Source organism: Enterobacter sp. D2, assembly GCF_034427575.1.
Lineage (GTDB): Bacteria > Pseudomonadota > Gammaproteobacteria > Enterobacterales > Enterobacteriaceae > Enterobacter > Enterobacter cloacae_M.
Genome location: NZ_JAXQPP010000001.1, coordinates 1,023,366 through 1,079,397 on the forward strand (window position 1 = coordinate 1,023,366; position 56,032 = coordinate 1,079,397).

The window sequence follows — 56,032 nt, forward strand, 5'->3', positions numbered from 1 at the left end:
CTCACTTTAATTATTATTCGGGTATCAACGAGATGCTTAACGCTCGACGGTCAGAGCAATGCCTTGCCCGCCGCCCACGCACAGGGTGACGAGCCCTTTTTTGACTTCACGGCGCTGCATTTCGTACAGCAGCGTCACGAGGATGCGGCAGCCGGAGGCGCCAATCGGATGACCCAGGGCGATAGCGCCGCCGTTAACGTTCACCCTACGCTCATCCCAGCCGAGCTGCTTGCCCACCGCCAGCGCCTGGGCGGCAAAGGCTTCATTGGCTTCAATAAGGTCTACGTCATCGAGCGCCCAGCCCGCCCGCGCCAGCGCCGTCCGGCAGGCGCTGACCGGTCCGATGCCCATCACCGACGGGTCAACGCCCGTCACGGCGTAGCTCACGATGCGACCGAGGATTGGCAAACCGCTCTCCCGCGCCTTTTCGCCGCTCATCAGCAGCACCGCGGCGGCACCGTCGTTGAGTGTTGACGCATTTCCGGCCGTAACCGTGCCTTCCGCCTGCAGAAAGGCGGGGCGCAGCTGCGCCAGCTGCTCAGCGGTGGTGCCAGGCCGGGGCTGTTCGTCACGGCTGACGATAAGCGTCGGTTTTTTGCCCTGTTTTACCGTCACCGGCGCTATCTCGGCGTCAAACCGACCCGCTTCGATGGCAAAGGCCGCTTTGTGCTGCGACCGGGCGGCGAAGGCGTCCTGCTGCTCGCGGGAAATGGCATTCTCCCGGGCGACGTTTTCAGCGGTGATCCCCATGTGGTAATCGTTGAACGCGTCCCACAGGCCGTCAGTAATCATGCTGTCCTGCAGGCCCGTATGGCCAAAACGCAGCCCTGAACGCGCGCCGTCCAGCAGATAGGGGGCGTTGCTCATGCTCTCCTGACCGCCAGCGATAGCCACGTCCGCGTCGCCGCAGCGGATCGCCTGCGCGGCGAGCTGCACCGCTTTTAGGCCCGCGCCGCACACCAGGTTGACCGTTGTCGCCGGCGTGCTGACGGGTAATCCGGCGGTGATGGCCGTCTGGCGCGCCGGGTTTTGCCCGCATCCCGCCGTCAGCACCTGTCCGAAAATCACCTCATCGACCGCTTCAGCAGGAAGACCGCTTTTTTCAAGCAGACGACGTACCGCGACGGCACCCAGATCAGCCGCAGAGAGGGGGGCGAGCGATCCGCGAAAACTGCCAATGGGGGTTCGCGTTGCCCCGACAATCATGACCTTTTTCATCGTGAGTCCTCAGTTGAAGCGCATCTCGCGAACGTCGTCCGCCACAACCATTTTCCCGGCCGTCTTAGCCGCAATTTCGTCGATACTGACGCCGGGGGCGTATTCCCGCAGGATGAACGCGCCGTCCTCGATCTCCAGCAGTGCGAGGTCGGTTAAGACCCGACGGATACAGCCCGCGCCCGTGAGCGGCAGCGTGCAGCGCGGCAGCAGCTTTGACTCACCGCTTTTCGACGCGTGGGTCATCACCACAATGATGTTCTGCGCCCCGGCCACGAGATCCATCGCGCCGCCCATGCCCTTCACCATCTTTCCGGGGATCATCCACGAGGCGATATTGCCCTCGACGTCCACTTCAAACGCGCCCAGCACGGTCAGATCCACATGACCCCCGCGGATCATGGCAAACGACTGGGCCGAGTCGAAAATGGCCGCGCCGGTGCGCGCGGTCACGGTCTGTTTACCGGCGTTGATCATGTCGGCGTCAAGGCTCCGCTCGTCAGGAAAAGCCCCCATCCCCAGCAGCCCGTTTTCGGACTGAAGCATCACGTCCATCCCGTCCGGAATGTAGTTCGCCACCAGAGTAGGGATGCCGATCCCCAGGTTGACGTAATACCCGTCGCGCAGCTCGCGGGCGACGCGCATGGCCATCTGTTCACGGGTTAACATCGTCAGACTCCTTCCGCGCGCAGGGTGCGCTGTTCAATGCGTTTTTCAAACTGGCCGACAATCAGCCTGTCGACGTAAATTCCCGGGGTATGAATGGCTGACGGGGGCAGCTCACCCGGGGGAACTATCTCTTCCACCTCGACGACCGTTATCCGGCCCGCCGTTGCCATCAGCGGATTGAAATTTTGCGCGGTATGGCGATAGACAACGTTGCCGTACCAGTCCGCTTTCCAGCCCTTAATGAGCGCGAAATCACCGGTAATCGCCTCCTCGAGGATGTAGTGCTTTCCCGCAAACTGGCGCACGTCTTTGCCGACAGCCACGGGCGTGCCGTAGCCGGTGGCCGTGTAAAATGCCGGAATGCCCGCGCCGCCCGCGCGCACCTTTTCCGCCAGCGTGCCCTGAGGCGTGAGTTCAATCTCCAGTTCGCCGCTCAGCACCTGCCGCTCGAACAGGGCGTTCTCGCCGACGTAAGAGGCCACCACTTTGCGAACCTGCCGCGTTTCGAGCAGTATCCCGAGACCGAAACCGTCCACGCCGCAGTTGTTTGATACCACCGTCAGATCTTTCACCCGACGGCGTCTGACCTCTGCAATCAGGTTCTCCGGAATCCCGCACAGGCCGAAGCCGCCCGCCAGCAAGGTCATTCCGTCCGTCAGCCCTTCCAGCGCCTGCGCATAGCTGCCGATGCGCTTATCCAGTCCCGCCATCCTCATTCCTCCTCTTAACCGTGGCGGTATCATTAGGGGCGGCGACTCATTTGTTAATTTTGAATTTGTGACCCACTCATTTGGTTTTTTTATTAATTTCCTGTTAACTAAATTTTTTCAATTAGTTAACAGGATAAAAAATGAGAATGAGTGTCAAACAGTTACGCGCGTTTTTAGCGGTAGCTCACACTCTCAATTTCGCGCACGCCAGCGAACGGCTGAATCTTTCCCAGCCGGCCCTGAGCCTGACGATTAAAGCGCTGGAGGATGCGCTCGGCGGGCCGCTGCTGCAGCGGAGCACGCGTAAGGTCGCGCTGACGCAGGAGGGAGAGACGTTTTTGCCGATGGCGCGTCAGCTGCTTGCCGACTGGGATAACGTCGAAGAGGCGATGCACCAGTGCTTTACCCTGCAGCGCGGTAAAATCTCGGTCGCGGCCATGCCGTCGTTTGCCGCGAATGTCCTGCCCGAGGTGCTAAAAGCGTTTCGCGATCGCCACGCCGGGATCAACGTCACCGTGCATGATGTCATTAACGAGCAGGTGATAGAGATGGTGCGGGAAGGGCGGGTCGAGATGGGCATCGCCTTTGAGCCCGCGCCAACGCACAACCTGCTGTTTACCCCGCTGGGCCTCGACAGGTTTGTTGCTATTGTGCCGAAAGATTCCCCGCTGGCAGGCAAGAAGCGCCTGTCATGGGAAGATCTGCTGACGCTGGATTTCATCACCCTGCAGCGCCCGTCGGCGGTACGTCTGATGATGGAGGAGGAGCTGGCGCGAAGCGGCAGAAAGCTGGACGTGGCGCTGGAGAGTCATCAGCTGGTGACGGTCGGGCGAATGGTCGCGAGCGGGCTTGGCGGCAGTGCCGTCCCGGCGCTCTGCGAGGCGCAGATGACGGCGCTGGGCGCGGTCTGTATCCCGCTGGATAACCCGCCGATTGAAAAGTGCATCGGGGCGATCCATCCAGGGCACACGCAGCTCTCAAAAGCGGCGCATGCCCTGCTGGAAACGCTGAAGGATTTTTACCAGCCCAATCAGGGGGCAAGAAACACCTGCGGCGCGGCGTGAGCCGGATGCCTGCCGACGATAACCTGCGCGCCGTACCAGCGCGCCAGCGTATCGGCCTGCAAAACGGTTTCCGGTTCCCCCTGGGAGACGATTTTACCGCCGTGCAGCAGCAGGATGCGATCCGCCCACAGCGCCGCTAAATTGAGGTCGTGCAGCACCGCGCACACGTGCAGATGTCCCCGGCTGGTCAGGGATTTCAGCAGGCGCAGCAGATGCTGCTGGTGATAGAGATCGAGTGCAGACGTCGGTTCATCAAGAAACAGCCAGCCGCGCGGCGCGCCGTCGCACCAGAGCTGAGCCAGCGCGCGGGCGAGCTGAACGCGCTGCTGCTCGCCGCCGGAGAGCGCGGCAAACTGCCTGCCCGCCAGCGGTAAACAGCCGGTGACGTCCATGACCTCCTCAATAACCGACGCCTCGGGCGTGCGGGTCCAGGGCGCTCGCCCCATACCGACGACCGCCTCAACCGGCCAGTCAAATGCGAGCTGCGTGTTCTGGCGCATTACCGCCCGGTAGCTGGAGAGCCTGTGCGGCTGCCAGGCCGCAAGCGGTGTGCCCGCCAGGCTGCATCGTCCGCCCGCAGGTTTAAGGTAGCCGGTCAGCAGCCGCAACAGCGTTGATTTCCCGGCGCCGTTGGGGCCAATCAGCGCCACCAGCTCGCCCTGAGATAAGGTCAGCGACACGTCGTCAATCAGCGTGCGTTGTCCGGCGCGAAAAACAAGGTTTTCAGCACAATAGCGTTCAGCCATGCGCACCTCCGCGACGAAAGATAAGCCACAGAAACCACGGCGCGCCGAGAAGGCTGGTCAGTAAGCCGACCGGCATTTCCGCCGGGGCGACCAGGCTGCGCGCCAGCGTATCGGCAACCAGCAGAAGCAACGCGCCGGCCAGCACCGAGCCGGGGAGCACGGCCCGGTGGTCGGCTCCCAGCCACATGCGCACCAGGTGCGGCACCACCAGGCCGACAAAGCCGATCACGCCGCTGACCGCAACGGCGGCGGCCACCAGCAGGGCGCTGCACAACAGCAGGATCCGCTGCACGGCGGCAACCTCCACGCCGAGGTAATGTGCCTCTTCGTCGCCCAGCTGCAGCAGGTTGAGGGCGCCTGCCAGACGCCAGATCGCGAGCGCGGTGGGAACCATCAGCGACGCGACGGCCAGCAGCGTTGACCACTGCGCCTGGCCGAGGCTGCCCATTCCCCAGAGCGAAAGCTGGCGAAGCTGGGCATCATTGCTGAGCCATGACAGCACCCCGACGGCCGCGCCGCACAGGGCGTTGATGGCAATTCCCACCAGCAGCAGGCGCGACAGGGAAGCATCACGCTGTCGGCTGAGCAGGAAAATCACGAAGGTGGCGGCCAGCGCGCCGAGAAACGCCGCCAGCATCGGGGCATACAGCATCACCAGTGCAGGCAGCGAGAGCGGAAGAACCACCCACAGCGCAACGGCGAGCGCCGCGCCGCTGCTGATGCCGAGCAGTCCCGGGTCCGCCAGCGGATTTCGAAACAGCCCCTGCATCACGCAGCCCGCCAGCGCCAGTGAACCGCCGATAGCCAGCGCCAGCAGCACGCGAGGCAGGCGGATCGTCAGCCAGATTTGACGCAGCGCCTCGTCGGTGCCGTTCCACAGCAGGCTGATCGGCAGGCGTAATGCCCCAACCCCGGTCGCTGCGAGGGTCATGACGGTCAGGATCGCGGTCAGCATCCATAACGATAAGGCTATCCGCCGGGACATCAGGGCAGTTGCTCCGCTTTGGCACGCAGCTGCTGGATGGCTTCCGGCGTTCGCACGCTGAAGCCCAGCAGCGCCATATCGTCAATCGCCAGCACCTGCTTGTTCCGTCCCGCCGGGGTTTGCGCCAGGCCGGGCAGCGTCCACAGATTTGCTTCACCGCCCAGGGCGTTGAGACCGTCCTGAGAAATCACCACCAGATCGGGTCGGCTGGCGATCGTGCCTTCCTGAGACAGCGGCTGATAGCGGGTAAACCCCTGCATCGCGTTCTGCAGTCCCGCCGCACGAATGGCAGCATCCGCGCCGGTCTGTTGTCCGGCGGCCATGGCGGTCATCCCGCCGTGGTTGAGAATAAACAGCACCCGCTTATTGAGCGGCGACGCGGGAAGCGCCGACAGCGCCTGGCGCAGGGTGCTGCGCAGGACCTCCCCCTCGGCCTCGCGGTGCGTCGCTTCAGCGACGATCCGCACCTTTTCGTCAATGACGTTCAGGTCGTTACTGGCAGGAACAGCGATCACCCTGACGTGGCTTTGCTCAACCTGCTTTAGCGCCAGAGACGGCTGCGCCTGGGCGCTGGCCAGCACCAGCGTGGGGCGCATGGACAAGATCCCTTCCGCATTGAGCTGGCGCAGATAGCCCACGTCAGGCAGTGAATTCGCCGCCTGCGGCCACTGGCTGGTGCTGTCGCGGGCCACCAGGGAAGACGCCGCGCCGAGGGCGTAGACAATCTCGGTGACGTCGCCGCCGAGGGTAACGATTTTCTCCTGCGGCGCAGCAAACGCCAGCAGGGGCAGGGCGCTGAGCAGGGCAAGCCACCGTTTCATGCGGCCAGCCCTTTCGCCGTTAAGGCGTCAATCTGGCTGCGCCACTGGCTCTGCTCCGGTTCGCCTTCCGTACGCTGGCCGTACAGCTGGGCGATTTGCGTTCCGTCGGCGGCAAACAGCTCCAGGCTGGTGACATGCCCGTCAGCCATCGGCTTGCGCGTGACCCACGTTTCCGCAATGGATCCTTCAAGCAGATGCAGGGTAAAGGTTGGGTTAAAGACGTTCAGCCAGCCTTTCATTGGCACCAGCTTTTCCACCGCGCCGGTGAAGATCTGCACACAGCCGCGGTTGCCGACGAAGACCATGATTTCGTTACCGTCCCGACGCGCCGTCTCCAGGAGCTGCGCCAGCGCGGTGTTTTCTACCCGGCAGGCCAGATCGTCACCCACCAGGCGAAACGCCTGCTGGCGGCTGAGGTTATGGCGCTTGAGCAGGCTGAAGAACTGATGAACGTCGGTCATGGCGCGCCACTCGTTATCCACGAGAGCAGCATTTGCGTTTTCTGCATGAGCCGGGGCATCGGCCATCTTCAACGCCAGCGGAGGATTCTCGGCAAAGATAAAGCGGGTCAGCACGTCGCCCCAGGCTGAAACGTCGGTATTATCCGTGGCGTAGACCTTCAGCAGGGCATCGCCCTGGTGGTCGAAGAACTGAATGCTCTGCCGCTCGCCGCGGGCGGTGGCTTCACTGATGTGAAACGCGCTCGCCCACTGGTTGAGGAACAGGCGCAGATCCAGCGCGCGCGGGTTCAGCACCAGCCCGGCGTGGCCGTTCAGGTGCTGGTTGGTAAATTTCCCGACCTGCTCGTGTACGGCGTATTCGTTGCGGCAGATACATTTGGTTTCGCCCACCGCCTCCAGCGCGCCCAGGATCTCGCGGATTTCACCGCGCAGTCGCCAGGCGTCGTGACCTACGCGGGCAAAGGTCAGCTCTGCTTCACTGATGTTCATTAACCCCGCGACGTCGCGCGCGTACTTACCCGGATTGGCTTCTTTTAGCTCAAGCCAGCGCGTGTAGTGATTCATTGTCTCTTCCTTCTGAATAGTTGCCCCGAAGGGAATTACCACTGATAGCTTACGAAAATCTTGCCGTTACGACCGTCCTGCGGAATGCCCTGAGGTGACCAGTACGCTTTGTCAAAGGCGTTGCCCAGCACCAGCGTGGTGGTCACGCCCTTGAGCTGCTCCTGGCCCTTATAGCTGACGTAGAAATCGTTGACCGCATAGCCCGGCTGCTTGCTGTAGCTGCTGCTGACGTGGGTTGAGCGATCGGCAAAGGTGCCGATCCAGCCGACGGAGAACCCGCTTTGCGCCACCGGGATATCCAGCTTGCTGGTGACGGTGTCCGGGTTAATGCTGGAGATGTACTCGCCCGTATCGGTGTCTTTCCCGCGCGTGCGGTTATAGGCCAGATCGAGGCTGAAGAGATCGGCCGAATATTTTGCCATCATATCCCAACCCCAGATTTTGGCATTCGGGACGTTGTACGACATGGTGGTCGCGGCGGCAAAATCGACGGTGGTGGAGATATAGTCTTTGGCTTTGGTATCGAAATAGCTGGCTTTAAACTCCAGCGCATCGTTGGCAAGCATCAAATCGTCAAAGCGCAGGCCAAAACCAAACTCCTGCGCTTCGTTGGTTTCCGGGCGCAGGTTCGGGTTTGGCACCCAGTAGTTGGTATAGAAGCGGCCAATGGAGAAGTGTTTGGCGTCGTTATACATCTCGCCCATGGTCGGCGCGCGGAAGGCCTGCGCGTAAGAGCCAAACAGCATCAGCCAGTCGGTTGGGCTGACGGTTAACCCGGCGCGGGATGACCACTTGTCGGCATCCACATCGTTGTAGCCGTCGCTGCTGCCGCGGTAGTTGTCATAGCGCGTGCCGCCCAGCAAGGTAACAGGCAGATCGCGCAGGGTGATCTCATCCTGCAGCCAGCCGGAGCTGAAGTCGATTTTCGCGTCCGGGAAGCCGGTGGTTGCCCCGCCCGGATGCTGCTCCTGACGATAGTATTCCCCGCCGTAGGTCAGAAGGTGTGCTGCAAAGGTGTCGCTGAACAGACGGGTGCGGTTTTCCACCTTGCCGCCTTTGGTCGTCTGCTTACGAAACTCACCGCTGCCGTCGACGTTCTGGGCATTAATGCGCGCTTCGGACCAGTAGACCTTCGCGTCGGCGTCCAGCCAGTCGTACCCTTCCGGTGCAATGTGGTAGCCAACCTGCGCATCGCGCTGGATGGTGGAACGGTCGGTCATCGGGTTACTGCTGTCCGCCCCGGTGGTTTGCGGATTTTTTGGCTCCTGGGCGGCGTTGTTGTAGTAGCGCAGGGAGCCGCTCAGGGTCTGGGCCGGGTCGATTTTCCAGCTGCCTTTCGCCAGCATGTTGTTGATGGATTCGTCGTTAGGCGCGGTAGCACCGTCGCTCTGGCGGATGTCACCGCGATCCCGGCTGGACCAGGAGACCAGACCGTCCAGCGTATCGGTGCGGCCATAGGCGCTGGCGCCCATCCCGAGGCTACGATCGCCCGTCGCGCCCGTTCCAAACACGCGGTAGCCGCTGTTTTTACCCGGTTCGAGCAGATCGTTGGCATCGGCGGTGTCATAAGAGATCACGCCGCCCAGCGCGCCGCTGCCGTACAGCAGGGCCGACGGGCCGCGGACCACCTCGATACGTTTGATTAGCGCGGGATCGAGGAAGGTGCTGTTCAGGTGGCCGGTATCGGTTCCCTGGCGCACGCCGTCAACCAGCACCAGCACGCCGCGGCGGTCATAGCCGCGCAGGTTGACGTCCTGCCCGTTGGTGCGCCCAGTGCCGTCCAGCGTCAGACCGGGGACGTTACGCAGCAGATCGGCCGCCGAGCTGGCGGTTTGTTTCTCCGGCGCGCTGGCGTCAATCACGCTTACCATCATGGGCGCTTCAAAGGCGCTGCGGGCGTTGCCCGTGGCGGTGACGGTAATGTCGTCTGTGGCGGCGAACGCGATGCCCGGCAGGGCGCTAACAATCGCCAGCGCCAGAAATGACGGACGTAAAGATGCGGAAGGCAGGTGTGGCATAGCAACTCTCCATAAGAAGTGAAAAGCGCTGGCTGCCTGGGTATCACCTGGGTGGCTGGCGTATTTTTAGGTGTTGTTTATTTTGTGAGGATCAGTTTTCCGGCATGGGTCTGGCGCAGAAGATAGCGCTGTCCGTCATGCTCGATAATGACCCGTCCCTCATCGCCGAGGAGGGTTTTGCTGTCAATGCGACGCTCGGTAAGGGCTGGTGCTGTGTCTGTTTTTGCTGGCGTTGCCGCGCTGTTATCCGTACGTGACATAATGTATATAAATAACAATCAATGTAACAATGATAATCATTATCAATAAACTGCAAATTGACGGCAAGCGTTTTTGTGAAAAAAGGGTGAGGGGATCAAATTTGGGGGTGAGGTGCGGTCTGATGCCCTCACCCCGACCCTCTCCCACAGGGAGAGGGAGAAGGGCACAATCGTAAGTCGGGTAAGCGTAGCGCCACCCGACAATAACATCAGAAGCGAGAATCTACCGCAGCTGCCAGCTTCTCCAGCAGCAGTTCGCTGTCTTCCCAGCTCAGGCACGGGTCGGTGATCGACTGGCCGTAAACCATCTGCTGTCCGGCAACGATTTTCTGCGTGCCTTCTTTGATAAAGCTCTCAGCCATAATCCCTGCAACGGCGGTCGAGCCGCTGCGGATCTGCTGGCAGATCTCATCGCAGACGTCCAGCTGGCGGCGATGCTGCTTCTGGCAGTTGCCGTGGCTGAAATCCACCACCAGATGTTCCGGCAGGTCGAACTCGGCCAGCGTTTCGCAGGCCGCCGCAATATCTTGGGCATGGTAATTGGGCTTCTTTCCGCCGCGCATAATGATATGCCCGTAAGGGTTACCGCTGGTCTGGTAGATGGTCATATGACCGCTCTTATCCGGCGACAGGAACATGTGGCTGGCACGGGCAGCGCGGATGGCATCAACCGCGATACGGGTGTTGCCATCGGTCCCGTTTTTGAAGCCGACCGGGCATGAGAGGGCGGAGGCCATCTCACGGTGGATCTGGCTTTCGGTGGTGCGCGCGCCAATCGCGCCCCAGCTGATCAGATCGGCGATAAACTGCCCGGTCACCATATCGAGAAACTCGGTCGCCGTCGGAACGCCCAGCTCGTTGACCTGTAAAAGCAGCTTCCGCGCCAGCTCGATACCGTGATTCACGCGATAGCTGCCGTTCAGGTCAGGATCCGAAATCAGCCCCTTCCAGCCGACTACGGTACGCGGTTTTTCAAAGTAGGTGCGCATCACGATCTCAAGGCGATGCTGGTACTTATCCCGCAGTTCCTGAAGTCGTTTTGCATAATCCATCGCGGCATCCAGATCGTGGATGGAGCAAGGCCCAATCACTACCAGAAGACGTTTGTCTTCACCGTTCAGGATTTTTTCAATGCGGCGGCGGGAGGCCGTCACATGTTCCGCGACGGCGGCGGAAACGGGATGCCGCTGTGCCAGTTCAGCCGGCGTGACCAGGCTGTCAATGCGCGCAGTGCGGAGTTCATCGGTTTTATTCATGGAATGTCTCAGAAAATTTTTGCTTCATCGGCAGACTACCGGGAAGTGATGGGCATCACCTTAAACCAATCCCTGCTGATTTCAAGTTCGGGGCGACACCGCCCCGTGGTTGCAGATGATGATACCTGAATCTGAGCTAATGTACTAGCATATTAGTACATGCGGCGATTAAGCCCCATGATGTCGAGAATTTTGGTGGCAATTTCTTCAACCGAATAGTTGGTGCTGTTCAGCCACGGGATCTGGTTTTTGCGGTACAGCGCTTCCACTTCCGAGACCTCCATCCGGCACTGGCGCATGGAGGCGTAGCGGCTGTTCTCGCGGCGCTCCTCGCGGATGGCAGCAAGGCGTTCCGGGTTGATCGTCAGGCCGAACAGCTTGTGCTGCAGCGGCTTAAGGGCGGCGGGCAGCACCAGGTTATCCATGTCGTCGGCGATAAACGGGTAGTTTGCGGCGCGAATGCCAAACTGCATCGCCAGATAGAGGCTGGTCGGGGTTTTACCGCAGCGCGACACGCCAAGCAGGATCACCTGCGCCTGGTCGAGATTTCGCAGCGAAATACCGTCGTCGTGGGCGAGGGTGTAGTCGATAGCGGCGATACGCGCGTCGTACTTGGTCAGGTTGCCGGGGTTCAGCCCGTGGGTACGGTGGGCAATCGGGGTCGGGTCGAGCTTCAGCTCGCTCTGCAGCGGAGCCACCAGCGCCTGCACGATATCCTGGCAGAAGCCTTCACTTTGCAGAATGATGGAGCGAATCTCCGGGATCACGATAGAGTAGAACACCAGCGGGCGGACGCCGGTCTGCTGGTAGATGGCGTCAATCTGGTCCTTCACCGCTTTGGCGCGGCTCTCGTTTTCAACAAACGGCAGCGTGATGCTGTTAATCGAGACGGGAAACTGCGACATCACCGCGTGGCCCAGCACCTCGGCGGTGATCGCCGTACCATCAGAAATATAAAAAACGTGGCGATCGACAGCACTATCCATTTTACTCACCCTGAATATCAGACCTAATTGTCTGAAAGCATAAATTAAAAAAGTAAATTACACAGCAAAGAACTTATCCTAATTATGAATGAAACGCTGTTTTTGATTTTCCTGAAAAGTGGATTTCATTTTTCAAATAGCGACTTTATTTTTGGGGTTTCTGGCTGAATATAGAGGAATCATCGGGTTAATCGTTGATGGGAAAGTATCCGAAAAGTTGAAATTTTAAATTGCTTACACGATTCACCGTTTTTTTAGCGGAAATAAATATGCCAGTATAAATACGTAGTCAGGTGTTACTTACTCCGATCAAATATCACAAAAGGATTGTTTCGATGTCCAACAATGGCTCGTCACCGCTGGTGCTTTGGTATAACCAACTCGGCATGAATGATGTAGACAGAGTTGGGGGCAAAAATGCCTCCCTGGGTGAAATGATTACAAATCTGTCAGGTATGGGTGTCTCCGTACCGAACGGGTTTGCCACCACCGCCGATGCCTTTAACCTGTTTTTAGACCAGAGCGGTGTTAACCAGCGCATTTACGACCTGCTGGATAAAACGGATATTGATGACGTCACCGAGCTTGCCAAAGCCGGGGCGCAGATCCGCCAGTGGATCATCGACACACCTTTCCAGCCGGAACTGGAAAAAGCCATTCACGACGCGTACAACCAGCTCTCTGCTGACGATGCGCAGGCCTCCTTTGCCGTACGTTCCTCTGCGACCGCAGAAGATATGCCGGACGCCTCGTTTGCCGGACAGCAGGAAACCTTCCTGAACGTCCAGGGGTACGATGCGGTGCTGGTGGCGGTGAAGCACGTGTTTGCTTCCCTGTTCAACGACCGCGCCATCTCCTATCGCGTGCACCAGGGCTACGACCATCGCGGCGTGGCGCTCTCCGCTGGCGTGCAGCGCATGGTGCGCTCGGACGTGGGCTCATCCGGCGTGATGTTCTCCATTGATACCGAATCCGGCTTCGACCAGGTGGTGTTTATCACCTCCGCGTGGGGTCTGGGTGAGATGGTGGTGCAGGGTGCGGTAAACCCTGACGAATTCTATGTCCACAAGCCAACGCTGGCCGCTGGCCGTGCGGCGGTGGTGCGCCGCACCATGGGCTCGAAAAAAATCCGCATGATCTATGCCCCGACCCAGGAGCATGGCAAGCAGGTTAAAATTGAAGATGTACCGCAGGAGCAGCGCGACCGCTTCTCCCTGACCGACGCCGAAGTGCAGGAACTGGCGAAGCAGGCGGTGCAGATCGAAAAACACTACGGTCGTCCGATGGACATCGAATGGGCGAAAGACGGTAACACCGGCAAGCTGTTTATCGTGCAGGCGCGTCCGGAAACCGTCCGCTCGCGCGGTCAGGTGATGGAGCGTTATACGCTGCACGCGCAGGGTAAAATCGTGGCGGAAGGCCGCGCCATCGGTCACCGCATCGGTGCCGGTCCGGTCAAAGTGATCCACGACATCAGCGAGATGAACCGTATTGAGCCAGGCGACGTGCTGGTAACCGACATGACCGACCCGGACTGGGAACCGATCATGAAGAAAGCGGCGGCTATCGTCACCAACCGCGGCGGTCGTACCTGCCACGCGGCGATCATTGCCCGCGAGCTGGGTATTCCTGCGGTTGTCGGCTGCGGTGACGCCACCGAGCGCATGAAGGACGGGCAGAACGTGACCGTCTCCTGTGCCGAAGGTGATACCGGCTACGTCTACGCCGATATCCTCGACTTCAGCGTGAAGAGCTCAAGCGTGGATACCATGCCGGACCTGCCGCTGAAGATCATGATGAACGTCGGCAACCCGGACCGCGCGTTTGACTTCGCCTGCCTGCCGAACGAAGGCGTTGGCCTGGCGCGTCTGGAATTTATCATCAACCGTATGATCGGCGTTCACCCGCGTGCGCTGCTGGAGTTTGACGACCAGGATCCGAAGCTGCAGAACGAAATCCGCGAAATGATGAAAGGCTACGACTCGCCGAAAGAGTTCTACGTCGGCCGTCTGACCGAAGGGATCGCGACGCTGGGCGCTGCCTTCTATCCGAAACGCGTGATCGTGCGTCTGTCTGACTTTAAGTCTAACGAGTACGCCAACCTGGTCGGCGGCGAGCGCTACGAGCCGGAAGAAGAGAACCCGATGCTGGGCTTCCGCGGGGCCGGACGCTACGTGTCCGACAGCTTCCGCGACTGCTTCGCGCTGGAGTGTGAAGCGGTGAAACGCGTGCGCAACGACATGGGACTGACCAACGTCGAAATCATGATCCCGTTCGTGCGTACCGTGGATCAGGCGAAAGCCGTTGTGGACGAGCTGGCGCGTCAGGGTCTGAAGCGCGGCGAGAACGGGCTGAAGATCATCATGATGTGCGAAATCCCGTCCAACGCCCTGCTTGCCGAGCAGTTCCTCGAGCACTTCGACGGCTTCTCTATCGGCTCAAACGACATGACGCAGCTGACGCTGGGTCTGGACCGCGACTCCGGCGTGGTCTCCGAGCTGTTCGACGAGCGCAACGAGGCGGTGAAAGCGCTGCTCTCCATGTCCATCCGCGCGGCGAAGAAGCAGGGTAAATACGTCGGGATCTGCGGTCAGGGTCCATCCGACCATGAAGACTTTGCCGCATGGCTGATGGAAGAGGGGATCGATAGCCTGTCCCTGAACCCGGACACCGTGGTGCAAACCTGGCTGAGCCTGGCGGAACTGAACAAGTAACGCCACGCTGACCCGAAAAGGCGAGGATATTATTCCTCGCCTTTTTTATTTCATTTCTTATTTGCTCCCCATCACAAATAAAGTAAAAAACCAAATATCATAATTTGTCTGTCAATTTAGACAATTGTTAGCGCGCAAACCGTTGCTAATACTTGAGCCTTACTGCGCATTTCCCTTAAGAAGATGCGCAACTGGTTGAAATACGTTTTAACCTGATAAAAAGGCAAATAACAATGACACTCTCCTCTGTATTGCGTACCAAAGATAAAATAGGTTATGGCTTAGGCGATATGGCCAGCGCGCTGGTCTGGCAAACGGCAACCTTATTTCTCGCTTATTTTTATACAGACGTATTTGGGCTACCCGCCGCGATTATGGGCACCATGTTTTTAGTGGTGCGCGTGGTCGATGCGTTTGTCGATCCGTGCATTGGCGCCCTGGTTGACCGCACCCGGACGCGTCACGGACGTTTCCGTCCCTGGCTGCTGTGGTTTGCTATCCCGTTTGGCGTGAGCTGCCTCATTACCTTCTATGTGCCGGACGTTGGGCCGACGGCAAAAATCATTTACGCCTGCATAACCTACGCGATTTTAAGCCTGATTTACTCCGCGATTAACGTGCCTTACTGCGCCATGCCCGGCGCGCTGACGCTGGATCCGCGCGAGCGCCACTCTCTGCAGTCGTGGCGCTTTGGCCTGTCGTTTATCGGCGGGCTGATCGTGACGGTGATTGCCCTGCCGCTGGTCTCACTGTTAGGCCAGGGCAACGTGCAGAAAGGCTATTTCTATGCCATGAGCCTGATGGGGCTGCTGGGCATTGTGCTGTTCTTCTGCTGTTTCCTGATGACCCGCGAGCGTTATTCTCCACGCAATGATGCCTCCGGCTCCATGCTCACCGATTTAAAACTGCTGGCCGGGAACAGCCAGTGGCGTATTGTGTTCCTGTTTAATATTTTGCTGTTAACGGCGGTGGTGACGCGCGGTTCCGCCACCATGTATTACGTGAACTATGTGCTGCTGCGTCCGGATCTGGTTTTTGCCTTTATTGTTTCCGGCATGGTGGCCTCCTTAAGCGGCGCATTATTATCTGAACGACTGCTGGGGAAATTTGACCGCGTGCGCGCCTACCAGTGGACGATTATCTCCTTCGTTATCTTCGGCGCGCTGATTTTCTTCCTGCCTCCTTCACAGGTGTGGCTAATCTTTGGCCTTAACATTGTCTTTAGCTTTATTCAAAACCTTACCACGCCGCTGCAGTGGACCATGTTCTCCGATGTGGTCGACTACGAAGAGCACCGGAGCGGCCGTCGTCTGGACGGGCTGGTTTTCTCCACCGCGCTGTTTGCCATCAAGTTTGGCCTGGCGCTGGGCGGGGCGGTCGTCGGCTGGGTGCTTGGCATGGTGGATTACGCCCCGGGCCAGGCAACCCAGTCGCCAGGCGTTCTCTCGACCATCAACGCGCTTTTCACCCTTATCCCGTGCGCGCTGTTCCTCTGCATGGTCGCGCTGCTTGCCATCTACAAGCTAAACAGCCGGCTGGTGGATTCCATCGCCCGGGAGTTGGCCAGCAAGCGTGAAGTCAGACCCGAAGCGGGGCAGCTCAGCCCGGCAACCCCTTCCGCACTACAGGAGTAAAACATGACGACTATCTATAAGGACGCGGGACGTCCCGTGCACGAGCGCGTCGCCGACTTACTGGCGCGCATGACCCCGGAAGAGAAGTTCGCCCAGATGCACGCGTACTGGCTGATCCTCGATGAAAACGGCAACCACCGCGAGCGCAGCGATCTGAGTGACGAATTCGCCGGCGTGAGCGAGCAGGCTGCGCTCAGCGAACGGCTTAAGCTGGGCGTCGGGCAGATCACGCGGCCGCTGGGCACCCACATCGTTGACGCGAAAACCGGCGTGCGCGCGGCGAATCGCCTGCAGCGCATGATGATGGAAGAGACGCGTCTTGGCATTCCGGCGCTGTTCCATGAAGAGTGTCTGGTGGGGCTGCTGTGCAAAGACGCCACCCTCTTCCCGTCGTCATTGAACTACGGTTCGACCTGGGATCCGGAGCTGGTGCAGAGGGCGGCAGAGCAGATCGGCAAAGAGGCGCGCTCCGTCGGCTGCCAGCAGGGGCTTGCGCCGGTGCTGGACGTGTCCCGAGACGTGCGCTGGGGGCGAACCGAAGAGACCTTCGGGGAAGATCCCTGGCTGGTGGGCGTGATGGCGACCGCCTACGTGAAGGGTTTACAGGGCGATAAGCGCGACCTGCTGGCAACCCTGAAACATTACGTGGGTCACTCGTTCAGCGAAGGAGCGCGCAACCATGCGCCGGTCCATCTGGGGTTCAGCGAGCTGAACGACACCTTCCTGCTGCCGTTTGAAATGGCGGTCAAGCTGGCAAACGCCGGTTCGGTTATGCCCGCGTACCACGATATTGATAACCAGCCGGGGCACAGCGACAGCTTCCTGCTGACCACCGTCCTGCGCGAGCAGTGGGGGTTCGACGGTGTTATTGTGGCGGATTACGGCGGCGTCAGCCTGCTGCACCAGCACCACGGGATTTCCCACGACGCGGCCGAATCTGCCGCGCTGGCGTTCAACGCCGGGCTGGACGTTGAGCTGCCGAAAGACGACTGCGCGCGGCATCTGGCGGAAGCGGTAGAGCGCGGGCTGATCTCTATGGCGAAGGTCGATGAGGTCGTGGCGCGTACGCTGACGGAAAAATTCCGCCTTGGCCTGTTTGAAAACCCGTACGCGGATGAAAACGGTATCGACCTGCAAAACGCTATCACCCGCCGGGCCGCGCGGGAGGTGGCGACGAAATCGCTCACGCTGCTGGAAAATAACGGCATTTTACCGCTAGGCGGCAAACCTCGGGTCGCGGTAGTGGGGCCGACGGCAGACGATCCGCTGGCGTTACTCAGCGGCTACAGCTTCCCGGTGCATTTGATCATCAGCGATATGGTGGAAGAGACCTCGCAGGTCACGACCCCGCGCGCGGCGCTGGAGCAGTATCTCGGTGCTTCGAACGTCCGCTATGCCAAAGGGTGCCACATCATCGAAAAACGGATGGCGGGCGCGCCGGTCTTCCCGGGCGACAGCGGCGGCAAACCGATGCAGCAGTCGCCGGTATCGCAAAGTACCACTCTAATCCCCGAGGCCGTGAACGCCGCGCAGGAGAGTGACGTGGTGGTGGCCTGCGTGGGCGATCTCGCCGGGCTGTTCCAGAGCGGTACCGTGGGGGAAGGTTCCGATACCGATTCCCTGAACCTGCCGGGCGTGCAGCAACAGCTGCTGGAAGCGCTGGTCGCCACCGGTAAACCGGTGATTGTGGTGATGACCGGGGGGCGTCCATACAACCTGCAGGGTCTGGAAGACAAGGTCGCGGCGCTGATGATGGCCTGGGGGCCGGGGCAGGAAGGGGGCTGGGCGATTGCGGACGTGTTAACCGGACGTGCGGAGCCGCAGGGTCGCCTGGTGGTGAGCGTGCCGAAAAGCGCCGGCGCGATGCCGTATTACTACAATCACAAGCTCAAAAGCGGCGGTACGCCGTTTGCGTTCCATTTCGGTTCGCGTTACCCGTTTGGCTTCGGCCTCGGCTGGACGCAGTTTAGCTGGGGTGCAGCCCGCGTCGCCGAAAGCAGCGTGCCGGTCGACGGAGAGGTGATACTCAGTGTCGATATCACCAATACCGGGGAGCGCAGCGGCAGCGAGGTGGTGCAGGTTTACGTCAGGGATAAGGTCGCCACCCAGGTGCGGCCGCTTCAGGAGCTGAAGGCCTTCCAGCGCGTCACGCTCTCACCGGGCGAAACCGCCACGCTCACCTTTACGCTGCCGGTTGAGATGTTCAACTTCACCCGTCGCGACGGAAAACGCATCGTTGAGCCGGGCGAGTTTGAGCTTCAGGTTGGCGCATCGTCGGCGGATATCCGCGAGGCGGTGACGGTCAATGCGACAGGAGAAACGCGGGTGCTGCCTGCTGAGTGGCGGATGCTCAGTACCTGTGAGGTCAGACGCGCGTAGTCAGGATAAAAAAAAGCCCATCGTGGGAGATGGGCAAAGACTACACACAGCAATTCGTTGTTTCACTCAGGGGATTTCCATGCTTATAAATCAAGGTGTTGATTTATAACCGTGTGCTAATAGTAGGCATTGTGTTATTTAGCGTCGATCGGATTCGTCTCAATAGTTAAAGAGACGTAAAGAATTCTTGAGGTTATTAGTAGACTTACTGCTGAAAAGGCGGGTCTGACCAGTGAGCAACGAATAAATACTTTAGCAGCGTTTAAGTATCATGCGGGAGAGTGTAGGCCGGGTGGGCGTTAACGCCACCCGGCAGCATACCTTAATGCGTGTTCTTCTCTTCCAGCTCTTCCAGTTCGCTCAAAATCACGTCCGGGTCAGTTCCCGGCGGCGGAATTTCATGCACCCAGGCAGAGAACAGACGCCAGGTGACGGCGAGCAGCACCGGGCCAATAAACAGGCCAATCATGCCAAAGGCAATCAATCCGCCAATGACCCCGGAGAGGATCAGGATCAGCGGCAGGTCTGCGCCCATGCGGATGAGGATCGGACGAATCACGTTATCCATGGTGCCGACCACGCAGCTCCAGACCAGCAGCACCGTTCCCCACGTGGTATCGCCCGTCCAGTAGAGCCAGATAATGCTGGGGACCAGCACCAGCAACGGTCCCAGTTGCGCAAGACAGGTCATCAGCATGACAACGGTGAACACGGTGGCGTACGGTACGCCGGAAATTGCCAGACCGATCCCGCCCAGCACCGCCTGCACCAGCGCGGTGACCACCACCCCCAGCGCAACCGCGCGCACGGCCTGTGCGGCCAGCAGTACCGCGGCGTCACCGCGTTTGCCCGCCAGGCGGGTGGCAAAGTGACGAACGCCTAAAGCCACCTGCTCGCCGCGCCAGTAGAGCAGGGCGCTGAAGAGCAGCATCAGGGTACAGTGCATCATAAAGCGGCCGATATGCGCCGCCTGACCGACAAACCAGGTGGTAGTGGTGCCAATATACGGGCGGACTTTTGCCATCAGCGCGCTGCCGCCCATCTCCAGCAGGCTATGCCAGCCGCTGTAGAGTTTTGAGCCCACCACCGGAATGCTGTTCAGCCAGGCGAGATCCGGCAGCGTCAGGTCACCGCTGCTAATGGCGCGAATAACCGGGCCACTGGAATCCACCAGGCTATTCACCAGCAGGGCGATCGGAATAATAAACAGCAGGAACAGCAGGAGCGTCATGACCAGTACGGCGAGCCCGCGGCGGCCAAACAGCAGCTTCTGCAAGCGCAGCAGCAAAGGCCACGTGGCAACGACTACGGTCGCGGCCCACGCAAAGCCGAGAATAAAGGGTTGAACAATCCACAGACACGCAATAATCATGAGGGCCAGAAACAGCACCGACAGCAAAATTTGCGCAACATCCCTGGGCTGGCGAAGATTGACCATAAATGAAACTTTCCTTAAAAGAACGCCAGTACGACTGGCGGGAACGGAAAACCGCGTCTCTTTAATCATTAATGATCTCAGCGGTTTTTAACAGGCGAATTCTGCCTGTAATTCAGCAGAGATTATAAGAAAAAAATGTGATAAAACTTTTAAGATACACGCAAACGATTTCATACAACTCTAATTAGGGTCGACAGTCATGATCCCACAGATTTCTCAGGCACCTGGCGTCGTTCAGCTGGTGCTTAATTTTTTGCAAGCACTGGAGCAACAGGGTTTTACAGGTGATACCGCCACGAACTATGCCGACAGGCTGACGATGGCGACCGATAACAGTATCTACCAGCTTCTTCCCGATGCCGTGGTTTTCCCCCGTTCAACGGCCGACGTCGCGCTTATCGCCCGGCTCGCCACGCAGGAGCGGTTTGCCTCGCTGGTCTTTACGCCGCGCGGCGGCGGCACCGGGACCAACGGTCAGGCGCTGAACCAGGGCATCATTGTTGATATGTCGCGCTATATGAACCGCATCATTGAGATCAACCCTGAGGAGGGGTGGGTGCGGGTCGAAGCGGGCGTCATCAAAGATCAGCTTAATCAGTATCTCAAGCCTTACGGTTACTTTTTTGCCCCTGAGCTCTCCACCAGCAACCGCGCGACCCTTGGCGGGATGATTAACACGGATGCCTCCGGGCAGGGCTCGCTGGTCTACGGTAAAACCTCCGATCACGTGCTGGGCGTGCGTGCGGTGCTGCTGGGCGGCGATATTCTCGATACCCAGCCGATGCCGGTTGAACTGGCGGAAACGCTGGGCAAAGACAACACCGCCAGCGGTCGTATCTATCGCACCGTGCTGGAACGCTGTCGCGACAACCGCCAGCTTATTCTCGATAAATTCCCCAAGCTGAACCGCTTCCTGACCGGGTACGATCTGCGTCACGTCCTTAACGATGACCTGACCCAGTTTGATTTAACCCGCGTGCTGACCGGCTCCGAAGGGACGCTGGCGTTTATTACCGAAGCGCGGCTGGATATCACCCGCTTGCCGAAAGTGCGTCGCCTGGTAAACGTCAAATACGACTCCTTCGACTCCGCGCTGCGCAATGCGCCGTTTATGGTGCAAGCGCAGGCGCTGTCGGTGGAGACCGTCGACTCTAAGGTACTCAATCTGGCCCGGGAAGATATTGTCTGGCACTCCGTAAGCGACCTCATTACCGACGTGCCGGATAAAGAGATGCTCGGTCTCAATATCGTGGAATTTGCCGGCGACGACGCGGAGCTGATTGAACGGCAGGTCACCACGCTCTGCCAGCGGCTGGATGAGCTGATTGCGCAGGGTGAAGGCGGCGTCATCGGCTGGCAGCTCTGTAACGATCTGGCCGGGATCGAGCGTATCTATGCGATGCGTAAAAAAGCCGTGGGCCTGCTCGGCAATGCGAAAGGGGCGGCGAAGCCCATTCCCTTTGCCGAAGATACCTGCGTGCCGCCCGAGCATCTGGCGGATTACATCGTGGAGTTTCGCGCCCTGCTGGACAGCCACGGCCTGAGCTATGGCATGTTCGGCCACGTCGACGCCGGGGTACTGCACGTGCGTCCGGCGCTGGACATGTGCGACCCGCAGCAGGAGATCCTGATGAAGCAGATCTCCGACGACGTGGTGGCCTTAACCGCCAAATACGGCGGCCTGCTGTGGGGAGAGCACGGGAAAGGGTTCCGCGCGGAATACAGCCCGGCATTCTTTGGCGAACAGCTCTACGCGGAATTGCGTAAGGTGAAAGCGGCGTTCGACCCGCACAACCGCCTCAACCCGGGTAAAATCTGCCCGCCTGAAGGCGTAGACGCGCCAATGCTGCAGGTGGATGCCGTCAAGCGCGGCACCTACGACAGGCAGATCCCGATTGCGGTGCGCTCGTCCTGGCGCGGCGCGATGGAGTGCAACGGCAATGGCCTGTGCTTTAACTTTGATGTGAAAAGCCCGATGTGCCCGTCGATGAAAATCACCAGCAACCGTATCCACTCGCCGAAAGGGCGGGCGACGCTGGTGCGCGAGTGGCTGCGTCTGCTGGCCGACCGCGGGGTGGATCCGCTCAAGCTGGAGCAGGAGCTGCCGGAAAAACGGGCCAGCCTGCGCTCGCTGATTGAGCGCACCCGCAACAGCTGGCATGCCAACAAGGGCGAGTACGATTTCTCCCATGAGGTGAAAGAGGCGATGTCCGGCTGTCTGGCCTGTAAAGCCTGCTCTACCCAGTGCCCGATTAAAATCGACGTGCCGGAATTCCGCTCGCGTTTCCTGCAGCTTTACCACACCCGATACCTCCGCCCGGTGCGCGACCATCTGGTGGCGACGGTGGAAAGCTACGCGCCGCTGATGGCGCGGGCGCCAAAGACCTTCAACTTCTTTATCAACCAGCCGCTGGTGCGCAAGCTCTCCGAAAAACACATCGGCATGGTCGATCTCCCGCTGCTGTCGGTCCCGTCTCTGCAGCGCCAGCTTGTCGGCCACCGTTCGGCGAACATGACCCTCGAACAGCTGGAGGCGCTCGCTCCGGAGCAAAAAGCGAATGTGGTGCTGGTGGTGCAGGATCCGTTCACCAGCTACTACGATGCGCAGGTTGTGGCCGATTTCGTCCGTCTGGCGGAGAAGGTGGGTTACCAGCCGGTGGTTCTGCCGTTCTCTCCCAACGGCAAGGCGCAGCACATTAAAGGTTTCCTGACGCGATTTGCGAAGACCGCGCAGAAAACGTCTGACTTCTTAAACCGCGTGGCGCAACTCGGGATACCGATGGTCGGCGTCGATCCGGCGCTGGTGCTTTGCTATCGCGATGAATATAAGCAGACGCTGGGCGATAAGCGCGGCGATTTTAACGTCATGCTGGTGCACGAGTGGCTTCCGGTGGCGCTGGCAGATAAGGCCGTTCAGGACGTCAGCGGTGAACCGTGGTATCTGTTCGGCCACTGCACGGAAGTGACCGCGCTGCCGGGTGCCCCCGCGCAGTGGGCGTCCGTTTTTGCCCGCTTCGGTGCGAAGCTGGAGAGCGTCAACGTAGGCTGCTGCGGGATGGCCGGAACCTACGGACACGAAGTGAAAAACCACGCCAACTCGCTCGGCATCTATGAGCTGTCCTGGCATCAGGCGATGCAGCGTTTGCCGCGAAACCGCTGTCTGGCGACGGGCTACTCCTGCCGCAGCCAGGTAAAACGGGTAGAAGGTAACGGTGTGCGTCACCCATTGCAGGCTTTACTGGAGATAATTGGATGATCTGGAAACGTGCCGTCACGCTGCAGGCGCTGAACGCCATGGGCGAGGGGAATATGGTGGGGCTGCTGGATATCCAGTTCATCCGCATTGGCGACGATGAGATTGAGGCCACCATGCCGGTCGATAGTCGCACCCACCAACCGTTTGGCTTATTGCACGGCGGGGCCTCCGTCGTGCTGGCCGAAACGCTGGGCTCGGTGGCGGGGTATCTCTGTACCGAAGGGGAGCAGAAGGTTGTCGGACTCGAGGTGAATGCTAACCACATTCGCTCGGTGCGCAGCGGGCGCGTGCGCGGTGTTTGCCGCGCGCTGCACGCCGGAAGCCGCCATCAGGTGTGGCAGATAGATATTCTCGATGAGCAGGATCGCCTGTGCTGCTCGTCGCGGCTGACCACGGCGGTTGTGTAAAGTTTTCAGATGTTTTGCCTTTGGTCAAAAACTAGCCAGTCCGTTGTGATATACTGGTCAGGTTTTGTACATAAGCGAGGACATCATGGATACTGAAATAACCCCAACACAGCTGGCAATTGAATATTTACGTCGCGATAAGAGCAACCTGTCTCCGGCGCAGTACCTGAAAAAGCTGAAACAGCTTGAGCTGGAATTTACAGATTTGCTGGCGCTCTCTTCGAATGAACTGAAAGAAGAGATCTACTTTGCCTGGCGGTTGGGCGTTCACGTCCATTGAGCACATGAGAATAAAAGGGCCGCGAGTGCGGCCTTTTTTGTGTCTGAAATTCAGTATCGGGCGGCGGTGACGCCACCCGGCATTGTCTTCAGACATTCACCGCGTTAATAAGCCGCGACTTCATTGACTGATACGCCGACGCCGCAAAATCCTCCGCCCAGCGCTGGTCCTCAATCGCCTCCAGCTGTACCGCGCAGTACTTCGTTTCCGGCGTTTTGGAGATGGGGTCGAGGTTGTCCTGGGTCAGCTCGTTGCAGGCGCCAATCCACCATTGATAGGTCATATAGACCGCCCCGGGGTTGATACGCTCGCTAATGCTGGCGCGGGTAATCACTTTGCCGCGACGCGAACGCACCCAGACCAGCTGGCCCTCTGAGATGCCCAGCTTTTCCGCATCGGCTGGGTTCATTTGCACCCGGCCCGGCTCATCGGCCAGGCTTTGCAGCGCGGCGCAGTTCCCGGTCATCGAGCGGCAGGAGTAGTGTCCCACTTCACGAACCGTACACAGCACCAGCGGGAAATCCGCGTCCGGAGTTTCCGCCGGCGCGCGCCACGGGGCGGCAAAGAGCTGCCCTTTACCGGTTGGGGTGTCGAACTGATTATCTTTATACAGGTACGGCGTTCCCGGATGATCCAGCGTCGGGCACGGCCACTGCACGTGGCCCATCTCGCCCATTTTTTCATACGTCACGCCGTAGAAGAGCGGGCACAGCTCGCGCATTTCATCCCAGACCTGCTGGTTGTCGTCATAATGCATCGGGTAGCCCATCTCGGTGGCGAGCAGGCTGATGATTTCCCAGTCGCGCTTCACGTTGCCGCTGGCCTCAATGGCTTTGCCAAAACGCTGGAACCCGCGATCGGCACAGGTAAAGACGCCGCCGTGTTCACCCCAGGAGGTGGCAGGAAGCAGGACGTCCGCCACTTCTGCCGTTTTGGTCATAAAGATGTCCTGAACCACCACAAAGTCGAGCGCCTCAAAACCGCTGCGAACGAGACCGAGATCGGCTTCGGTCTGAAGCGGATCTTCCCCCATGATGTAGTAGGCCTTGACCTTGCCTTCCAGCGCCAGATGGGGCACCTCGGTAATGCGCGTTCCGACCCGATCGTCCATTTTATTGACGTCAATTTCCCAGGCATCGGCAAATTTCTGCCTGACCGCCGGATCGGTCACATCCTGATAGCCCGGGAACATATTCGGCAGAACGCCCATATCGCAGGCGCCCTGAACGTTGTTTTGTCCGCGCACCGGCCCGACGCCGACGGCAGGGCGGCCGAGGTTGCCGGTCAGCAGCGCCAGGCTGGAAAGCCCTTTGACCACATCCACGGCCTGACCAAACTGGGTCACGCCCATCCCCCACATCACGGTGGCGGAAGGGGCCGCCGCGAAGGTGCGCATCGCCTGGCGAACGTCGCGGGCGGGAATGCCGGTAAGATGCTCAACCGTCTCTGGCGCATAGTCTTTCACCGTCTGGCGATAGGCCTCAAGCCCCTCGGTAAAGCGCGCCACGTAGCTTTTGTCGTAGAGCTCCTCTTCCAGCAGCACGTAGCCAAAGGCGTTTACCAGCGCCATGTTGCTGCCGTTTTTCAGCTGCAGATGCTGGTCGGCGATGCGCGCCGTTTCAATGCGCCGCGGATCGCAGACGATAATTTTTGCGCCGTTTTCACGCGCTTTCAGCACGCGCCGGGCGACGATGGGGTGGGAGTCCGCGCAGTTATAGCCAAACACCAGCAGGCATTTTGAGTTTTCAATATCGTTGATTGAGTTGCTCATCGCGCCGTTGCCGAGCGTCTCCTGTAAACCGGCCACGGAAGGGCCGTGACAGACGCGCGCACAGCAGTCCACGTTGTTGGTGTTCAGCACCGCGCGGGCAAATTTTTGCATCACATAGTTTGTTTCATTGCCGGTTCCGCGAGAGGATCCGGTGGTCATGATTGACCGCGGCCCGTGCTGCGCTTTAATGCTGCTGAGTTTGTGCGCGGTGTAGCGGATAGCCTCTTGCCAGGTAACGGGAGTGAATGCCTCGCCTTTATGGTAGCGGATCATCGGCTGGGTCAGGCGCGGGGTGAGCAGACGGGTATCGTTGAGGAAGTCCCAGCCGTAAAAGCCTTTCAGACACAGGGTGCCCTGGTTTGTGACGCCTTCTGCGGCTTCGGCACGGATGATACGGTTATTTTCAACGACAAGGTTTAATTTACAGCCTGCACCGCAGTAGGGGCAGACGCTGGCGATCTTTTTCATCAATAACAGACCTGTTAAGAAATGAAGCAAAGTTGACTGGAAAACCCAGTCCCGTAAGCAGAGGTAAGCAGGAACCGTGCCAGGTTGGCTTTGCTGGTTTAACAGGGTGTTAAGCGGGGAAGGCGCGTGTCATCGTCAGAACATTCGTCAGTTTTGACGATGACACGAAAGCAGGATGAATGGCCGTGAAATTACAGGTCGTCCATGGTGTAGCCCACGACAATTTCCAGCGTCTTGCGAATCACATCCGCCTGAACCACGTCGTGAGTGGCTTCCAGCGTCTGAATGAGCCAGAGGATAATCGCTTTATTGGACAGATGACCTTCGGAGGCCAGAACACAGCGTACTGCAGTAGAAAAAACAGCGGACTCTTCAGCAAAACGATCGCCTGCGTGACGGAAGTATTCCGACAGCGCACTGTCTAAAAACGCAGAATGATATTCGGGTTGAAGCTGAATATTTTGTCTCATTTGTTCTCACCGTAGCTGTTAATTGCAGTCAATGTATTTTCTTTGGATCGGACGGTTTTCCACTTCCAAACAACGGCACAACATTGTCCCGGTTATCGTTGAGAGGTCCCTCTCTTTTCGTTCGTCCTTGCGCGGTTCTGCGACGTGTAAAGGCGATGCTGTTTGAGCCGATCTCGGCAATCACCACCGCAAGTGTCTCCCGCCGCCGGGGATCCTTTTCATGTTCTTTCATGATCCGCAGACGCTGAAGCAATCCTTCGGTTGTTACCGGTCCCCGCTCTTTCAAAAGAGAGAGAACGGCTTCACCGATAAGCGTGTCGATCAGTTTGTCTGCGTTACTGCTCTTCATATCCTTACCGTTCGAAGAGCAGACCAAGCAGCTTGTGGTAATGCTCTTCCTCTTCCGGGCCATCGGCCTTTTCGAGGCGGCTGAGCAGTTTGGTACAAAGCGATTTGCGATTCAGATTTCGCCCGTCGCTGAGAATTTCAACAACCACCTGGCCCAGCGTCTCCTGCTGGGTAGGAAGCACGGCTTTATCGAAGTACTGTGCGATTGCTGCTGCGGAATCTGCGACGTAACCTTTCTGCTGCATGTTTCGCTCCTGTAAAATTTTGTAATCAGTAACGTTACATTTAAGGTATACATAATTTCAAAATCTGTACATAGAAAATGTACAATTTTTTAAATTTTTTTCGATATATTTTATAAATTATTTATTTTTCATTTTGTTAGGTGTTGAGTGGGGTGCGGTAGCTATGCAGGATATATTGTACAAAAAGCGCGGCCGCTGGTAAGTTGTACAGTTGAGAAAAAAGGCCATATTAACTGCCGTAAATGATTGAGATGTAGATTATTTGTCAGGCAATTAATGTGCTATAAATGAACCTTATCCACCTCTTTTGTGGCCAAACCCCTAACCCCAGGAATCGCATGCTCACCACCATCATTTACCGCAGTCATATCTGCGAGGACGTTCCAGTGAAAGCGCTGGAAGTCATGGTTGCTGCTGCAAATAGTAAAAACCAGCAATCCAATATCACGGGGATCCTGCTGTTTAATGGCACACATTTTTTTCAGCTGCTTGAAGGGCCAGTGGAACACGTTTCTGCCATCTATGAGCAGATTTGCAACGACCCTCGCCACCACAACGTAGTGGAGCTGATGCGCGATCACGGACCTGTCCGTCGTTTTGGCAACGTGGGCATGGAGCTTTTTGATTTACGCCACTTCGACAGGGACGAGGTGCTGCAAGAGGTGCTCAACAGGGGGACGACGCGCTATCAGCTGACGTACAACGACCGCCCGCTGCAGTTTTTCCGCACCTTTGTCGAGGCCACGGAAAAAGCGAACTATTTTGAACTGCCTCCTGCGGATTCCTGGGAATTCGTGCGCGAAGAGACGCGCTTGTCCGCGCAGCCCGAGGTGGTCGCGAAAGGGGCGGATTGCAGCTTCGCGTTCCAGCCGATAGTCGATCCATTTATGCAGCAGGTCGTCTCCTGGGAGGCGCTTCTCCGCACGCCTGACGGCGGCGCGCCGGGAGTTTACTTCGCCAGTCTGCCGCGTGACGACGTGTATGCCTCGGATTTACAAAGCAAGCAGGTTGCGCTCTCCATGGCCAGCGCGCTGGGGCTACAGGACCAGACGTTATCCCTTAACCTGCTGCCGATGACGCTGGTCAACATTCCAAACGCCGTGGATTTCCTGCTCACCGCCATTGAAGCAAATGGGTTTGTACCCGAGCAAATTGTGGTGGAGTTTACCGAGAGCGAAGCCATTTCCCGATTCGATGAATTCACGGATTCGGTCAGGCAGTTAAAAAGCGCGGGCATCAGCGTGACGATCGATCACTTTGGTGCCGGATTTGCCGGGTTGCAGCTGCTGGCTCAGTTTCAGCCGGACAGAATTAAGATTAATCGCGATCTGGTCGCAAACGTGCACAAAAGTGGTCCCCGACAGGCCATTATCCAGGCGATTATCAAATGCTGTGCCTCGCTTGAGATCCAGTTCTGCGCGGTGGGGGTAGAGAAGGCTGAAGAGTGGATGTGGCTGGAGTCAGCGGGAATATCCCAGTTCCAGGGGCATCTTTTTGCCAGCCCGCGACACGGCGGTATTCCCGCGATTGCGTGGCCGGAGAAAAAGTTCGAATTCTGATAAAGCTGTACACAATCCGGCAGAGTTAACTGTACGAACGGCAAATTTTATACAACAATGTATTAACAGGTGGATGGAAAAGAACCCCGTTCACCGGTTCAAAATGCGGTCTTAGTTATACAAATAGTGTGTACAATCTGATAAGGTTGGTGCAGTTAGGTATGGAAGTTCTGAGCGTGAGGGAGTTAATGGCCTATTACAGTATCGGCGAAGTGGCCGAACGATGCGGTATCAACCCCGTTACGCTGCGTGCCTGGCAGCGCCGTTATGGATTGTTGAAGCCGCAGCGCAGCGAAGGGGGCCATCGTCAGTTTGACGATGAAGATATCCTGCGTATCGAAGAGATCAAACGCCTGATGAAAAGCGGCGTCTCGGTCGGAAAAGTCAAAGCCTTGCTGGAAAACAAAGAAGTTTTGACGCAGGGCAACTGGGTTTCATTCCAGGAAGAGATGATGACCGTTCTGCGTTACGCCAGCCCGGCAAAGCTGCGTGCCAAAATTGGCGAGTTCCGCCGCGATCACGCGATAGACGCGCTGATTGACAATATTATTTCTCCCGTCCGTCAGCGCATGAACCAGGACCAAAATACCGTGCGTCATATGGCGAGCCTGTTAGATGGAGTTCTGATTGAATTCGCGATTGCAAGCCTGGCGGAGTCCCGTAAGAAAGCCGGTAAAGACGCACTGTTGATTGGCTGGGAATGCGATGACCGCACCCACCTGTGGCTGGAAGCCGCGCGCCTGGCGCAGAAGGGCTGGCACATTGACGTCCTGGCGGAACCTATTGATTCGCCGCGTCCTGAACTGTTCCCCGGGCAAAAAATCTTCGTCTGGACGGGGAAATCACCCACGCCTCGCCAGCAGGAACAGCTCGACCACTGGCGTGAACAGGGATTTGCTGTCGCATTTCATCATTGAGTATTAAGAGGCCTTAAGGGCCTTTTTTGTTTTTGGCATTTTCTGTGCAAAATCTATCTCAAAAATAGGCATTTCCGATGCATATTTTACTTTTCTTCTCTTCATTATGAATGCCGCGACGAAATGCATTATTAATCAATGCATTGAACAAATACATCCATCCTGACTGCATCCTCTCACAGGGTCTATGCTTAATAAAACCAGGCAAAAAGGGCGCTTTAGCCGAATGCCCCTGCTGACAGAGGGTTGAAGTGATAATCGTTATCACTAACATGGTGTTATGCCCTGATGGCTTATCAGATGAGGTGGACCTATGGAACTGCATTCAGAAACCTTTAATCCTGCCGATTTCGCCTGGCGCGGCTTAACGCTCACGCCAGCGGCGGCAGCACATATTCACGAGCTGGTGGCGAAAAAGCCCGAGATCCTCGGCGTGCGTTTAGGCGTCAAACAGACCGGCTGCGCGGGTTTCGGCTACGTGCTCGACACCGTCACCGAACCCGAGAAAGATGACCTGGTGTTCGAGACTGACGGCGCGAAGCTGTACGTCGCGCTGCAGGCCATGCCGTTTATTGACGGCACCGAAGTGGACTACGTCCGCGAAGGCTTAAACCAGTTATTCAAATTTCATAACCCGAAAGCCCAGAACGAATGCGGCTGTGGCGAAAGCTTTGGGGTATAGGCGGTACTATGTCTCGTAATACTGAAGCAACGAGTGATGTAAATACCTGGAGCGGTGGGCACCTCAACTATAAAGAGGGGTTCTTCACCCAGCTCCAGACAGATGAGCTGGCGAAAGGCATTAACGAAGATGTCGTGCGGGCGATCTCGGCGAAACGTAACGAACCCGAGTGGATGCTGGAGTTCCGCCTGAGTGCCTTCCGCGCCTGGCTGGAGATGGAAGAGCCGCACTGGCTGAAAGCGCACTACGACAGGCTGAACTATCAGGATTACAGCTACTATTCTGCGCCCTCCTGCGGCAGCTGTGACGATACCTGCGCCTCGCAGCCCGGCGCGGTGCAGCAAACTGGCGCTGAAAACAGCTTCCTCAGCAAAGAGGTGGAAGAGGCCTTTAACCAGCTTGGCGTGCCCGTTCGCGAAGGGAAAGAGGTGGCGGTAGACGCCATTTTCGACTCCGTCTCGGTGGCCACCACCTACCGCGAGAAGCTGGCAGAGCAGGGGATCATTTTCTGCTCCTTCGGCGAAGCGATTCACGATCATCCGGAACTGGTGAAAAAGTACATTGGGACCGTGGTGCCTTCAAACGATAACTTCTTTGCGGCTCTTAACGCGGCGGTGGCCTCGGACGGTACCTTTATCTATGTACCGAAAGGCGTGCGCTGTCCGATGGAGCTTTCCACCTATTTCCGCATCAATGCCGAAAAAACCGGCCAGTTCGAACGCACGATTCTGGTCGCGGATGAAGGCAGCTACGTCAGCTATATCGAAGGGTGCTCCGCCCCGGTTCGCGACAGCTACCAGCTGCACGCGGCGGTGGTGGAGGTCATTATTCATAAAGACGCCGAGGTGAAATACTCCACGGTGCAAAACTGGTTCCCGGGCGACGGCAATACCGGCGGTATCCTGAACTTCGTCACCAAGCGCGCGCTGTGCGAAGGCGAAAACAGCAAGATGTCGTGGACCCAGTCTGAAACCGGCTCGGCCATCACCTGGAAATACCCGAGCTGCATTCTGCGCGGGGATAACTCCATCGGTGAGTTTTACTCCGTGGCGCTCACCAGCGGCCATCAGCAGGCGGACACCGGCACCAAGATGATCCACATAGGTAAAAACACCAGGTCGACCATTATCTCGAAAGGCATTTCCGCCGGGCACAGTCAGAACAGCTATCGCGGGCTGGTGAAAATCATGCCGACGGCCACCAATGCGCGAAACTTTACCCAGTGTGATTCGATGCTGATCGGCGCAGACTGCGGGGCGCACACCTTCCCGTACGTTGAGTGCCGTAACAATACGGCCCAGCTTGAGCACGAGGCGACGACGTCACGCATTGGGGAAGATCAGCTCTTCTACTGCCTGCAGCGGGGGATCAGCGAAGAAGACGCCATCTCGATGATCGTTAACGGCTTCTGTAAGGACGTGTTCTCTGAACTGCCGCTGGAATTTGCCGTTGAAGCCCAGAAACTCCTCGCCATTAGTCTTGAACACAGCGTCGGTTAAAGGAAAGCACATGTTAAGCATTAAAGATTTACAGGTCAGCGTAGAAGACAAAGCCATCCTGCGTGGCCTCAATTTTGACGTTAAGCCGGGGGAAGTCCACGCTATCATGGGGCCGAACGGTTCCGGGAAAAGTACGCTTTCCGCGACGCTGGCGGGGCGCGAAGATTATGAGGTGACCCACGGCTCGGTCGAGTTCAACGGCAAAGATCTTCTGGAGATGTCGCCGGAAGACCGCGCGGGAGAGGGCATCTTTATGGCCTTCCAGTACCCGGTCGAAATTCCGGGCGTCAGCAACCAGTTCTTCCTGCAGACGGCGCTGAATGCGGTACGCAAGTATCGCGGCCTGGAGGCGCTCGACCGCTTCGACTTCCAGGATTTAATGGAAGAGAAAATCAAGCTGCTGAAAATGCCGGAAGATTTGCTCACCCGCTCGGTGAACGTCGGTTTTTCCGGCGGCGAGAAAAAGCGTAACGACATCCTGCAGATGGCCGTTCTGGAGCCCGAACTGTGCATTCTGGATGAGACCGACTCTGGTCTGGACATCGACGCCCTGAAGATTGTCGCTGACGGGGTGAACTCCCTGCGCGACGGCAAGCGTTCGTTCATTATCGTCACCCACTACCAGCGCATTCTGGACTACATCAAGCCGGATTACGTCCATGTGCTTTACCAGGGGCGTATTGTGAAATCCGGAGATTTCACGCTGGTTAAACAACTGGAGGAGCAGGGTTATGGCTGGCTTACCGAACAGCAGTAATGCGCTCCAGCAGTGGCACCGGCTGTTTGAAGCCCAGGGCGGCACGCGCTCCGAGCAGGCGCAGCAGCATCTGCAGCAGATGCTGCGTCTCGGCCTGCCGACGCGTAAGCACGAGAACTGGATATACACCCCGCTTGATGGCCTGCTGAACGCCGAGTTTGTGACCCGTCTGGCGGATCTCACCCCGGCGCAGCGTGACGCGCTGGCCGTAAACGTGGATGCCGTGCGCCTGGTTTTTGTCGACGGTGAGTTCCGTCCGGAACTGAGCGACGCCCTTCAGGGGAGCGGATTTGAGATTGTGATAAACGACGATCGCCAGCCCCTGAGCGCCCCGGTTCAGCCTGAGGTTTTCCTGCACCTGACCGAGAGCCTGGCCCGCAGCGTGACGCATATCGGCGTGAAGCGTAACCAGCGTCCGGCAAAGCCGCTGCTGCTGATGCACATCACCCAGGGGCTGGACGGCGACGAAATCAACACCGCGCACTATCGCCACCATCTTGAGCTGGCGGAGGGGGCTGAGGCCACGGTGATTGAACATTACGTCAGCCTCAACGAGACGCGCCATTTTACCGGCTCGCGTTTGACGATGAATGTGGCGGCCAATGCCCAGCTTCACCACGTTAAGCTGGCGTTTGAGAATGCGCAGAGCCACCACTTTGCCCATAACGACATTGTGCTGGGTCAGGATGCCGCAGCGTACAGCCACAGCTTCCTGCTCGGCGGGTCTGTGCTGCGCCACAACACCAGCACGCAGCTTAACGGTGAGAACACCACGCTGCGCATCAACAGTCTGGCGATGCCGGTTAAATCAGAGGTGTGCGACACGCGCACCTGGCTGGAGCACAACAAGGGCTACTGCAACAGCCGCCAGCTGCACAAAACTATCGTGAGTGACAGAGGTCGCGCGGTGTTTAACGGCCTGATTAACGTGGCGCAGCACGCCATTAAAACCGACGGGCAGATGACCAACAACAATCTGCTGTTAGGGCGCCTGGCGGAGGTGGACACCAAACCGCAGCTGGAGATCTACGCCGACGACGTGAAGTGCAGCCACGGTGCGACGGTCGGGCGGATCGACGACGAGCAGATGTTCTACCTGCGTTCCCGCGGTATCGACCAGCAGGCGGCGCAGAAAATGATTATCTATGCGTTTGCCGCCGAACTGACGGAAGCGCTGAACGATGGTCAGTTGAAACAGCAGGTGCTGGCGCGTATCGGTCAGCGTCTGCCTGGAGGCGAAGCATGAGTTTTCCCGTCGAGAAAGTGCGGGCAGATTTCCCGGTTCTGACCCGTGAAGTGAACGGTCTTCCGTTGGCCTATCTGGACAGCGCGGCCAGCGCGCAGAAGCCGAATCAGGTGGTGGACGCGGAAGCCGAGTTCTATCGCCACGGCTATGCCGCCGTGCATCGGGGGATCCATACGCTGAGCGCCGAAGCGACCCAGCGGATGGAAAACGTGCGCACGCAAATTGCCGCCTTCCTCAATGCAAAATCGCCCGAGGAGCTGGTCTTCGTGCGCGGAACCACCGAAGGAATCAACCTTGTCGCTAACAGCTGGGGCAACGCGCAGGTCCACACGGGGGATAACATCATCATCACCCAGATGGAGCACCACGCCAATATCGTGCCGTGGCAGATGCTCTGCGAGCGCGTTGGCGCGCAGCTGCGGGTGATCCCGCTGAACGCCGATGGGACGCTGCAGCTCGAGCAGCTCGATGCACTGCTAGACGATAAAACGCGGCTGGTGGCGGTCACCCAGGTCTCTAACGTGCTCGGGACTGAAAACCCGGTGGCAGAGATTGTCGAAAAAGCCCATCAGGCCGGCGCGAAGGTGCTGATTGACGGCGCCCAGGCGGTAATGCACCACGCGGTTGACGTTCAGGCGCTGGACTGCGATTTCTACGTCTTCTCAGGCCACAAGCTCTATGGGCCGACCGGGATCGGCGTGCTCTACGTGAAGGAAGACATTCTGCAGGCGATGCCGCCATGGGAAGGGGGCGGCTCGATGATCGCCACAGTCAGCCTGACGGAAGGCACCACCTACGCGCGCGCGCCGTGGCGTTTTGAGGCGGGTACGCCCAACACCGGCGGGATTATCGGGCTGGGGGCGGCGGTTTCCTACGTCTCCGCAATCGGCCTTGATAGCATTCAGGAGTACGAACAGCTGCTGATGCACTATGCGCTTGCCGAGCTTGCCAGCGTGCCGGATCTGACCCTCTACGGGCCTGCCGACCGGCAAGGGGTGATCGCGTTTAATCTCGGGAAACATCACGCCTATGACGTGGGCAGTTTCCTCGATAACTACGGCGTGGCGGTCCGTACCGGGCACCACTGCGCCATGCCGCTGATGGCGTTTTACCAGGTGCCGGCAATGTGCCGCGCGTCGCTGGTGATGTACAACACAACGGAAGAGGTCGACAGGCTGGTGGCGGGGCTTAAGCGCATTCACCAGCTGCTGGGCTAACGGAGAGGCAAAAGATGGCAGAACTGCCGGACAGAGACAAATTGCTGCGCAACTTTGGGCGTTGCGCAAACTGGGAAGAGAAGTACCTTTATATCATCGAGCTGGGGCAGCGTCTGCCGCCGCTCGGTGAAGAGGCGCATAACCCGGAAAACAGTATTCAGGGCTGTCAGAGCCAGGTGTGGATTGTGATGGAGCAGTCTGACGACGGCACGATAGCACTGCACGGCGACAGCGATGCGGCCATTGTAAAAGGGCTTATTGCGGTCGTCTTTATTCTTTACCACCGGATGTCGGCGCAGGATATTGTTGCGTTTGACGTCCGCCCGTGGTTTGAAAAAATGGCCCTGACCCAACACCTCACCCCGTCACGCTCCCAGGGACTGGAAGCGATGATTCGCGCGATTCGCGCCAAAGCTGCAATCCTTAGCTAGACTTACAGAACAGCATTCATTCTGTTTCGCGAGGTGGTTCCCGCCTCGCGGTTTTTCAGCTTTCTGGCGTCCTGCCAGTGAATAAGGAATCTCAGCATGAAGCGCGCGTCTCTCATAACTCTATTACTCCTCAGTTCGCTCGGCGCACTTAATTCGGCCCGCGCGATGGACTATCCGTTGCCGCCCGCAGGCAGTCGCCTGATTGGGCAAAATCAAACCTACACGATACAGGAAGGGGATAATAAGCTGCAGACCATCGCCCGCCGGTTTAATACCGCGGCGCAGGTGATTCTGGAAACGAACAATACCATTGCGCCGGTAAACCCTGCGCCGGGAACCGTCATTACCATTCCGTCGCAAATGCTGCTGCCGGACACGCCGCGCGAGGGGATTGTGGTGAATCTCGCAGAGCTTCGGCTCTACTACTTCCCGCCGGGAGAAAATATCGTTCAGGTCTTCCCGCTCGGCATCGGACAGCTGGGGCTGGAAACGCCGGTGACGACCACGCGGGTGAGCCAGAAGATCCCGAATCCCACCTGGACACCCACGCCGGGCATCAGAGCACGCTCTCTGGAGCAGGGCATTAAATTGCCTCCGGTGGTACCTGCCGGGCCAAACAACCCGCTGGGGCGCTTTGCACTGCGTTTAGGCGTGGGCAACGGGGAATATCTCATCCACGGCACCAGCGCGCCGGACAGCGTGGGCCTGCGGGTCAGCTCCGGCTGTATGCGGATGAACGCCCCGGATATCAAAGCGCTGTTCGAACAGGTGCGGGTTGGCACGCGGGTACAGATTATCAATGAACCCGTGAAGTTCTCCGTGGAGCCGGATGGTAAACGCTATATTGAGGTCCACCGTCCGCTGGCGCAGGTTGAGGGGGAAAATCCGCAGGTCTCGCCAATTGCCCATTCCGCGGACTTTGCGACTTTTGTTTCTCAGGCGGGAAGCGATAAGGCGCTGATTGAGAAAGCCCTGGCACGTCGTGCGGGCATCCCGGTTATCGTGTCGTCGGGAAGCGGTCCGTCAGCCAGCAATAGCGTATTGTCGGTGCAGAACAGCCGGGTGTCTGCTGCGGTAGCGGAAGATGAAGGGGAGAAGGTGACGCAGTAGCCGTTTGACTCAGGCAAAAAAAATGGCGCACAATGTGCGCCATTTTATTAACAGGTACTATTACTTACGGTATTTAGTAGCCTGGTTGTCCAGACGCTGGTTAGCGCGAGCTGCGTCGTCTTTAGCAGCCTGAACGTCGGAACGCATTGCGTTCACGTCGTTGCTCAGCTGGTCAACTTTAGCGTTCAGAGTCTGAACGTCAGAAGACAGCTGATCGATTTTAGCGTTGCTGGAGCAACCAGCCAGCAGAGTAGAACCCAGGATTACCGCGCCCAGTACCAGTTTAGTACGATTCATTATTAATACCCTCTAGATTGAGTTAATCTCCATGTAGCGTTACAAGTATTACACAAAGTTTTTTGGGTTGAGAATATTTTTTTGATGGGAATACACCTATTTTTGATCGTTCGCTCAAAGAAGCATCGAATCAGCCCTTTTCGGGCAAAAATCTAAGGAAAAAAAGGCATTTATCATCGGATTCATCTTAGATAAATCGCAATTAAATAGAGAAACCCGATTTGCAATTTGAATGACTTTGGCTAATACGAGGAATAAAAAAAGCGCCCGGAGGGCGCTTTTTATCCAAATTAATTGGTTCAGGAATTATTACAGCACGTGAACAGATGCGGTATTGGTTGTGCCGCTTGGTACCAGTGCGCCAGAAACCATGACCACAACGTCACCTTTCTGTGCCAGACCGCGATCCACCAGCTCCAGAGCTACTTCTTTACCCAGACGGTAGAAATCATCCGTAGACGCGATCTCTTTCACCAGGTGAGGGATCACGCCTTTGCTCAGCACCAGCTGACGAGCCGTGGTTTCGTTGGTGGTCAGCGCCAGGATAATTGCATCCGGGAAGTATTTACGCACCGCGCGAGCTGATTTACCGCCCTGGGTGGCAACCACGATCAGTGGGGCTTCCAGTTTCTCAGCCGTTTCTACTGCACCGCGGCAAACCGCTTCGGTGATGCGCAGCTTGCGGCTGTCGTTGTTGTAGTCCAGACGGCTTTTCATTACGCGGTCGGTACGTTCGCAGATGGTAGCCATGATGGTCACCGCTTCCAGCGGGTATTTACCCTTCGCGGATTCGCCGGACAGCATAACCGCATCAGTACCGTCGAGGATGGCGTTTGCCACGTCGCCTGCTTCAGCGCGGGTTGGGCGCGGGTTTTTGATCATGGAGTCCAGCATCTGCGTTGCGGTGATAACCACTTTACGCGCGCGTACACATTTCTCGATCATCATCTTCTGCGCGAAGATCACTTCTTCAACCGGGATTTCAACGCCCAGGTCGCCACGAGCAACCATAATGCCGTCAGACGCTTCGAGGATTTCGTCGAAGTTGTTCAGGCCTTCCTGGTTTTCAATTTTGGAGATGATCTGGATCTTCTCGCCGCCGTGCGCTTTCAGGTGCTCGCGGATTTCAACCACGTCTGAGCGCTTACGGATGAAGGAGGCCGCAACAAAGTCAACGCCTTGTTCGCAACCGAAGATCAGGTCCTGTTTGTCTTTTTCAGCCAGCGCAGGCAGCGCGATAGAAACGCCCGGCAGGTTAACGCCTTTGTTTTCGCCCAGGTCGCCGTTGTTCAGCACCTTACAGATAACCTTGTTGCCTTCGATAGCGGTGACTTCCATACCGATCAGACCATCGTCTACCAGCACGGTGTTACCGACGGACAGGTCGTTGGTGAAGCCTTCATAGGTCACTGCAACGATTTCGCTGTTGCCGACAACGGATTTGTCGGTGGTGAAGGTGAAGGTCTGGCCCGCTTTCAGAGAGACGTCGTTACCGCCTTCCAGTTTGATGGTACGGATTTCTGGACCTTTGGTGTCCAGCAGGATGGCAGCTTTTTTACCGGTCTTGCTCATCACGTTGCGCAAGTTCTGGATACGCTGACCGTGTTCTGCGTAATCACCGTGGGAGAAGTTCAGACGCATCACGTTCATGCCGGCGTCCAGCATTTTGGTCAGCATCTCTTCAGATTCGGTTTTCGGGCCGATAGTACAAACAATTTTCGTCTTTTTCATGACAGTCTTAGTCTTTAAGTTGGGAAGGATATGGAAATCTCGCTCCGGGGGCGCACCGCCGCGGAGTCAAACCTGTGTTGCAAAAGAGTATATGACACGCACTAAGGATAGGAGACATCAAATGAGCGTGCAGAAGAAAGTGTGCCTGAGTGACAGCCCAACGAAGGAGAGGAGAAGTTGTACGTTGTTTTTTGTATTCCAAGCGCTGAAACCATTCACCAGGGATTAGGCGCGCATTATACGCTGATTTTAAGATAAAAGGAAAATGGAAACGGTGTTTCAGAAATAATCTGTGCAGTTTCACATAATATTGTTATCAAGGCGTTAAGCCATGATGACAACTTATGACGGCAGGTGATTGACCTGCCGCGTTTTGCTTATTTTTGCAGCGCCTGGCTGAGATCGGCAATCAGGTCTTTCGGATCTTCAATCCCGACTGACAGACGGATAAGCTGCGGCACAATGCCGTTTGCCAGGCGTTGCTCCAGCGGAATCGAGGCGTGCGTCATGCTATAAGGCTGGCTCACCAGACTTTCCACACCGCCGAGGCTTTCCGCGAGGGTGAACAGCTTCAGGTTGCGAATCACCTCGGTGGCGCGTTGCGCATCGCCTTTTACCACGACGGAAATCATCCCACCGGGCAGGGCCATCTGCGTGCGGGCAAGCTGATATTGCGGATGCGATTCCAGGCCGGGATAGAACACTTTTTCGACCAGAGGGTGCTGATCCAGCCATTGCGCAATCGCCAGCGCGTTGGTGCTGTGCTTTTCTACCCTCAACGCAAGCGTGCGAATACCGCGCAGCGTCAGGAAGCTGCTGAACGGATCCAGTACGCCGCCTACCGCGTTTTGCAGATAGCCCAGCTTATCCGCCAGTTCCCTGTTGTCCCCGACAATCGCCAGCCCGGCCACCACGTCAGAGTGGCCGTTCAGGTATTTGGTGGCGGAGTGCACCACGATATCGAAACCCGACTCCAGCGGACGGTGGATCACCGGCGACGCGAAGGTATTATCCGCCACGCTGATGACGTTATGACGGCGGGCGATCGCCGCAATGGCCGCCAGATCCGCCAGCTTCAGCAGCGGATTGGTTGGCGTTTCGACCCACACCATGCGGGTATCCGGGCGAATGGCGGCCTCGAGACCGGCTAAGTCGTCCGGTTTAACCCAGCTGACCTGCAGGCCGGTGCTGCGCTTGCGCACGTTTTCAATCAGGCGGTACGTCCCGCCGTAAACGTCATCAATGGCGACAATATGGCTGTCTTTGTCCAGCAGTTCGAGCACCGTGGAGATGGCCGCCAGACCGGAGGCGAAGGCGTAGCCGCGCGTGCCGCCTTCCAGTTCGGCGATGGCGGTTTCCAGCGCATGGCGTGTAGGGTTGCCGCTACGGGAATATTCATAGCCGGTATGCTCGCCGGGTGACGGTTGCGCAAACGTCGAGGTGGCGTAAATCGGCGGCATGACGGCGCCGTGCTGGTCGTTGAACTCGCCGCTGTGTACGCTCAGGGTAGCCAGGTTTTTCATCATCGATTCCTTTATTGCTGAAGACGGTTGCGCCAGGCGGTCAGAACGTCGCTGCGCGTAATCAGACCGAGAAAACGGTCGTTGTCATTAATCACGGCCACCAGACCGCGGTCGAAGATGGCGTTCAGGGCGCTTTCCGGGGCGTGTTTATCAAGAAACTCCACCTGGCGCGTCATGGCTGCCGTCACCGGAAGCGCGAAGCGATCGCCGTCGCCGCCGATATGCCGCAGAAGATCCCACTCGTCGATAATACCCACCACCTTGCCGTTCTCCAGCACCGGCAGCTGGGAGATGTCATACAGGCGCATGCGTGCCAGTACGGTGGAAAGCGTGTCGTCCGGGGCGGCGGTAACGGTGGCGCCTTCATCGTGGCGCAGGGCGATGTAGTCAGAGAGATCGCCGGCCTGAGGGCGCGTGATGAGCCCTTGCTGACGCATCCAGTCGTCGTTGAACATCTTCGAGAGATACTTATTGCCGCTGTCGCAGGCGAAGGTCACCACGCGTTTCGGCGCGGTCTGCGCCTGGCAATATTTCAGCGCGGCCGCCAGCAGCGTGCCGCTGGAAGAGCCAGCCAGAATGCCTTCCGTTTTCAGCAGGTCGCGCGCGGTGGTGAAGGCCTCTCGGTCGGTGATGCGCCAGGCGCGATTCACCCCTTCAATGTGGGCCAGCGGCGGAATAAAGTCTTCGCCAATACCTTCAACCAGCCAGGAGCCCGCGTCGTGATAGCGTCCGGTTTCCACCTGGTCGGCCAGAACGGAACCGGCCGGGTCAGCCAGGACAAACTCCGTGTGCGGAGAGTGCTCGGCGAACCACGCCTGCAGGCCGCCCAGCGTACCGCCTGAGCCGACGCCCACCACGATGGCGTCGATCTGGCCGTCAAGCTGCTCGTACAGTTCCGGTGCCGTGGTGGTGCGGTGCGCCAGCGGGTTGGCCTCGTTATTGAACTGGTCGATGTAAAACGCGCCGGGCAGCTCGTTGGCCAGGCGCTGGGCGTAATCCTGGTAATAGGCGGGATGGCCCTTGTTGACGTCGGAGCGGGTCAGCACCACCTGGGCACCCAGCGCGCGCAGGTGGAAAATCTTCTCGCGGCTCATTTTGTCCGGCACCACCAGGATCAGCGAGTAGCCTTTCTGGGCGGCAATCAGGGCCAGGCCGAGACCGGTATTCCCCGCCGTCGCCTCAATAATCGTGCCGCCCGGCTGCAGCTGGCCGGTACGCTCCGCTTCGTTAATCATCGACAGCGCAACGCGATCCTTAATCGACCCGCCCGGATTTTGGTTTTCCAGCTTCAGGAACAGCGAGCAGGGACCGGTATCAAGCTTATGCAGCTGTATCAGCGGGGTACGACCAATCAGTTCGGTGACGGAGTGATAAATCGTCATGATGTTTTCCTTTCTGGATGTCATGACGGGATGATAGGGCGGTGAAATTTTCTCAATAAAGAACCATTCACTGCCGTTTAGAACAGAAAGGAATATAAATGCCATTTCTGGATGGCAGGACAGCAAGACGTAAAGTTGTCTGGATGTGAGGAAGGCTATATCGGGATGAAATGCTGCAAAAATGACCGTTTTTTGCGCCCGTCCGCCAGCGGATATGCATCCGGCAGATAATCATTGCTGAAATTGGTCTAAATGCTTCCCACCCGGTAAATCCGCTGTTTATTGCCGAAAGTTATAACACATTCTTTTTTGTTCATTTAAAAGCTGATAACGCCTGTTTACTATCGTTTGGACATCCATACTGCTAAACAGCCATGCGCGAAACGGATAAAGAATAAGAATGATCGTACTCAGGAATATTTCGAAGGTTTTTGACAACGGAAAGGTCGCGCTGACTGCCGTTGATAACGTCAATTTGACGATAGAGCAGGGACAGATTTACGGGATTATCGGCTACAGCGGAGCCGGGAAAAGCACGCTGATTCGTCTGCTAAACGGCCTGGAAAAACCCAGCGCCGGAAGCGTGACCATTAACGGGCAGGATATCTCTGCGGCAAAGGGCGAAGCGCTGCGCCAGGCGCGCCTGAAAATCAGCATGGTGTTCCAGCACTTCAACCTGCTGTGGTCGCGCACGGTAAGCGAAAACATTGCTTTTTCCATGCAGATAGCCGGAGTACCTAAAGCAAAAGTCACCGCTCGCGTCACGGAACTGGTGGAGTTGGTAGGGCTGAAGGGGCGCGAGAATGCGTACCCGTCCCAGCTGAGCGGCGGGCAAAAGCAGCGCGTGGGCATTGCGCGTGCTTTGGCTAACAGCCCTGACGTGCTGCTCTGCGATGAAGCCACGTCCGCGCTCGACCCGCAGACCACCGACCAGATCCTCGATTTGCTGCTGGATATTAACCGCCGCTTCAGGCTGACCATCGTGCTGATCACCCACGAGATGCACGTGGTGCGCAAAATCTGCGACCGCGTGGCGGTGATGGAGAACGGTAAAGTCGTGGAAGAGGGCGACGTGCTGAGCGTCTTTACCCATCCGCAGCAGCCGATTACGCAGCAGTTTGTCCGTCAGGTAAGCCAGTACGCTGAGGAAGAAACCTTCAATACCGAACTGGCAAACGATCTGGAAGGCACGGTCATCAGGCTGACCTTTACCGGGCACAGCACCCATAAGCCGATTGTGGGTGAACTGACCCTGCGCTACGGCCTGCCGTTTAACATCCTGCACGGGAAAATGACGCAAACCGCCCACGGCGTGTTTGGCCAGCTCTGGGTGCACGTGGTGGCATCCGATGAACAACTGAACAATATCCTCGCCGACCTGAAGCACAGCGATATTGAAGGCGAGGTGATTAAACATGGCTGAGAATCTCTTTCCGCATCTGAAGTGGGATCAGCTCTGGGCGGCGACGCTGGAGACGCTGTACATGACCGCGCTGTCCGGCGTGGCGACCTTTGTGCTGGGCATCGTGCTGGGGCTGGCGCTGTTTTTAACCGCGCGCGGCGGATTGTTCCACAACCGCACGGTTTACAGCGTGATTTCGATTGTGGTGAACGTGTTCCGCTCCATTCCGTTCATCATTTTGATTGTCCTGCTGATCCCGTTCACCAAGACCGTCGTCGGCACCATTCTTGGCGCCAACGCGGCGCTGCCGGCGCTGATTGTGGGCGCGGCACCGTTCTACGCACGCCTGGTGGAAATCGCCCTGCGTGAAGTGGATAAAGGCGTCATCGAAGCAACGCGCTCGATGGGCGCACGACTGAGCACGTTAGTGTTTCGGGTTTTACTGCCGGAATCATCACCCGCACTGGTATCGGGTATTACGGTGACGCTCATTGCGCTGGTGAGCTACAGCGCAATGGCGGGGGTGATTGGCGCCGGCGGTTTGGGAAATCTGGCTTATCTGGAAGGATTCCAGCGCAACCATGGTGACGTCACGCTGGTGGCAACGGTGACCATACTGATCATCGTTTTCATTATCCAGTTCTGCGGCGATGTCATTACTTCACTGTTAGATAAAAGATAATCTCTAATAACACACAGGAACCACATCATGAAAAAAACACTGACACTGATCGCCGCCGCAACCCTGAGCGCCCTGAGCTTCGCGTCCTGGGCTGACACCCTGACCGTGGGCGCATCCAACACGCCGCACGCCGAAATTCTGGAGCAGGCAAAGCCAATTCTGGCAAAGCAGGGTATTGACCTGGAGATCAAACCGTTCCAGGACTACATTCTGCCGAACACCGCGCTGGCGGGTCATGACATCGACGCGAACTATTTCCAGCACATTCCTTACCTGAACAGCGTGCTGAAGGATCATGCGGGCGATAAGGACTACGATTTTGTCAGTGCGGGCGCGATCCACATTGAGCCAATCGGCATCTACTCCAAAAAATACAAGTCGCTGAAAGACCTGCCGGAAGGTGGCAAGATCATCATGCGTGACGCGGTTTCTGAAGAGGGTCGTATTCTTTCCATCTTCGAGAAAGAGGGCGTGATCAAGCTGAAGCCGGGCATCGATAAAGTGACCGCGCGCATCAGCGACATCGTCGAGAACCCGAAAAAGCTGAAGTTCACGCCGAACGTGGAAGCGTCTCTGCTGCCGCAGATGTACAACAACAACGAAGGCGATGCGGTGGTGATTAACGCCAACTACGCGATTGACGCGGGTCTGGATCCGGTTCACGACCCGATTGCGGTAGAGAGCGGTGAAAACAACCCGTACGCCAACATCATTACCGTGCATCGCGGCGACGAGAAGAAGAAAGATATCGTTGCGCTGGTGAACGTGCTGCACTCGAAAGAGATTCAGGACTGGATCCGCACCAGGTACAAAGGCGCGGTCATCCCAGTAAACAACTAAATTACTGATTTTACAGATGAAGCCCGGCGAGTCTCTCGCCGGGCTTCTTTTTTGTATCCGGCAGGAGAATCATTTAAGCTCAACGTTTAACAGGCAATGGAGTGATGACGATGGGTAACGTGACCAAAGATGATGCGTTGTACCAGGAGATGTGCCGGGTGGTCGGAAAGGTGGTGCTTGAGATGCGTGATTTAGGGCAGGAGCCAAAGCATATTGTCATTGCCGGAGTCCTGCGTACCGCGCTGGCGAACCAGCGCGTGAAACGCAGTGAACTGACAACCGAAGCGATGGAAACGGTGGTTAAAGCGCTGGCCGGGTAATGCGCCAGCGTTTCGCAAGCTGTTCGAGCGAGCAGCAGAGCAGGTAGTAGACCACGCCCGTAAAGATAAAAATGGCTGCCGGGTAGATTTGCACCCGGTTGTTGACCTGTCCCGCCACCGTGGTCAGCTCCGGTACGTTCACGATAAACGCCAGCGACGTATCCTTCAGCAGGCTGATAAAAATCCCCACCAGCGACGGCAGAATATTCCTCAGCGCCTGCGGCAGCAGCACGCGCAGGAGTGTTTGCTGCGTGCTGAATCCCTGTGACAGTGCGGCCTCGTACTGCCCGGACGGTAGCGCGTTAAGCCCGGCCAGTACCGAGTGCATTACGGTTGCCGCGGTAAACCAGGCCAGGGCCAGCGTGACGGTCAACGCTCCCGGCAGATCGCCCCCGGTCATAAGCGGCAGAAGATACCACATCCAGAAAATTACGAAGATGAGCGGGATACCGCGAATCAGCTCTGCCCATAAAAAGAGGACCTTTCGCACGAGCCCGGTAAAGCGCCAGGCCAGACATGCGAGCACTATCCCTCCGGGCAGAGCGATAACGGCGGCCCCGGCAGCCATCATTAACGACAGCAATACTCCCCCCGGTTCACCCGTTGCCGCGCGTCCCCACAGCAGATAGTCGAGGTTATCGGTGATGACGTTAAGTCCGGCAATCATGTTTTTCACTCCGAGTGGCGGCGGCGCCTGGGCGTTTACGTTTCGCGTCAGGTCCGATGCGAACCAGCACCATCCCCATGACCAGGCCGGTCAGCAGATAGAGCGCGGTTCCGAGGGTAAACGCCTCCAGCGCGTGCGCGTTATAGCTCTCGATCTGCCTGACCTGATAGGTCAGCTCGGCGAAGCCAATCCCGCTGGCGAGCGAGGAGAGCTTCATCAGATTAAGATACTGCCCCACAACGGGCTGCCAGGCGTTGGCCAGCCCCTGCGGCAGAAGGATGTAACGAAACAGACGCCACGCGGAGAATCCCTGCGCGAGCGCCGCCTCCCGCTGTCCGGCAGGCACGGAACGTAAGCCCGATTCCACCTCTTCGATTAAAAACGCCGAGGTAAAGACGCCCAACCCCCAGGCAGAACATAAAAATTCGGGCGTAAACCACCAGACGTTACCAGGCAGAATTGACCAGCTGTGATCCGCGTTCACCGCGTCGCGGAACGCCTGCGGTAGCCCGTTCCAGGCGGCAAAATACCAGAACAGCAGCTGCACCAGCAGCGGCGTATTGCGAAACAGCGACACCCAGCTGCTGACGACCGCGTTCCCGGGGCGTCCGCCGGAAAGGCGCAGGAGCATAAAAAGCAGTGCGAGCAGGCTGGCCAGCAGCATCCCGGCAAGCGTGACCCACAGGGTGGTGAGGAATCCGGAGAGTATCCACTGCAGAGGCTGTCCGGTCAGTACTCCCTGCCAGTCGAGCGCGGGCATTACAGATGCTCCTGATGCAGCGGGTTGAGCACCTTCTGCAGGAACCGCTGCGCGCGCGGATGCGACGGCTGGCTGAAAAACTGCGCCGGCGGCGCGGTTTCCAGAATTTGCCCGCCGTCGATAAAGACAATCCGGTCGGCAATTTCCCGGGCAAACTGCATCTCGTGGGTCACCACGATCATCGTGATCCCGCTGTGGGCGAGGGCTTTCATCACGTACAGCACTTCACCAATCATCTCCGGATCCAGCGCGGAGGTGGGTTCATCGAACAGAATGATTTGCGGTGAGGAGGCCAGGGCGCGGGCAATCGCGACGCGCTGCTGCTGTCCACCGGAAAGTTCTGCCGGGAAATGGTGGGCTTTTTCCAGCATCCCGACCTTCTCCAGCAGGGCCAGCGCGCGCTCCCGGGCAGGCTGCGGCTTCCAGCCGTGAACCTGCTCCAGCGCCAGGGTGATGTTCTGGCTGGCGGTGAGGTGGGCGTAAAGATTGAACTGCTGGAACACAAACCCCACGCGGCTGCGCAGCTGGCGCAGCCCGGTACCGGAGAGCTTTGCGGTAGGCTTGTTGTCGACCAGAATCTCTCCGCCGCTCAGGGTTTCAAGCTGGTTGATAAGACGGATCAGGGTGGATTTACCGGAACCCGACGGGCCGAGGATGGCGACCACTTCACCGGGCGTGATGGTGAGGTTAATGTCGTTTAAAACCTGATGGTCACCGTAGCGTTTGTCCACGTGACGAAACTCGACGCTGGCCTGTTCCAGATGTGAAAAATCCGCGGCACCGGCCGCGGAGTGTGAAAATAAACCTGAGAGCATATTACTTAGCTTCTATTTTAAAGGCGCGAGGCTGTGGGGAAGGCGTGTTTGGGCCAAACCAGACATCGTAGATTTTTGCTGCCTGACCGTTCTTCTCGAGGTTAACCAGCTCGTCGTTAACGGCCTTCAGCAGCGCCGTTTCGCCTTTTTTCACCCCAACGCCAATCTCTTCTTTGCTGAGCAGGTCGGGCAGGATTTTAAAGTTCGCTTTATCCGGCGCCTGCGCCAGCAGACCGGCCAGAATGGTGCTGTCCTGGGTGATGGCCTGTACGTTACCGTTGCGCAGTGCCGTCAGCGCCAGCGGAATATCGTCATAAGAGAGCACGCGTGACTGCGGGAAACGCTGGTGAAGCGCCTGCTCGCCCGTCGTTCCTTTGACCGCGCCAATACGCGCCCGGCTGTAGTCATCAAGCTTGTCCGGTGATTTCGCCGGCACGAGGAACTGCTGGCCGGTGACAAAGTAAGGCGTCGAGAAATCAATCACCTGCGCGCGTTCCGGGGTGATAGTGATATCCGCCACGATCAGATCAGCTTTTCCGGACTGCAGCAGCGGAATACGGTTAGCCGGATTGGTGGCAACCAGTTCAAGCTTCACGCCGAGCGATTTTGCCAGCGCTTTGGCGAAGTCCACGTCATATCCGACGATCTCGTGCGTTTTGGCATCAATAGAGCCAAACGGCGGGTTGGCGTCAAACGTGGCCACTTTCACCACCCCTGCGGCCTTAATATCCGCCAGCTGATCGGCCTGTGCCTGCGCTGAAAGCAGGCTGCCCGCCGCCAGTAATCCCAGAACCAGTGTCCGTTTTGTAAACCCTTTCATGTTTGCTGCCATAGTCATTCGCCATCCCGTTGTTTTTGTTTTACCCCGCTACGCTCCCATAAGCGAAAGCTATCGCCAAATAAGAAATCGTTCTTTGCTATGAGCAAAAAAGCATTAGTGAACAAGGTGTTAATGAAGAGTGAAAAGAACGGGAGGCTATTTGCAAATCCTGCACATCGACAGTGGATTTTGGTATTTCCCCCGCGCGGCATTTGAGTGCTTAACTGAGATCAGACACGGCGAGAGAGGGTAAGACGATGAAAAAATGGATCAGCACGTTACGGCGGTTTTTTGCGGCCCGACCAGTGAATGCGGAGAACAGCGCGCAACGTGTTCTTGAGTCAATCCTGCCTGTCGCCAGCCTGTATGGCGTCGACGTCGCCAACATTGACCCGGAGTGGTTCCATGATAAAACGTCACGCTGAACTGCGCCGCACGCGCGAAACGTACTGGAACGAGGTGTGCGTGACGTGTAACGAGTGAAATAAAAAAGCACCGGCTTCCCGGTGCTTTTTTATTAGATCTTGCAGGCGTCGCCGCAGTCGTCGTCGGCGACAATCGCCTGTGCTTTTTTGTCTGCATCGTCCAGACGTTCCGCATTACGCTCTTCGGCTTCATCCAGACCGTTAAAGACTAAGTTATCGAGATCAATTTCCATGTGGCACCTGCTCTGTTCAGTTTTTGATACTGGCACAGTATAGGGCAAAAAAAGCCAGCAATGTACCTCGCAGCACATAAGGATAATCCCTGCCATACTCAGTGCTTTATCGCTGAGGAGAGCACATGATTACACTCTGTAAAACCTGCGGAACCGCCTACGATGCCCGCCCGGACAGATGCCCAATTTGCGAGGATGAACGCCAGTACGTGCCCGCCACGGGCCAGGCATGGACCGATCTCGTCACCGTCACCGCCACGCATAGCAATAAATGGCAGCAGCTGGAGCCGCGGCTGTTTGGGATCAAAACGGTGCCCGCGTTTGCGATAAACCAGCGGGCGCTGTTCCTGCAAACGCCCCACGGCAATATCCTCTGGGACTGCATCGCCAACCTCGACCCCGCAACCAAAGCGCTCGTTACCGCCCTCGGCGGCATCAGCGCGATTGCTATTTCACATCCGCACTATTACACCACCATGCAGGAGTGGGCTGCGGCGTTTGATGCGCCGGTGTATCTGCACGCCAGCGACAAAGAGTGGGTCATGCGCGACAGCCCGGCCATTCATTTCTGGGAGGGGGATGCGCTGGATATTTTCCCGTCGGTCACCCTGCTGCGTCTGGGCGGGCATTTTGCCGGTGGAACGGTGCTGCACTGGCAGGAGGGGGGTGGGGTATTGCTGGTGGGCGATATTCTGCAGGTCACGCCGGGTAAAGACGCCGTCTCGTTTATGTGGAGCTATCCGAATTATCTTCCGCTGCCGGCCCGCACCGTGGCGTCGGTGGTGAGTCATCTCGAAGGCAAAACCTTTGAACGTCTTTACGGCGCGTTTGAAGGGCAGAACATCCAGGCCAGTGCGGACGAGATTGTGCAGCGGTCGGGCCAGAAATATATTGCTTGTCTGAAGTAAACCACGATGGGTAAACTTTACGAGTGTGATCTCGATCATGCCTAAACTAAAACAGATAAAAGAGACATTGCTATGCAACATATCATTGAAGGTTTTCTCAGCTTTCAAAAAGAGATTTTCCCGCAACGTAAAGAACTCTTCCGCAGTTTAGCGTCCAGCCAGAATCCCAAAGCGCTGTTCATCTCATGCTCCGACAGCCGTCTGGTCCCGGAACTGGTCACCCAGCAAGAGCCAGGACAACTCTTTGTCATTCGTAATGCTGGCAACATCGTACCGCCTTTCGGGCCGGAGCCTGGCGGCGTGTCCGCCACTATCGAATACGCCGTGGTGGCGCTGGGCGTCACGGATATCGTGATTTGCGGTCACTCCAACTGTGGCGCGATGAAGGCGATTGCCGATAACGCGAACCTGGAGCCAATGCCTGCTGTGTCACACTGGCTGCGCTATTCAGACGCGGCGAAAGCCGTGGTTGAGAAGAAAACCTGGGATAAGCCGATCGATAAGGTCAATGCGATGGTGCAGGAGAACGTGTTTGCGCAGCTGAGCAACATTAAGACCCACCCGTCCGTCGCGGTGGGCCTGCGTAATAACTCCATCCGACTGCACGGCTGGGTATACGACATTGAAAGCGGCAAAATTCTTGCCCTGGATAAAGCGACGAAAACCTTCGTTTCGCTGTCTGAAAATCCGGAAGTCTTCTTCGAGTAATCCTCGACAGCAGGGCATGGAAGCCCTGTCAGTTCTCGATATACGGTAATCTGCGCCGCGATCGAGACGCGGGTTTTTCCGCCGCCTTCGCCATTGCTTCCGCAATCTCTGCACACTCCGCCAGCCCCTGAACGAAGGGACGATCGTGCATCAGCCACGGTATCGCGCCGAAGGCGATGCGCCCGCGAACGGCGTCAGGCGCATTTAAGGTGTAATCCTCACCGACGTCCGGTATCTCTTCGCCCGTGGCTTCCAGCTGTTTGCGCAGCGTCGGAAAGGGCAGATCCTTCGTTTTGAGCGGCTTCTGCCCGCGCGCATCAATAAACACGTCGAAACGGTAAACGGTCTCTTGTGTAGTGATTACCGTTCGATCGCTGCCAATATCCAGCGCGTAATCGTCGCCGAGCGTCGCCACGCTAATGATGCCGGCTTCGCGAAGCGCGAGCAGCCTGCGGATAGACTGCGGAGGGATGGCCGCATAGTTGTCGATGAATACGCGGGCGAGGCCTTGCTTAAAGCGCTCTCTGTCCCGTTCGTTGAGGTGGGGAACAATCTCCTGAACCACCTCATGCAGCCGAAGCACGGTATAGCGCCAGGCTACGGTGCGCCGCTCGCGTTTGTTCCGCTCAACCTCGTTGAGATTCTCCTCTGCCCAGGTAAAGGGGCCGTGCCGTTTACGATCCTCAAACCAGGCCTCACGAATGCTGTCCGCATTCTGCTTATGCAGGGATATTTTCTCACACCACGTCGGGTCAGCCAGCTGAAGCTCTTTGACCATCAGGGTAAATATACGGTCGAGCAGGCCATCCGATCCTTGGGCAATCTCGCTTTCAGCCGCGCCTTCGGTCAATACCGACAGCGGTTCGTAAGGAATAGGGCAGTAAAAATCGGCTTCCGGCAGAATACCCGTTCGGGACATCAGGACAATCTTCAACGCGTCGCTGCCTTTATCCAGCACGAATTTATCATCACGAAATTCACCGTGCTGCATCACCACCGCCATGGCCGCGTCGAGACCGCTTAACGATGTCCCCATGATACCGACGCGGCAGGGAGGGATACTGGCGTCCATCAGACCGGACCACGGGCTTGGGAAGAACGTGCGCGTGGATTCGTCCTCGTCTGGCCAGACGTGGCCGGTGGCGATAACCGCAAGGTCGAATTGTTCAGGCAAGACGCTGCCGTTGACGGAAAGCGTAACGCCGGTTGTCGCGGGAATGATGTCTGTGATCTTCGCAGATTCATGGACATCAACGTTGAATCCCAGCCTTTTTGCCTCTTTTACGATGGAAAGAAAGCTGTCGCGGAAATATTGACCCAGCAGAAGCCGGGGCAGGAACTGCCGGTCATGCAGGCGGGTTTTATCAACCTTAAAGCGCGCAAGATGGGCGTCACTCTGTTCCTTGAGCCAGTCGAGGTAGGTGATAAAAATGGGCGGGATTTCAATGCTCGCAATGTTCGCCAGCATCAGCCGGGAATTATCGTCGTCGTTATAGGGCATACCCACGCCAGCGTCTTCGGATTGTTCGAAAACGGAAACGGAGAGCGGCGTGCTGTTCTTGAGGAGGTGATAAAAGGTGTAAATCCCTGTGGGGCCGGAGCCGATAATCGCGATCTTCTTCATCAACACGTTTCCTGTGTTTTTTCCATAAGAAAAGCGTAGCAGGAGAATAATGATGAAAATAAGGGATTAGGAAAATTCAGGATATCAGAAGAGGATTTGCACCATTTCAGGACTGAAATGGTGCGTCCGAGTGGACTCGAACCACCGACCCCCACCATGTCAAGGTGGTGCTCTAACCAACTGAGCTACGGACGCAGAATGGTGCGTTCAATTGGACTCGAACCAACGACCCCCACCATGTCAAGGTGGTGCTCTAACCAACTGAGCTATGAACGCAACGTGTTGTCGGTGACAACGGGGACGAATATTAGCGGCACAGCACCGAGGTGGCAAGAGGGAAAATGCAATTTTCTCTCTGATTTCACGCGATTGCTGTATTACCGCGCAAAGTGAAGAGAAAGTAGCCGCCGGGTGGCGGCTACTGCGTATTTAACGGGCAGCGCGTTGCAAAATGATCGTTGATGGCTGGCGCTGCAGGAAGCGCATTCGCATCATCATCATAATCGCCGCCGACGTCAGGCCGATGATAAAGCCCATCCAGAACCCTGCCGGCCCCATGCGCTCAACCACTAAGTCCGTCAGGGCCAGAATATAGCCACACGGCAGACCCAGCACCCAGTAGGCGATGAAGGTGATAAAGAAGATGGAGCGCGTGTCTTTATATCCACGCAGCACGCCGCTGCCAATCACCTGGATGGAGTCAGAGATCTGGTAAATCGCGGCCAGCAGCATCAGGTGCGATGCCAGCGTGACCACTTCCGGGTTGTCGTTATAGAGCAGGGCAATCTGCTCGCGTAATGCAACGGTAAAGAGCGCCGTACAGACAGCCATGCAGACGCCGACGCCCAGCCCGGTCCGGGCGGCCGTTTGCGCATCCAGCGTTGAGCCCTGGCCCAGGCGGAAGCCGACGCGAATCGTCACCGCCGCCGCCAGCGACATCGGCAGGACGAACATCAGGGAGCTGAAGTTCAGCGCAATCTGGTGCCCGGCCACGTTCACAATGCCCAGCGGGGAGACCAGCAGGGCAACCACGGCAAACAGGGTCACCTCAAAGAACAGGGCGAGGGCGATCGGTAACCCTAACTGCACCAGACGCGTCATGATGTTCCAGTCCGGCGTGCTAAATCTTTTCTCGTTACGAATGTCGCGCATGGAGCGGGCGCGTTTTACAAAGGCGATCATGGAGAAGAACATCACCCAGTAAACGGCTGCCGTCGCCACGCCGCACCCGACGCCGCCGAGCTCCGGCATCCCGAAATGACCGTAAATAAAGACATAGTTCACCGGAATGTTGACCAGCAGGCCGATAAAGCCCATCACCATCCCGGGCTTGGTTTTCGCCAGGCCCTCACACTGGTTACGCGCCACCTGGAAAAAGAGGTAGCCGGGCGCACCCCAGAGCAGGGCGCGCAGATAGCCCACGGCTTTATCAGCCAGTGCCGGGTCAATGTTATGCATAGCGCGAATGATGTGGCCCGCGTTCCAGAGCACGACCATGATCAGCAGGGAAACAAACCCTGCCAGCCAGAAACCCTGACGAACCTGATGGGCAATGCGCTCGCGACGACCCGAGCCATTGAGCTGAGCGATAACCGGCGTGAGCGCGAGCAGCAGACCGTGGCCGAACAGGATGGCCGGAAGCCAGATTGACGTGCCGATAGCCACGGCCGCCATATCGGTGGCGCTGTAGCCACCTGCCATTACCGTATCCACAAATCCCATTGCGGTCTGGGCCACTTGCGCGACGATCACTGGTATAGCCAGTGCCAATAGCTGGCGCGCTTCATTCATGTACTTCTGCACGTGAACACCTTTATTTTGTAGTTATTTGAGAGACTAAAAAAGCCGCCGAAACGGGCAGCAAGAAGAAAATGCAGGGGGGTGCCAGCTATTGTAGCGGGCTTTAGCTATTTATCTAGTGAAAAAATCGCCAGAAAATGCGCTCCGCTGGCAACCTCTTTTTCCAACTGTTATTGTGGTGGGATTAAACGGTGTCACCACCGTCCGGAAAAAACAGGAGTTGTAAGCATGTTTACTGGTATTGTGCAGGGCACCGCCAAAGTGGTGTCCATTGATGAAAAACCTAATTTCCGTACTCATGTTGTTGAGCTGCCGGAATATATGCTTGAGGGTATTGAAACCGGCGCGTCGATTGCTCACAACGGCTGCTGCCTGACCGTTACCGAAATTAACGGCAACCAGATTAGCTTTGATTTAATGAAAGAGACGCTGCGCATCACCAACCTGGGCGAGCTGGCGGTAGGAGATACTGTCAACGTTGAGCGGGCGGCGAAGTTTAGCGATGAGATTGGCGGCCACCTGATGTCCGGGCACATCATGACCACCGCTGAAGTGGCAAAAATCGTGACCTCGGAAAATAACCGTCAAATCTGGTTTAAAATGCAGGATCCTTCATTAATGAAATACATCCTCTATAAAGGATTTATTGGCATCGATGGGATTAGCCTGACGGTAGGTGAAGTAACGCCAACGCGTTTTTGCGTGCATTTAATTCCTGAAACGCTGCAGCGCACCACGCTGGGTGCCAAAAAACTGGGGCACCGCGTGAATATTGAAATCGATCCGCAAACCCAGGCAGTGGTGGATACGGTTGAGCGCGTGCTGGCAGCAAAAGAAGCGGCAATAATAAAGACCGCCGCAGAAGAAGAATAAAAAATAACCCCGGGCATCCGGGGTTATTTTTTTAGCGTGCGACACGTAGTCCGTGTTCAATCCCACGGCTGAATACCACCTGCCAGAGCTGAATATCCCGTGCGCGAAACGCCCCCGCGCAGGCATTCAGATAATAGCTAAACATCCGCCTGAATCGTTCAGAATAGTTGTCCGCAATCTCAGGCCAGGTCTCCTGAAAACGCGCATGCCATGCTATCAACGTGGTGTCGTAATCCGCGCCAAAGTTATGCCAGTCTTCCATCACGAAATGGGGTTCACTGGCGTTGGCAATCTGGCGGACGGAAGGCAAACAGCCATTCGGAAAGATGTATTTGTTGATCCACGGGTCGACGTTATTGTCGGTTCGCTTAGAGCCGATGGTGTGCAGCAGGAAGATGCCGTCCGGTTTCAGATTCCGATCCACCACCTCAAAATAGGTAGCGTAGTTTTTCGGCCCCACGTGCTCGAACATGCCGACGGAGACGATCCGGTCAAACTGCTCGTTCAGGTCACGGTAATCCTGCAGCCGGATATCCACGTCAAGACTCTCACAGCGCTCCCGCGCCATTTTTTGCTGTTCCGCTGAGATCGTCACGCCGACCACGCTGACGCCATAGTGTTTCGCCATAAAATACGCCAGCCCGCCCCAGCCGCAGCCGATATCCAGCACGCGCATGCCGGGCTGTAGCTGCAGCTTTTCGCTGATCAGACGCAGCTTGGCCTGCTGGGCCTCTTCAAGCGTCGACGCGTCTTTCCAGTAGGCGCAGGAGTATTGCATGAAAGGGTCCAGCATACGGCTGAACAGGTCGTTGCCCAGATCGTAGTGTTCTTTGCCGACGATCCACGCGCGTTTTTTACTTTGCAGATTAAACAGTCGGGCTGAGGCGACACGCAAAGTGTCTTTCAGATTGCGAGGGAGTTGATTTTCAAGACCGGCACGCAGCACGCTGGCAAAAAAGGTGTCCAGACGTTCGCACTCCCACCAGCCGTCCATATAGCTTTCTCCCAGGCCTAACGATCCCTCTCGCAGCACGCGTTTAAAAAAGTCGGGATGTTTAACCTGAGGATCGGATGGCGATGATCCATTGATAGTGATGCCTGCTCGACCTAACAGTTCACTGACGATCCGGGACCAGTTGTCGTCCGGAACGCTGACTTCTTCTATACACGATGAACTCATAGCTTCTCCATCACCCTACTGTGATCAGAACCTTAAAACAGCGTAGACGCTTTTTTTGGTTTGTGAGAAATCTCACGGTAAATACCGCGAGGCTAATATCCGACGTAGAACAGAGGAAGGGAGATAACCCTTGCCGAAATGCCTTCCATGGTAAAACGGGAGCACTCCGGCTCCCGTTAACACTTAATATTTATCGTATTTAATCGAACCAAATTTAGTATAGGCCTCAAAATTTGGTGATTCAACAGAAAATTCTTAGCAACCTAATCACTGAAAATTAACATAGTTTCTGGCGCGATTAGGCATGCGAGGTTTCTACCTGCGTGCTCTCACCCTGCGCGGAAGCCTGCATGCGATAGCCTATGACGGCCAGCGCAACGGTAGCCAGCATCACGCTGGTTGTCGTCAGCAGCGGCGTGGCAATCAGCGCGGAGACCACCAGGCTTGCCAGGAAGCACA

53 protein-coding genes, 2 tRNA genes and 1 other RNA gene (1 of these 56 running past the window's edge) are annotated in these 56,032 nt (G+C 57.4%); 24 read left to right on the forward strand and 32 right to left on the reverse strand.

Features of this window, described 5'->3' with window-relative positions; translation table 11 throughout:
- Positions 1-36: 36 nt before the first annotated feature.
- From SPG90_RS04985 to SPG90_RS04995, 3 genes are read right to left on the reverse strand one after another with little or no spacing between them, the layout of a single operon-like run.
- Entirely contained in the window at positions 37-1,218 is a 1,182-nt protein-coding gene (locus SPG90_RS04985) for an acetyl-CoA C-acetyltransferase (RefSeq protein ID WP_163353707.1), read from the reverse strand.
- Between the two features lie 9 nt (positions 1,219-1,227).
- Positions 1,228-1,884 (reverse strand): CoA transferase subunit B, encoded by a 657-nt coding sequence (locus SPG90_RS04990; RefSeq protein ID WP_322407990.1) that lies wholly within the window; start codon positions 1,882-1,884, stop codon positions 1,228-1,230.
- Positions 1,885-1,886: 2 nt separating this feature from the next.
- Positions 1,887-2,594, reverse strand: coding sequence for a CoA transferase subunit A (locus SPG90_RS04995; RefSeq protein ID WP_163353708.1), 708 nt, complete (start codon positions 2,592-2,594; stop codon positions 1,887-1,889).
- A 140-nt stretch (positions 2,595-2,734) separates the two neighbouring features.
- On the opposite strand from SPG90_RS04995, the gene SPG90_RS05000 reads away from it, so the two are divergent.
- Positions 2,735-3,658 carry a LysR family transcriptional regulator gene (locus tag SPG90_RS05000; protein WP_063409537.1) on the forward strand — a complete coding sequence of 308 codons (924 nt, stop codon included), beginning with the start codon at positions 2,735-2,737 and terminating at the stop codon, positions 3,656-3,658.
- Here the strand turns inward: SPG90_RS05000 and SPG90_RS05005 are convergent.
- The 8 genes from SPG90_RS05005 to SPG90_RS05040 form a co-directional block, all read right to left on the reverse strand.
- Positions 3,625-4,404: a heme ABC transporter ATP-binding protein gene (locus tag SPG90_RS05005; protein ID WP_163353710.1), complete on the reverse strand. Its 780-nt coding sequence runs from the start codon at positions 4,402-4,404 to the stop codon at positions 3,625-3,627. The two genes, SPG90_RS05000 and SPG90_RS05005, sit on opposite strands and share 34 nt — an antisense overlap.
- Positions 4,397-5,389, reverse strand: a complete 993-nt coding sequence (locus tag SPG90_RS05010) for a FecCD family ABC transporter permease (protein WP_045353752.1) — start codon at positions 5,387-5,389, stop codon at positions 4,397-4,399. Before SPG90_RS05010 ends, SPG90_RS05005 begins: the two co-directional genes overlap by 8 nt.
- The gene (locus SPG90_RS05015) at positions 5,389-6,210 is read right to left on the reverse strand and encodes a heme/hemin ABC transporter substrate-binding protein (RefSeq protein WP_045401468.1); all 822 of its coding nucleotides are present in this window, start codon (positions 6,208-6,210) and stop codon (positions 5,389-5,391) included. The genes SPG90_RS05010 and SPG90_RS05015 overlap by 1 nt, the downstream gene beginning before the upstream one ends.
- Entirely contained in the window at positions 6,207-7,235 is a 1,029-nt protein-coding gene (chuS, locus tag SPG90_RS05020) for a hematinate-forming heme oxygenase ChuS (protein WP_126303177.1), read from the reverse strand. The genes SPG90_RS05015 and chuS overlap by 4 nt, the downstream gene beginning before the upstream one ends.
- A gap of 35 nt (positions 7,236-7,270) precedes the next feature.
- Complete coding sequence (locus SPG90_RS05025; protein WP_126303178.1) at positions 7,271-9,253, reverse strand: TonB-dependent hemoglobin/transferrin/lactoferrin family receptor; 1,983 nt, start codon at positions 9,251-9,253, stop codon at positions 7,271-7,273.
- A 77-nt stretch (positions 9,254-9,330) separates the two neighbouring features.
- Complete coding sequence (gene hemP / locus SPG90_RS05030; RefSeq protein WP_032668210.1) at positions 9,331-9,513, reverse strand: hemin uptake protein HemP; 183 nt, start codon at positions 9,511-9,513, stop codon at positions 9,331-9,333.
- 209 nt (positions 9,514-9,722) lie between these two features.
- A complete protein-coding gene (gene aroH, locus SPG90_RS05035) occupies positions 9,723-10,769 on the reverse strand; it encodes a 3-deoxy-7-phosphoheptulonate synthase AroH (RefSeq protein ID WP_126303179.1) in 1,047 nt (348 codons plus the stop codon).
- A 152-nt stretch (positions 10,770-10,921) separates the two neighbouring features.
- Entirely contained in the window at positions 10,922-11,755 is an 834-nt protein-coding gene (locus tag SPG90_RS05040) for a pyruvate, water dikinase regulatory protein (protein WP_023311315.1), read from the reverse strand.
- A gap of 335 nt (positions 11,756-12,090) precedes the next feature.
- Between SPG90_RS05040 and ppsA the strand changes: the two genes are divergently transcribed.
- The 3 genes from ppsA (at position 12,091) to SPG90_RS05055 (ending at position 18,482) form a co-directional block, all read left to right on the forward strand.
- On the forward strand, positions 12,091-14,469 hold the full coding sequence (ppsA, locus tag SPG90_RS05045; RefSeq protein WP_126303180.1) for a phosphoenolpyruvate synthase: 2,379 nt from the start codon (positions 12,091-12,093) through the stop codon (positions 14,467-14,469).
- Positions 14,470-14,702: 233 nt separating this feature from the next.
- Positions 14,703-16,103: an MFS transporter gene (locus SPG90_RS05050; protein ID WP_126303181.1), complete on the forward strand. Its 1,401-nt coding sequence runs from the start codon at positions 14,703-14,705 to the stop codon at positions 16,101-16,103.
- Positions 16,104-16,106: 3 nt separating this feature from the next.
- Positions 16,107-18,482: a glycoside hydrolase family 3 N-terminal domain-containing protein gene (locus SPG90_RS05055; RefSeq protein WP_126303182.1), complete on the forward strand. Its 2,376-nt coding sequence runs from the start codon at positions 16,107-16,109 to the stop codon at positions 18,480-18,482.
- Between the two features lie 5 nt (positions 18,483-18,487).
- Here SPG90_RS05055 and rprA read toward each other — a convergent pair.
- Together rprA and ydiK are read right to left on the reverse strand one after the other, a co-directional pair.
- Positions 18,488-18,595, reverse strand: an RNA gene (gene rprA / locus SPG90_RS05060) — antisense sRNA RprA.
- Between the two features lie 209 nt (positions 18,596-18,804).
- On the reverse strand, positions 18,805-19,920 hold the full coding sequence (gene ydiK, locus SPG90_RS05065; RefSeq protein WP_023311319.1) for an AI-2E family transporter YdiK: 1,116 nt from the start codon (positions 19,918-19,920) through the stop codon (positions 18,805-18,807).
- Between the two features lie 199 nt (positions 19,921-20,119).
- On the opposite strand from ydiK, the gene SPG90_RS05070 reads away from it, so the two are divergent.
- The 3 genes from SPG90_RS05070 to SPG90_RS05080 all read left to right on the forward strand — a co-directional run bounded on the left by SPG90_RS05070 (position 20,120) and on the right by SPG90_RS05080 (position 23,863).
- On the forward strand, positions 20,120-23,176 hold the full coding sequence (locus SPG90_RS05070) for an FAD-binding and (Fe-S)-binding domain-containing protein (protein ID WP_064791050.1): 3,057 nt from the start codon (positions 20,120-20,122) through the stop codon (positions 23,174-23,176).
- Entirely contained in the window at positions 23,173-23,583 is a 411-nt protein-coding gene (menI, locus tag SPG90_RS05075; RefSeq protein WP_023311321.1) for a 1,4-dihydroxy-2-naphthoyl-CoA hydrolase, read from the forward strand. The genes SPG90_RS05070 and menI overlap by 4 nt, the downstream gene beginning before the upstream one ends.
- 85 nt (positions 23,584-23,668) lie before the next feature.
- Positions 23,669-23,863 carry a YdiH family protein gene (locus SPG90_RS05080; protein ID WP_003857766.1) on the forward strand — a complete coding sequence of 65 codons (195 nt, stop codon included), beginning with the start codon at positions 23,669-23,671 and terminating at the stop codon, positions 23,861-23,863.
- 88 nt (positions 23,864-23,951) lie between these two features.
- On the opposite strand, the gene fdhF is transcribed toward SPG90_RS05080, so the two are convergent.
- The 4 genes from fdhF to ycgZ form a co-directional block, all read right to left on the reverse strand.
- On the reverse strand, positions 23,952-26,102 hold the full coding sequence (fdhF, locus tag SPG90_RS05085; protein ID WP_126303183.1) for a formate dehydrogenase subunit alpha: 2,151 nt from the start codon (positions 26,100-26,102) through the stop codon (positions 23,952-23,954).
- Positions 26,103-26,293: 191 nt separating this feature from the next.
- Positions 26,294-26,572: a biofilm/acid-resistance regulator YmgB/AriR gene (locus SPG90_RS05090; RefSeq protein WP_023311323.1), complete on the reverse strand. Its 279-nt coding sequence runs from the start codon at positions 26,570-26,572 to the stop codon at positions 26,294-26,296.
- 28 nt (positions 26,573-26,600) lie between these two features.
- Positions 26,601-26,921: a hypothetical protein gene (locus SPG90_RS05095; protein ID WP_045401446.1), complete on the reverse strand. Its 321-nt coding sequence runs from the start codon at positions 26,919-26,921 to the stop codon at positions 26,601-26,603.
- A 4-nt stretch (positions 26,922-26,925) separates the two neighbouring features.
- The gene (gene ycgZ / locus SPG90_RS05100) at positions 26,926-27,165 is read right to left on the reverse strand and encodes a regulatory protein YcgZ (protein ID WP_045401442.1); all 240 of its coding nucleotides are present in this window, start codon (positions 27,163-27,165) and stop codon (positions 26,926-26,928) included.
- 338 nt (positions 27,166-27,503) lie between these two features.
- Here ycgZ and SPG90_RS05105 point away from each other — a divergent pair, with 338 nt between their 5' ends.
- The 9 genes from SPG90_RS05105 (at position 27,504) to ldtE (ending at position 36,583) form a co-directional block, all read left to right on the forward strand.
- Positions 27,504-28,724 carry a diguanylate phosphodiesterase gene (locus SPG90_RS05105; RefSeq protein ID WP_023311325.1) on the forward strand — a complete coding sequence of 407 codons (1,221 nt, stop codon included), beginning with the start codon at positions 27,504-27,506 and terminating at the stop codon, positions 28,722-28,724.
- Positions 28,725-28,912: 188 nt separating this feature from the next.
- Entirely contained in the window at positions 28,913-29,641 is a 729-nt protein-coding gene (locus tag SPG90_RS05110; RefSeq protein WP_023311326.1) for a MerR family transcriptional regulator, read from the forward strand.
- Between the two features lie 313 nt (positions 29,642-29,954).
- Positions 29,955-30,323: a Fe-S cluster assembly scaffold SufA gene (gene sufA, locus SPG90_RS05115; protein ID WP_008500631.1), complete on the forward strand. Its 369-nt coding sequence runs from the start codon at positions 29,955-29,957 to the stop codon at positions 30,321-30,323.
- A gap of 8 nt (positions 30,324-30,331) precedes the next feature.
- Positions 30,332-31,822: a Fe-S cluster assembly protein SufB gene (sufB, locus tag SPG90_RS05120; protein ID WP_126303184.1), complete on the forward strand. Its 1,491-nt coding sequence runs from the start codon at positions 30,332-30,334 to the stop codon at positions 31,820-31,822.
- Between the two features lie 10 nt (positions 31,823-31,832).
- On the forward strand, positions 31,833-32,579 hold the full coding sequence (gene sufC, locus SPG90_RS05125) for a Fe-S cluster assembly ATPase SufC (protein ID WP_014831592.1): 747 nt from the start codon (positions 31,833-31,835) through the stop codon (positions 32,577-32,579).
- A complete protein-coding gene (gene sufD / locus SPG90_RS05130; protein WP_322407991.1) occupies positions 32,554-33,825 on the forward strand; it encodes a Fe-S cluster assembly protein SufD in 1,272 nt (423 codons plus the stop codon). The genes sufC and sufD overlap by 26 nt, the downstream gene beginning before the upstream one ends.
- On the forward strand, positions 33,822-35,042 hold the full coding sequence (gene sufS / locus SPG90_RS05135) for a cysteine desulfurase SufS (protein WP_248190720.1): 1,221 nt from the start codon (positions 33,822-33,824) through the stop codon (positions 35,040-35,042). The genes sufD and sufS overlap by 4 nt, the downstream gene beginning before the upstream one ends.
- A gap of 14 nt (positions 35,043-35,056) precedes the next feature.
- Positions 35,057-35,473 carry a cysteine desulfuration protein SufE gene (sufE, locus tag SPG90_RS05140; protein ID WP_023311331.1) on the forward strand — a complete coding sequence of 139 codons (417 nt, stop codon included), beginning with the start codon at positions 35,057-35,059 and terminating at the stop codon, positions 35,471-35,473.
- 96 nt (positions 35,474-35,569) lie between these two features.
- Entirely contained in the window at positions 35,570-36,583 is a 1,014-nt protein-coding gene (gene ldtE / locus SPG90_RS05145) for a L,D-transpeptidase LdtE (protein WP_063409549.1), read from the forward strand.
- Positions 36,584-36,643: 60 nt separating this feature from the next.
- Here the strand turns inward: ldtE and lpp are convergent, their stop codons facing one another.
- The 4 genes from lpp to SPG90_RS05165 form a co-directional block, all read right to left on the reverse strand.
- Positions 36,644-36,880 carry a murein lipoprotein Lpp gene (lpp, locus tag SPG90_RS05150; protein WP_001082307.1) on the reverse strand — a complete coding sequence of 79 codons (237 nt, stop codon included), beginning with the start codon at positions 36,878-36,880 and terminating at the stop codon, positions 36,644-36,646.
- 309 nt (positions 36,881-37,189) lie between these two features.
- Positions 37,190-38,611 (reverse strand): pyruvate kinase PykF, encoded by a 1,422-nt coding sequence (gene pykF / locus SPG90_RS05155; RefSeq protein ID WP_322407992.1) that lies wholly within the window; start codon positions 38,609-38,611, stop codon positions 37,190-37,192.
- 377 nt (positions 38,612-38,988) lie between these two features.
- Positions 38,989-40,134: a trans-sulfuration enzyme family protein gene (locus SPG90_RS05160; protein ID WP_045401427.1), complete on the reverse strand. Its 1,146-nt coding sequence runs from the start codon at positions 40,132-40,134 to the stop codon at positions 38,989-38,991.
- An 11-nt stretch (positions 40,135-40,145) separates the two neighbouring features.
- Positions 40,146-41,516: a pyridoxal-phosphate dependent enzyme gene (locus SPG90_RS05165; protein ID WP_064791043.1), complete on the reverse strand. Its 1,371-nt coding sequence runs from the start codon at positions 41,514-41,516 to the stop codon at positions 40,146-40,148.
- Positions 41,517-41,916: 400 nt separating this feature from the next.
- Here SPG90_RS05165 and SPG90_RS05170 point away from each other — a divergent pair, with 400 nt between their 5' ends.
- From SPG90_RS05170 to fumD, 4 genes are all read left to right on the forward strand, one after another.
- Complete coding sequence (locus SPG90_RS05170; protein WP_248195681.1) at positions 41,917-42,939, forward strand: methionine ABC transporter ATP-binding protein; 1,023 nt, start codon at positions 41,917-41,919, stop codon at positions 42,937-42,939.
- The gene (locus SPG90_RS05175; protein ID WP_008500617.1) at positions 42,932-43,600 is read left to right on the forward strand and encodes a methionine ABC transporter permease; all 669 of its coding nucleotides are present in this window, start codon (positions 42,932-42,934) and stop codon (positions 43,598-43,600) included. Before SPG90_RS05170 ends, SPG90_RS05175 begins: the two co-directional genes overlap by 8 nt.
- A 27-nt stretch (positions 43,601-43,627) precedes the next feature.
- Positions 43,628-44,440 (forward strand): MetQ/NlpA family ABC transporter substrate-binding protein, encoded by an 813-nt coding sequence (locus SPG90_RS05180; RefSeq protein WP_045401416.1) that lies wholly within the window; start codon positions 43,628-43,630, stop codon positions 44,438-44,440.
- A gap of 110 nt (positions 44,441-44,550) precedes the next feature.
- The gene (fumD, locus tag SPG90_RS05185) at positions 44,551-44,760 is read left to right on the forward strand and encodes a fumarate hydratase FumD (protein WP_045401410.1); all 210 of its coding nucleotides are present in this window, start codon (positions 44,551-44,553) and stop codon (positions 44,758-44,760) included.
- On the opposite strand, the gene SPG90_RS05190 is transcribed toward fumD, so the two are convergent.
- From SPG90_RS05190 to SPG90_RS05205, 4 genes are read right to left on the reverse strand one after another with little or no spacing between them, the layout of a single operon-like run.
- Positions 44,741-45,427, reverse strand: a complete 687-nt coding sequence (locus SPG90_RS05190) for an amino acid ABC transporter permease (RefSeq protein WP_045401407.1) — start codon at positions 45,425-45,427, stop codon at positions 44,741-44,743. The genes fumD and SPG90_RS05190 overlap by 20 nt on opposite strands.
- The gene (locus SPG90_RS05195) at positions 45,411-46,187 is read right to left on the reverse strand and encodes an amino acid ABC transporter permease (RefSeq protein WP_023311340.1); all 777 of its coding nucleotides are present in this window, start codon (positions 46,185-46,187) and stop codon (positions 45,411-45,413) included. The genes SPG90_RS05190 and SPG90_RS05195 overlap by 17 nt, the downstream gene beginning before the upstream one ends.
- Positions 46,187-47,002, reverse strand: a complete 816-nt coding sequence (locus SPG90_RS05200) for an amino acid ABC transporter ATP-binding protein (protein WP_045401402.1) — start codon at positions 47,000-47,002, stop codon at positions 46,187-46,189. The genes SPG90_RS05195 and SPG90_RS05200 overlap by 1 nt, the downstream gene beginning before the upstream one ends.
- Position 47,003: 1 nt before the next feature.
- Positions 47,004-47,834, reverse strand: coding sequence for an ABC transporter substrate-binding protein (locus tag SPG90_RS05205; protein WP_322408157.1), 831 nt, complete (start codon positions 47,832-47,834; stop codon positions 47,004-47,006).
- Between the two features lie 245 nt (positions 47,835-48,079).
- Here SPG90_RS05205 and SPG90_RS05210 point away from each other — a divergent pair, with 245 nt between their 5' ends.
- Positions 48,080-48,247 (forward strand): hypothetical protein, encoded by a 168-nt coding sequence (locus SPG90_RS05210; protein ID WP_185807230.1) that lies wholly within the window; start codon positions 48,080-48,082, stop codon positions 48,245-48,247.
- A 92-nt stretch (positions 48,248-48,339) separates the two neighbouring features.
- Here the strand turns inward: SPG90_RS05210 and SPG90_RS05215 are convergent, their stop codons facing one another.
- Complete coding sequence (locus tag SPG90_RS05215; protein ID WP_003857665.1) at positions 48,340-48,480, reverse strand: hypothetical protein; 141 nt, start codon at positions 48,478-48,480, stop codon at positions 48,340-48,342.
- Between the two features lie 125 nt (positions 48,481-48,605).
- Here SPG90_RS05215 and SPG90_RS05220 point away from each other — a divergent pair, with 125 nt between their 5' ends.
- Together SPG90_RS05220 and SPG90_RS05225 are read left to right on the forward strand one after the other, a co-directional pair.
- Positions 48,606-49,388, forward strand: a complete 783-nt coding sequence (locus SPG90_RS05220; RefSeq protein WP_322407993.1) for an MBL fold metallo-hydrolase — start codon at positions 48,606-48,608, stop codon at positions 49,386-49,388.
- Positions 49,389-49,460: 72 nt separating this feature from the next.
- On the forward strand, positions 49,461-50,096 hold the full coding sequence (locus SPG90_RS05225; protein ID WP_023311344.1) for a carbonic anhydrase: 636 nt from the start codon (positions 49,461-49,463) through the stop codon (positions 50,094-50,096).
- 28 nt (positions 50,097-50,124) lie between these two features.
- Here the strand turns inward: SPG90_RS05225 and SPG90_RS05230 are convergent, their stop codons facing one another.
- From SPG90_RS05230 to mdtK, 4 genes are all read right to left on the reverse strand, one after another.
- Entirely contained in the window at positions 50,125-51,720 is a 1,596-nt protein-coding gene (locus SPG90_RS05230; RefSeq protein ID WP_064791041.1) for an FAD-NAD(P)-binding protein, read from the reverse strand.
- A 118-nt stretch (positions 51,721-51,838) separates the two neighbouring features.
- A tRNA-Val gene (locus tag SPG90_RS05235) sits at positions 51,839-51,915 on the reverse strand.
- Between the two features lie 4 nt (positions 51,916-51,919).
- Positions 51,920-51,996 (reverse strand) — tRNA-Val (locus SPG90_RS05240).
- Positions 51,997-52,149: 153 nt separating this feature from the next.
- The gene (gene mdtK, locus SPG90_RS05245) at positions 52,150-53,523 is read right to left on the reverse strand and encodes an MdtK family multidrug efflux MATE transporter (RefSeq protein WP_045401396.1); all 1,374 of its coding nucleotides are present in this window, start codon (positions 53,521-53,523) and stop codon (positions 52,150-52,152) included.
- Positions 53,524-53,748: 225 nt separating this feature from the next.
- On the opposite strand from mdtK, the gene SPG90_RS05250 reads away from it, so the two are divergent.
- Positions 53,749-54,393 (forward strand): riboflavin synthase, encoded by a 645-nt coding sequence (locus SPG90_RS05250; RefSeq protein WP_023311347.1) that lies wholly within the window; start codon positions 53,749-53,751, stop codon positions 54,391-54,393.
- Between the two features lie 31 nt (positions 54,394-54,424).
- Here the strand turns inward: SPG90_RS05250 and cfa are convergent, their stop codons facing one another.
- Together cfa and punC are read right to left on the reverse strand one after the other, a co-directional pair.
- Positions 54,425-55,573: a cyclopropane fatty acyl phospholipid synthase gene (gene cfa, locus SPG90_RS05255; RefSeq protein ID WP_322407994.1), complete on the reverse strand. Its 1,149-nt coding sequence runs from the start codon at positions 55,571-55,573 to the stop codon at positions 54,425-54,427.
- Positions 55,574-55,871: 298 nt separating this feature from the next.
- Positions 55,872-56,032, reverse strand: partial view of a purine nucleoside transporter PunC gene (punC, locus tag SPG90_RS05260; protein ID WP_322407995.1) — the 3' portion only. 1,030 nt of this gene lie beyond the right edge of the window; the window shows 161 of its 1,191 coding nt (coding positions 1,031-1,191); its start codon lies beyond the right edge, outside the window; its stop codon occupies positions 55,872-55,874.

Bases quoted from the DNA above. Each gene is read 5' to 3' on its own strand.
- sufD (WP_322407991.1), top strand. From the start codon at position 32,554: ATGGCTGGCTTACCGAACAGCAGTAATGCGCTCCAGCAGTGGCACCGG.
- ldtE (WP_063409549.1), top strand. From the start codon at position 35,570: ATGAAGCGCGCGTCTCTCATAACTCTATTACTCCTCAGTTCGCTCGGC.
- SPG90_RS05175 (WP_008500617.1), top strand. From the start codon at position 42,932: ATGGCTGAGAATCTCTTTCCGCATCTGAAGTGGGATCAGCTCTGGGCG.
- SPG90_RS04985 (WP_163353707.1), bottom strand. From the start codon at position 1,218: ATGAAAAAGGTCATGATTGTCGGGGCAACGCGAACCCCCATTGGCAGT.
- SPG90_RS05015 (WP_045401468.1), bottom strand. From the start codon at position 6,210: ATGAAACGGTGGCTTGCCCTGCTCAGCGCCCTGCCCCTGCTGGCGTTT.
- SPG90_RS05160 (WP_045401427.1), bottom strand. From the start codon at position 40,134: ATGAAAAACCTGGCTACCCTGAGCGTACACAGCGGCGAGTTCAACGAC.
- SPG90_RS04995 (WP_163353708.1), bottom strand. From the start codon at position 2,594: ATGGCGGGACTGGATAAGCGCATCGGCAGCTATGCGCAGGCGCTGGAA.
- SPG90_RS05070 (WP_064791050.1), top strand. From the start codon at position 20,120: ATGATCCCACAGATTTCTCAGGCACCTGGCGTCGTTCAGCTGGTGCTT.
- SPG90_RS05095 (WP_045401446.1), bottom strand. From the start codon at position 26,921: ATGAAGAGCAGTAACGCAGACAAACTGATCGACACGCTTATCGGTGAA.
- SPG90_RS05055 (WP_126303182.1), top strand. From the start codon at position 16,107: ATGACGACTATCTATAAGGACGCGGGACGTCCCGTGCACGAGCGCGTC.
- hemP (WP_032668210.1), bottom strand. From the start codon at position 9,513: ATGTCACGTACGGATAACAGCGCGGCAACGCCAGCAAAAACAGACACA.
- SPG90_RS05165 (WP_064791043.1), bottom strand. From the start codon at position 41,516: ATGACGATTTATCACTCCGTCACCGAACTGATTGGTCGTACCCCGCTG.
- SPG90_RS05110 (WP_023311326.1), top strand. From the start codon at position 28,913: ATGGCCTATTACAGTATCGGCGAAGTGGCCGAACGATGCGGTATCAAC.
- SPG90_RS05180 (WP_045401416.1), top strand. From the start codon at position 43,628: ATGAAAAAAACACTGACACTGATCGCCGCCGCAACCCTGAGCGCCCTG.
- SPG90_RS04990 (WP_322407990.1), bottom strand. From the start codon at position 1,884: ATGTTAACCCGTGAACAGATGGCCATGCGCGTCGCCCGCGAGCTGCGC.
- SPG90_RS05080 (WP_003857766.1), top strand. From the start codon at position 23,669: ATGGATACTGAAATAACCCCAACACAGCTGGCAATTGAATATTTACGT.
- sufB (WP_126303184.1), top strand. From the start codon at position 30,332: ATGTCTCGTAATACTGAAGCAACGAGTGATGTAAATACCTGGAGCGGT.
- ydiK (WP_023311319.1), bottom strand. From the start codon at position 19,920: ATGGTCAATCTTCGCCAGCCCAGGGATGTTGCGCAAATTTTGCTGTCG.
- SPG90_RS05000 (WP_063409537.1), top strand. From the start codon at position 2,735: ATGAGAATGAGTGTCAAACAGTTACGCGCGTTTTTAGCGGTAGCTCAC.
- SPG90_RS05105 (WP_023311325.1), top strand. From the start codon at position 27,504: ATGCTCACCACCATCATTTACCGCAGTCATATCTGCGAGGACGTTCCA.
- SPG90_RS05040 (WP_023311315.1), bottom strand. From the start codon at position 11,755: ATGGATAGTGCTGTCGATCGCCACGTTTTTTATATTTCTGATGGTACG.
- fdhF (WP_126303183.1), bottom strand. From the start codon at position 26,102: ATGAAAAAGATCGCCAGCGTCTGCCCCTACTGCGGTGCAGGCTGTAAA.
- sufS (WP_248190720.1), top strand. From the start codon at position 33,822: ATGAGTTTTCCCGTCGAGAAAGTGCGGGCAGATTTCCCGGTTCTGACC.
- sufC (WP_014831592.1), top strand. From the start codon at position 31,833: ATGTTAAGCATTAAAGATTTACAGGTCAGCGTAGAAGACAAAGCCATC.
- ycgZ (WP_045401442.1), bottom strand. From the start codon at position 27,165: ATGCAGCAGAAAGGTTACGTCGCAGATTCCGCAGCAGCAATCGCACAG.
- SPG90_RS05205 (WP_322408157.1), bottom strand. From the start codon at position 47,834: ATGGCAGCAAACATGAAAGGGTTTACAAAACGGACACTGGTTCTGGGA.
- SPG90_RS05050 (WP_126303181.1), top strand. From the start codon at position 14,703: ATGACACTCTCCTCTGTATTGCGTACCAAAGATAAAATAGGTTATGGC.
- fumD (WP_045401410.1), top strand. From the start codon at position 44,551: ATGGGTAACGTGACCAAAGATGATGCGTTGTACCAGGAGATGTGCCGG.
- ppsA (WP_126303180.1), top strand. From the start codon at position 12,091: ATGTCCAACAATGGCTCGTCACCGCTGGTGCTTTGGTATAACCAACTC.
- SPG90_RS05010 (WP_045353752.1), bottom strand. From the start codon at position 5,389: ATGTCCCGGCGGATAGCCTTATCGTTATGGATGCTGACCGCGATCCTG.
- SPG90_RS05190 (WP_045401407.1), bottom strand. From the start codon at position 45,427: ATGATTGCCGGACTTAACGTCATCACCGATAACCTCGACTATCTGCTG.
- chuS (WP_126303177.1), bottom strand. From the start codon at position 7,235: ATGAATCACTACACGCGCTGGCTTGAGCTAAAAGAAGCCAATCCGGGT.
- SPG90_RS05230 (WP_064791041.1), bottom strand. From the start codon at position 51,720: ATGAAGAAGATCGCGATTATCGGCTCCGGCCCCACAGGGATTTACACC.
- SPG90_RS05025 (WP_126303178.1), bottom strand. From the start codon at position 9,253: ATGCCACACCTGCCTTCCGCATCTTTACGTCCGTCATTTCTGGCGCTG.
- SPG90_RS05005 (WP_163353710.1), bottom strand. From the start codon at position 4,404: ATGGCTGAACGCTATTGTGCTGAAAACCTTGTTTTTCGCGCCGGACAA.
- SPG90_RS05220 (WP_322407993.1), top strand. From the start codon at position 48,606: ATGATTACACTCTGTAAAACCTGCGGAACCGCCTACGATGCCCGCCCG.
- aroH (WP_126303179.1), bottom strand. From the start codon at position 10,769: ATGAATAAAACCGATGAACTCCGCACTGCGCGCATTGACAGCCTGGTC.
- SPG90_RS05210 (WP_185807230.1), top strand. From the start codon at position 48,080: ATGAAAAAATGGATCAGCACGTTACGGCGGTTTTTTGCGGCCCGACCA.
- SPG90_RS05250 (WP_023311347.1), top strand. From the start codon at position 53,749: ATGTTTACTGGTATTGTGCAGGGCACCGCCAAAGTGGTGTCCATTGAT.
- pykF (WP_322407992.1), bottom strand. From the start codon at position 38,611: ATGAAAAAGACGAAAATTGTTTGTACTATCGGCCCGAAAACCGAATCT.
- cfa (WP_322407994.1), bottom strand. From the start codon at position 55,573: ATGAGTTCATCGTGTATAGAAGAAGTCAGCGTTCCGGACGACAACTGG.
- SPG90_RS05225 (WP_023311344.1), top strand. From the start codon at position 49,461: ATGCAACATATCATTGAAGGTTTTCTCAGCTTTCAAAAAGAGATTTTC.
- sufA (WP_008500631.1), top strand. From the start codon at position 29,955: ATGGAACTGCATTCAGAAACCTTTAATCCTGCCGATTTCGCCTGGCGC.
- SPG90_RS05170 (WP_248195681.1), top strand. From the start codon at position 41,917: ATGATCGTACTCAGGAATATTTCGAAGGTTTTTGACAACGGAAAGGTC.
- SPG90_RS05200 (WP_045401402.1), bottom strand. From the start codon at position 47,002: ATGCTCTCAGGTTTATTTTCACACTCCGCGGCCGGTGCCGCGGATTTT.
- SPG90_RS05090 (WP_023311323.1), bottom strand. From the start codon at position 26,572: ATGAGACAAAATATTCAGCTTCAACCCGAATATCATTCTGCGTTTTTA.
- SPG90_RS05195 (WP_023311340.1), bottom strand. From the start codon at position 46,187: ATGCCCGCGCTCGACTGGCAGGGAGTACTGACCGGACAGCCTCTGCAG.
- sufE (WP_023311331.1), top strand. From the start codon at position 35,057: ATGGCAGAACTGCCGGACAGAGACAAATTGCTGCGCAACTTTGGGCGT.
- lpp (WP_001082307.1), bottom strand. From the start codon at position 36,880: ATGAATCGTACTAAACTGGTACTGGGCGCGGTAATCCTGGGTTCTACT.
- SPG90_RS05215 (WP_003857665.1), bottom strand. From the start codon at position 48,480: ATGGAAATTGATCTCGATAACTTAGTCTTTAACGGTCTGGATGAAGCC.
- menI (WP_023311321.1), top strand. From the start codon at position 23,173: ATGATCTGGAAACGTGCCGTCACGCTGCAGGCGCTGAACGCCATGGGC.